This window comes from Myxococcus sp. CA033 (assembly GCF_013336625.1).
GTDB lineage: Bacteria > Myxococcota > Myxococcia > Myxococcales > Myxococcaceae > Myxococcus > Myxococcus llanfairpwllgwyngyllgogerychwyrndrobwllllantysiliogogogochensis.
On the sequence record NZ_JABUMU010000021.1, the window covers coordinates 1 to 57,671 of the forward strand.

General features: G+C 69.1%; 42 protein-coding genes and 1 pseudogene (1 of these 43 running past the window's edge). 18 read left to right on the top strand and 25 right to left on the bottom strand.

Annotated elements, in window-relative coordinates:
- Window positions 1-780 (top strand): annotated as a pseudogene (locus HUA78_RS34025) (DNA polymerase Y family protein); the annotation flags it as partial.
- Between the two features lie 43 nt (window positions 781-823).
- On the opposite strand, the gene HUA78_RS34030 reads toward HUA78_RS34025, so the two are convergent.
- Window positions 824-1,546, bottom strand: coding sequence for a double-CXXCG motif protein (locus HUA78_RS34030; RefSeq protein ID WP_174459318.1), 723 nt, complete (start codon window positions 1,544-1,546; stop codon window positions 824-826).
- Window positions 1,547-1,561: 15 nt separating this feature from the next.
- Window positions 1,562-2,227, bottom strand: coding sequence for a TIGR02269 family lipoprotein (locus HUA78_RS34035; RefSeq protein WP_174463713.1), 666 nt, complete (start codon window positions 2,225-2,227; stop codon window positions 1,562-1,564).
- 99 nt (window positions 2,228-2,326) lie between these two features.
- Between HUA78_RS34035 and HUA78_RS34040 the strand changes: the two genes are divergently transcribed.
- Entirely contained in the window at window positions 2,327-2,851 is a 525-nt protein-coding gene (locus HUA78_RS34040) for a hypothetical protein (protein ID WP_141648776.1), read from the top strand.
- A gap of 12 nt (window positions 2,852-2,863) precedes the next feature.
- Here HUA78_RS34040 and HUA78_RS34045 read toward each other — a convergent pair whose 3' ends face one another.
- On the bottom strand, window positions 2,864-3,397 hold the full coding sequence (locus tag HUA78_RS34045) for an FHA domain-containing protein (protein WP_141648775.1): 534 nt from the start codon (window positions 3,395-3,397) through the stop codon (window positions 2,864-2,866).
- A gap of 130 nt (window positions 3,398-3,527) precedes the next feature.
- Between HUA78_RS34045 and HUA78_RS34050 the strand changes: the two genes are divergently transcribed.
- Window positions 3,528-4,508, top strand: coding sequence for an NAD-dependent epimerase/dehydratase family protein (locus tag HUA78_RS34050; protein ID WP_174463666.1), 981 nt, complete (start codon window positions 3,528-3,530; stop codon window positions 4,506-4,508).
- Window positions 4,509-4,575: 67 nt separating this feature from the next.
- Here HUA78_RS34050 and HUA78_RS34055 read toward each other — a convergent pair whose 3' ends face one another.
- The 4 genes from HUA78_RS34055 to HUA78_RS34070 form a co-directional block, all read right to left on the bottom strand.
- The gene (locus HUA78_RS34055; protein WP_174478066.1) at window positions 4,576-6,078 is read right to left on the bottom strand and encodes an ATP-binding cassette domain-containing protein; all 1,503 of its coding nucleotides are present in this window, start codon (window positions 6,076-6,078) and stop codon (window positions 4,576-4,578) included.
- A gap of 242 nt (window positions 6,079-6,320) precedes the next feature.
- A complete protein-coding gene (locus tag HUA78_RS34060) occupies window positions 6,321-7,445 on the bottom strand; it encodes an SPFH domain-containing protein (RefSeq protein WP_141648772.1) in 1,125 nt (374 codons plus the stop codon).
- On the bottom strand, window positions 7,445-7,933 hold the full coding sequence (locus HUA78_RS34065) for an NfeD family protein (protein WP_141648771.1): 489 nt from the start codon (window positions 7,931-7,933) through the stop codon (window positions 7,445-7,447). Before HUA78_RS34065 ends, HUA78_RS34060 begins: the two co-directional genes overlap by 1 nt.
- Before the next feature lie 104 nt (window positions 7,934-8,037).
- Window positions 8,038-8,703, bottom strand: coding sequence for a hypothetical protein (locus HUA78_RS34070; RefSeq protein ID WP_174463669.1), 666 nt, complete (start codon window positions 8,701-8,703; stop codon window positions 8,038-8,040).
- 412 nt (window positions 8,704-9,115) lie between these two features.
- Between HUA78_RS34070 and HUA78_RS34075 the strand changes: the two genes are divergently transcribed.
- Complete coding sequence (locus tag HUA78_RS34075) at window positions 9,116-12,139, top strand: error-prone DNA polymerase (protein ID WP_174478067.1); 3,024 nt, start codon at window positions 9,116-9,118, stop codon at window positions 12,137-12,139.
- 129 nt (window positions 12,140-12,268) lie between these two features.
- Window positions 12,269-13,414: a right-handed parallel beta-helix repeat-containing protein gene (locus HUA78_RS34080; protein ID WP_174478068.1), complete on the top strand. Its 1,146-nt coding sequence runs from the start codon at window positions 12,269-12,271 to the stop codon at window positions 13,412-13,414.
- A 2-nt stretch (window positions 13,415-13,416) separates the two neighbouring features.
- On the opposite strand, the gene HUA78_RS34085 is transcribed toward HUA78_RS34080, so the two are convergent.
- The gene (locus tag HUA78_RS34085) at window positions 13,417-13,563 is read right to left on the bottom strand and encodes a hypothetical protein (protein ID WP_174478069.1); all 147 of its coding nucleotides are present in this window, start codon (window positions 13,561-13,563) and stop codon (window positions 13,417-13,419) included.
- Between the two features lie 383 nt (window positions 13,564-13,946).
- Here HUA78_RS34085 and HUA78_RS46005 point away from each other — a divergent pair, with 383 nt between their 5' ends.
- Entirely contained in the window at window positions 13,947-14,762 is an 816-nt protein-coding gene (locus HUA78_RS46005) for a hypothetical protein (RefSeq protein WP_371745721.1), read from the top strand.
- A gap of 51 nt (window positions 14,763-14,813) precedes the next feature.
- On the opposite strand, the gene HUA78_RS34095 is transcribed toward HUA78_RS46005, so the two are convergent.
- The gene (locus HUA78_RS34095) at window positions 14,814-15,920 is read right to left on the bottom strand and encodes a class I SAM-dependent methyltransferase (protein ID WP_174459311.1); all 1,107 of its coding nucleotides are present in this window, start codon (window positions 15,918-15,920) and stop codon (window positions 14,814-14,816) included.
- Window positions 15,921-16,165: 245 nt separating this feature from the next.
- Window positions 16,166-16,930 (bottom strand): DUF6209 family protein, encoded by a 765-nt coding sequence (locus HUA78_RS34100; RefSeq protein WP_174478070.1) that lies wholly within the window; start codon window positions 16,928-16,930, stop codon window positions 16,166-16,168.
- A 186-nt stretch (window positions 16,931-17,116) separates the two neighbouring features.
- Between HUA78_RS34100 and HUA78_RS34105 the strand changes: the two genes are divergently transcribed.
- Complete coding sequence (locus HUA78_RS34105) at window positions 17,117-18,901, top strand: ATPase (protein ID WP_174459309.1); 1,785 nt, start codon at window positions 17,117-17,119, stop codon at window positions 18,899-18,901.
- Between the two features lie 4 nt (window positions 18,902-18,905).
- Here HUA78_RS34105 and HUA78_RS34110 read toward each other — a convergent pair whose 3' ends face one another.
- Complete coding sequence (locus tag HUA78_RS34110) at window positions 18,906-19,694, bottom strand: WbqC family protein (protein WP_174478071.1); 789 nt, start codon at window positions 19,692-19,694, stop codon at window positions 18,906-18,908.
- 137 nt (window positions 19,695-19,831) lie between these two features.
- Here HUA78_RS34110 and HUA78_RS34115 point away from each other — a divergent pair, with 137 nt between their 5' ends.
- Window positions 19,832-21,895, top strand: coding sequence for an ATP-binding protein (locus HUA78_RS34115; protein ID WP_174478072.1), 2,064 nt, complete (start codon window positions 19,832-19,834; stop codon window positions 21,893-21,895).
- A 21-nt stretch (window positions 21,896-21,916) separates the two neighbouring features.
- Here the strand turns inward: HUA78_RS34115 and HUA78_RS34120 are convergent, their stop codons facing one another.
- Complete coding sequence (locus HUA78_RS34120; protein ID WP_174466094.1) at window positions 21,917-22,708, bottom strand: phytanoyl-CoA dioxygenase family protein; 792 nt, start codon at window positions 22,706-22,708, stop codon at window positions 21,917-21,919.
- Between the two features lie 118 nt (window positions 22,709-22,826).
- Here HUA78_RS34120 and HUA78_RS34125 point away from each other — a divergent pair, with 118 nt between their 5' ends.
- The 3 genes from HUA78_RS34125 (at window position 22,827) to HUA78_RS34135 (ending at window position 25,969) form a co-directional block, all read left to right on the top strand.
- Window positions 22,827-23,801 carry an alpha/beta fold hydrolase gene (locus tag HUA78_RS34125; protein ID WP_174466095.1) on the top strand — a complete coding sequence of 325 codons (975 nt, stop codon included), beginning with the start codon at window positions 22,827-22,829 and terminating at the stop codon, window positions 23,799-23,801.
- Window positions 23,802-23,885: 84 nt separating this feature from the next.
- A complete protein-coding gene (locus HUA78_RS34130; RefSeq protein ID WP_141645150.1) occupies window positions 23,886-24,575 on the top strand; it encodes a response regulator transcription factor in 690 nt (229 codons plus the stop codon).
- The gene (locus HUA78_RS34135) at window positions 24,572-25,969 is read left to right on the top strand and encodes a HAMP domain-containing sensor histidine kinase (protein ID WP_174478073.1); all 1,398 of its coding nucleotides are present in this window, start codon (window positions 24,572-24,574) and stop codon (window positions 25,967-25,969) included. The genes HUA78_RS34130 and HUA78_RS34135 overlap by 4 nt, the downstream gene beginning before the upstream one ends.
- Before the next feature lie 66 nt (window positions 25,970-26,035).
- Here the strand turns inward: HUA78_RS34135 and HUA78_RS34140 are convergent, their stop codons facing one another.
- The 4 genes from HUA78_RS34140 to HUA78_RS34155 form a co-directional block, all read right to left on the bottom strand.
- Complete coding sequence (locus tag HUA78_RS34140) at window positions 26,036-27,829, bottom strand: ABC transporter substrate-binding protein (RefSeq protein WP_254624049.1); 1,794 nt, start codon at window positions 27,827-27,829, stop codon at window positions 26,036-26,038.
- A gap of 199 nt (window positions 27,830-28,028) precedes the next feature.
- Window positions 28,029-29,162, bottom strand: a complete 1,134-nt coding sequence (locus tag HUA78_RS34145) for an SCO family protein (RefSeq protein ID WP_254624050.1) — start codon at window positions 29,160-29,162, stop codon at window positions 28,029-28,031.
- A complete protein-coding gene (locus HUA78_RS34150) occupies window positions 29,159-31,147 on the bottom strand; it encodes a YncE family protein (protein WP_174478074.1) in 1,989 nt (662 codons plus the stop codon). Before HUA78_RS34150 ends, HUA78_RS34145 begins: the two co-directional genes overlap by 4 nt.
- A 92-nt stretch (window positions 31,148-31,239) precedes the next feature.
- Complete coding sequence (locus HUA78_RS34155) at window positions 31,240-36,408, bottom strand: multicopper oxidase domain-containing protein (RefSeq protein ID WP_174478075.1); 5,169 nt, start codon at window positions 36,406-36,408, stop codon at window positions 31,240-31,242.
- A 576-nt stretch (window positions 36,409-36,984) separates the two neighbouring features.
- On the opposite strand from HUA78_RS34155, the gene HUA78_RS46825 reads away from it, so the two are divergent.
- The 3 genes from HUA78_RS46825 (at window position 36,985) to HUA78_RS34180 (ending at window position 42,959) form a co-directional block, all read left to right on the top strand.
- A complete protein-coding gene (locus HUA78_RS46825; protein WP_254624051.1) occupies window positions 36,985-41,301 on the top strand; it encodes a lamin tail domain-containing protein in 4,317 nt (1,438 codons plus the stop codon).
- Between the two features lie 81 nt (window positions 41,302-41,382).
- Window positions 41,383-42,165, top strand: coding sequence for an exodeoxyribonuclease III (locus tag HUA78_RS34175; protein ID WP_174478076.1), 783 nt, complete (start codon window positions 41,383-41,385; stop codon window positions 42,163-42,165).
- 20 nt (window positions 42,166-42,185) lie between these two features.
- Window positions 42,186-42,959, top strand: a complete 774-nt coding sequence (locus HUA78_RS34180) for a 1-acyl-sn-glycerol-3-phosphate acyltransferase (RefSeq protein ID WP_141645157.1) — start codon at window positions 42,186-42,188, stop codon at window positions 42,957-42,959.
- A 30-nt stretch (window positions 42,960-42,989) separates the two neighbouring features.
- Here HUA78_RS34180 and HUA78_RS34185 read toward each other — a convergent pair whose 3' ends face one another.
- A complete protein-coding gene (locus HUA78_RS34185; protein ID WP_174478077.1) occupies window positions 42,990-43,523 on the bottom strand; it encodes a hypothetical protein in 534 nt (177 codons plus the stop codon).
- A gap of 56 nt (window positions 43,524-43,579) precedes the next feature.
- Here HUA78_RS34185 and HUA78_RS34190 point away from each other — a divergent pair, with 56 nt between their 5' ends.
- Window positions 43,580-44,725 (top strand): hypothetical protein, encoded by a 1,146-nt coding sequence (locus tag HUA78_RS34190; protein WP_174478078.1) that lies wholly within the window; start codon window positions 43,580-43,582, stop codon window positions 44,723-44,725.
- A 12-nt stretch (window positions 44,726-44,737) separates the two neighbouring features.
- Here the strand turns inward: HUA78_RS34190 and HUA78_RS34195 are convergent, their stop codons facing one another.
- Entirely contained in the window at window positions 44,738-45,202 is a 465-nt protein-coding gene (locus HUA78_RS34195; protein WP_174478079.1) for a universal stress protein, read from the bottom strand.
- 191 nt (window positions 45,203-45,393) lie between these two features.
- Between HUA78_RS34195 and HUA78_RS34200 the strand changes: the two genes are divergently transcribed.
- Complete coding sequence (locus tag HUA78_RS34200; RefSeq protein ID WP_174478080.1) at window positions 45,394-46,263, top strand: SDR family oxidoreductase; 870 nt, start codon at window positions 45,394-45,396, stop codon at window positions 46,261-46,263.
- 9 nt (window positions 46,264-46,272) lie between these two features.
- Here the strand turns inward: HUA78_RS34200 and HUA78_RS34205 are convergent, their stop codons facing one another.
- The 7 genes from HUA78_RS34205 to truD form a co-directional block, all read right to left on the bottom strand.
- Window positions 46,273-47,067, bottom strand: coding sequence for a serine protease (locus tag HUA78_RS34205; RefSeq protein WP_141645162.1), 795 nt, complete (start codon window positions 47,065-47,067; stop codon window positions 46,273-46,275).
- A gap of 354 nt (window positions 47,068-47,421) precedes the next feature.
- A complete protein-coding gene (locus HUA78_RS34210) occupies window positions 47,422-48,909 on the bottom strand; it encodes an FAD-dependent oxidoreductase (protein WP_141645163.1) in 1,488 nt (495 codons plus the stop codon).
- Complete coding sequence (locus HUA78_RS34215) at window positions 48,906-50,252, bottom strand: 2Fe-2S iron-sulfur cluster-binding protein (protein ID WP_174478081.1); 1,347 nt, start codon at window positions 50,250-50,252, stop codon at window positions 48,906-48,908. The genes HUA78_RS34210 and HUA78_RS34215 overlap by 4 nt, the downstream gene beginning before the upstream one ends.
- Before the next feature lie 256 nt (window positions 50,253-50,508).
- Window positions 50,509-52,017, bottom strand: a complete 1,509-nt coding sequence (locus HUA78_RS34220) for a polymer-forming cytoskeletal protein (RefSeq protein ID WP_174478082.1) — start codon at window positions 52,015-52,017, stop codon at window positions 50,509-50,511.
- Between the two features lie 7 nt (window positions 52,018-52,024).
- A complete protein-coding gene (locus HUA78_RS34225; protein WP_141646236.1) occupies window positions 52,025-52,528 on the bottom strand; it encodes a hypothetical protein in 504 nt (167 codons plus the stop codon).
- Window positions 52,525-53,094 carry an RNA polymerase sigma factor gene (locus HUA78_RS34230; RefSeq protein WP_174459296.1) on the bottom strand — a complete coding sequence of 190 codons (570 nt, stop codon included), beginning with the start codon at window positions 53,092-53,094 and terminating at the stop codon, window positions 52,525-52,527. Before HUA78_RS34230 ends, HUA78_RS34225 begins: the two co-directional genes overlap by 4 nt.
- A 122-nt stretch (window positions 53,095-53,216) precedes the next feature.
- Window positions 53,217-55,082 (bottom strand): tRNA pseudouridine(13) synthase TruD, encoded by a 1,866-nt coding sequence (gene truD, locus HUA78_RS34235; protein ID WP_174478083.1) that lies wholly within the window; start codon window positions 55,080-55,082, stop codon window positions 53,217-53,219.
- 208 nt (window positions 55,083-55,290) lie between these two features.
- Between truD and HUA78_RS34240 the strand changes: the two genes are divergently transcribed.
- Window positions 55,291-56,952, top strand: a complete 1,662-nt coding sequence (locus HUA78_RS34240; protein ID WP_141646233.1) for an adenylate/guanylate cyclase domain-containing protein — start codon at window positions 55,291-55,293, stop codon at window positions 56,950-56,952.
- Window positions 56,949-57,671: the 5' end (the start) of a serine/threonine-protein kinase gene (locus HUA78_RS34245; protein ID WP_174478084.1), read on the top strand. 1,695 nt of this gene lie beyond the right edge of the window; 723 of the gene's 2,418 nt are visible here — the first part of the coding sequence; the start codon lies at window positions 56,949-56,951; the stop codon falls past the right edge of the window. Before HUA78_RS34240 ends, HUA78_RS34245 begins: the two co-directional genes overlap by 4 nt.

Consider the following 57,671-nt stretch of genomic DNA (forward strand, 5'->3'; position numbering starts at 1 on the left):
TGGCCCGCGGAGTCGTTCGAGCCGCTGCGCTTCGCGCTGAAGACGTTGTTGGACAGGCTGGGGGCGCGGCTGGCGGGGCGGCGGCGGGCGGCGGTGCGCATCACCTTCACGCTGAAGTTGGATCCGTCGGGGCTGCAGCAGGTGACGCTGGCGCTGGCGAGGCCCACGGCGGAGGCGAAGCTGCTGCTGGATCTGGCGCGGCACCGGCTGGAGGAGTTGCGACTGGAGAACCCGGTGGCGGAGGTGTCCGCGCGGGTGGACGAGTGCTCGGAGGACCGGGAGCAGCAGCTCTCGCTGGGGGATGAACCGGAGGGGGATGCGGCGCTGGAGGTGGTGTTGTCGCGACTGGTGACGACGCTGGGGGAGGAGTCGCTCTGCGCGGCGGGACTGGCGGAGGTGCACCGACCGGAGGGAGCGCATGGGGCGAAGGGCTTCCATCCTCCGGAGGCGCGGAAGGGGTGGGCGGGGGAGCTGGGCGGGGCTCGCGTGGAGCGCGCGGAGGGAGGAGGGCTCCGGGAGCGGCCCTCGCGGTTGTTGGTGGAGCCCGCGTGGCTGGACGCGGAGGTGGCGGAGACGGGCAGGTTGCTGGCCGCGAGGGTGGGCGGGCGGCGGCACCGGGTGACGGCGGTGACAGGGCCGGAGCGGCTGGGAGGGGAGTGGTGGTCCGAGTCTCCCTTCCAGCGTGACTACTACCGGGTGCACTTCGAGGGACTGGGCCCGGCGTGGGTGTTCCGGGACATGCGAGATGGCCGCTTCTATCTGCAGGGCTTGTTTGACTGACGTGCCACGCGCGGCGTGTGCTTTCGTGCAATCAATTGCAGAATCAGCGGGTCGGAAGCTCGCGGGAACTGATGCCTGTGAGCCCCAGGCGTCGCACTGCCTCTATGAACCGCTCTGTTCCAATGATCATCGTGGCGAAGTTACCCACCCGAAACAGGTCCAGGTCGACGGGGAGAGAACGCGCGTCGAGGATCGGGTGGTCAGGCCTTTGGAACGCGAGCCGGCCACATGTCTTACAGGCTGGCGCCAGATCTGAAGGGAGGCAGTCTGGATGCAAACGCCCCTTCAGTTCGATTTGAAGCTCCAGCATCTCTGGTGGGCTCTTTTGCCTCCAGCGCAGCTCCGTCTCACAGCCGACGAGACCCTGGACATGCAGTGACCGGAGTTGCTCCAGCGTGTCCCGGCGCAACATCAACAAGTAGTCCCCTTGCCAGGTGAGTGGACCCAAATCGCCACGGGCCGTCCCCACCATGGGGCCGAACGCCGTTCCTGGTGGAAGCTCCGCTCCTGGGGGGGCCAGGGGGCTCGCGAGCGTACGCAGGCGTTGGTACTCGGGCACGGACGTAGGCCATGGCCTCACGAAACGGGCCTGTTCCGGCAGCGATGAGAGGTCCACGCAAGGGTAGTTATGTCCCGAGCCACCCCAGGTCGCGCCACAGTCGGAGCACTCGACTCCAGGCAGCGACCACTTGTGCGCGGCGTTGAAGTCGCCTCGGTATCGAGAGGTCTCTGCACTGTCCTCACCCAGTTCGAAGAATCGAGTCATCTGTCCAGGACGTGGTTATTCCAGATGGGTGTAGTAGGGCTTGACGGGACCGCCCAGGAGTTGGAAGCGGTAGATGAGTTCCCCTGCATGTTTGAAAATTTCTTCCTTGGAGGGGAAGGGATTCTGTCTCTGATACTCACGCCATGCCTTGTTCCAGGCGCCTCCACGGTCTCCGCCTCGGTGAATCCGTTGGTGGACGTCCCGTGGAAGAGGGAGCGTGTAGTCGTGGATGTTGAGTCCTCTGCTGCGGAACCATAACGCCAGGTCTTCGGCCTGCGGGAAGATGTGGTGCTTCTCGAAGCGGCCCGGAGGGAGCTGAAATCTCGGCGGTGTGGGACGAGGACTCCCATGCCAGGGGATGACGAAGACGGGCTCATGGCCTCCAGGTGTTTTCAGCCCGCTTCCCCAGTTTCTGCGAGGACCTCCTCCGGGCGCAGCGGATGCCGCGGGAGGACGCGCGGGTGGAAAGCGCGCCAACGTCAGTTCGTCGAGCATGTGCTCGCAGCGGAAGAAGGCGCACGTGTCCTCTTCGCAGAGGGGAGCGAGGCAGACATCCTCATGCGGCTCGGAGCACTCTCCCTGCGCGTCTTCCCAGAAGGGGACCGCTGACGCAGCCGATGTCGCGCAGCCCTGCCATCCGGTGGCGAGCAGGACGACGCAGAAAACATGCAATGCGCGCATAGTCTGTGGATAGCACGCCGCCGCCCCCAGCTTCACCGGTTTGCCCACCGCCGCCTCGGGTGGTTATGCAGAGCGACCACCTTTTCCCCCAGGGCCCCCATGCGCGTCTCCGCTCTCCTCCTGCTGTCCCTGCTTGTCACCGCATGCGCCGCGCCGCAGGTCCGTCCCGCGGGGGCCATCCGCAAGGTCGTCGTGGTCGTCGGCTCGCGGGTGGACTCACTGCCCTCGGCGTCCTACCGCGAGGACCTGATGGGTGAGGGCAACCCTCGCACCGTCCTCTCCGGTTCGACGGAAGCCGTCCTCCGAGAGCGGGGCTTCGAGGTCGCCGGGACGCGCATCTCCGCGGCGCCTTCGCCCTCCACGGACGAAGTCGTGTCCGTCATCCGTGAGAACGACGCGGAGGCCGCCGTCGTCGTCGTGCTGTCCTGGGTCGACGTCTCCGCCGTCCAGACCATGGGCCGCGCCGACGTGGTGCTGGAGGCCGGCGTCGTCTCTCCCGACGGCCAGTTGATCTGGCGCAAGGAGAGCCGCACCGTCGCGATGATTGGCCTGTACCAGTCGCAGACGGACTACAGCTCCTATCTGCGCAAGGCCGTCATCCAGGCCGTCAAGGAAGTGCCCTGAGCCTCCACGCCCTCAGGGCTTCGGCCGAGGGCTCGCCAGTCGCAGGTGCTCGTGCACCGTCTCCGCGCGCAGGTAGAGGAACTGCGCGTCGCCGAACGCCAGCGTGTCGCCGTCGTTGAGCGTCACCTGCGCCCGAAACCCCAGGGGCGCGCCGTTGATCCACGTGCCATTCATCGACTGCGCATCGCGCACGAGGAAGCCGCCCGTCGCCGCATTCCACCGCAGCGTGGCGTGGTGCTGGGAGACAGACGGGTCCGGCACCACCAGGTCACACTCCGAGCGGCCGACGGTGAGCTCCTCGCCATCCACCTTGGGGTTGAGGAAGTGCACCTCCAGGTTGTCGAAGTCGCGAAGCATGGCGAGCAGCCGCTCCGTCATGCGCGAGCGATGCGCCATGCCCACCGTGCGCGCCCCCGTCAGCTGCTGGGCGACGCTTCGGAACACCGGGTCCACGGGCTGCTGGATGAGCGCCACCGGGCCTGACGCGGCCCGGAAGGCTTCGAGCGAGGCTTCGGCGAAGGGTCGGAGCTGGTTCACGGACACCATGTCGCCCACCCTACGTCCAAGCAGGGGCCACGGGAAGCAGGCTGTCGAGCCCTCCTGGACGCTCGGCGAGGGAGTCCGTCACACCGTGAACGTGGCATCCCCCAAGAGGGCATGGGAGCGTGCGCCCTGCATGCGGGTACTCGTCACGGGAGCGGCGGGCTTCATCGGTCACCACGTCAGCGCGCGACTGCTGGCGCGAGGGGACACCGTCCTCGGCGTGGACAACCTGGACCCCTCCGGAGATGTGCCACTCAAGCAGGCCCGCCTGGCCCGACTTCGCACCACTCCCGGCGCCGAGCACTTCACCTGTCATCCGGTCGACATCACCGATGCCGCCGCGCTCGCGAGAATCTTTCAGCAAGAGCGCCCCGAGCGGGTCGTGCATCTGGCGGCGAGGGTCGGCGTCCGGACGGCGAGCGCCTCCGCGCGGTCCTATCTGGACGCGAACGTGACGGGGTTCCTCCACGTCCTCGAGCAGTCACATGCCGCGCAGGTGGAGCACCTCGTCTACGCCTCCTCCAGCTCCGTGTACGGCGCTGACACGCCGCCCCCTTTCGCGGAGAGCGCCTCGGCCGACCACCCGCTGAATGTCTACTCCGCGACCAAACGCGCCGGAGAGCTGCTGGCCCACACGTACGGCCACCTGCACGCGCTGCCCACCAGCGGGCTGCGCTTCTTCACCGTGTACGGTCCCTGGGGGCGTCCGGACATGGCGCCGTTGCGCTTCCTTCGCGCCCTGCGCGAGGGGCGTCCCATCGACCTCTACGGCGAGGGCCGCATGCGGCGCGACTTCACCCACGTGGACGACGTGGCGGAGGCGGTGCTGCGCGTGCTGGACCGCCCGCCCTCCAGTACACCGCCGTATCGACTGCTCAACGTGGGCCGCGGCGAGCCCGTCTCGCTCCGCGACTTCGTGGCCGTCCTGGAGCGACACGTGGGGACGCGGGCCGTGCTGCGCCCACTGCCAGCCCAGCCAGGGGAGATGGACGGCACGTGGGCGGACCCCTCCGCGCTGGAGCGCGAGACGGGCTTCCGTCCTCGCGTCTCCGTGGAAGAGGGGCTCGCGCAACTGGAGGCGTGGGAGCGGGAGCACCCCCAGTTCAGGACGTGAGCCAGTCCCGCGACAGTCCAGGGGGACGGGTCGCATCATCGCGCTGGAGTCGCGCTCCCGCCCGGCCTCACCCGGCCGTCACCTCCACCCGGCCATGCTCCACGCGCCAGGCCTCGGAGGTGCACGCGCGAGCGAACGCGGTGTCGTGCGTCACCAGCAGCAGCGCGCCGGGATACTCACGCAGGGCCGCCTCCAGTCGCTCGATGGAGGGCAGGTCCAGGTGATTGGTGGGCTCGTCGAGCACCAGCGCCCAGGCGTGCTGTCCCAGTCCCCGGGCGATGAGCAGCTTGCGCACCTCTCCCGGTGAAGGTTGCTCCGAGCCGAGCAGCCGCTCGGGGTCCACGCCGAGCGCGGCCACCAGGGACAGCACGCGTCCCTTCTCCTCGGGAGGCAGGGCGCGCACCTCGTCGAGCGTGGTCCGCGCCTCCTCCGCGCCCACGTCCTGCGGCAGATACAGCACGCGCTCCATGGGCACGCGAGCACGCTCCAGCAGCGCGCGCACCAGGGTGCTCTTGCCCGCGCCGTTGGGACCCTCGATGCGCACGCGCGCTTCGCGGCCGACGGACAGATTCACGGGCCCCAGCAGCGGCACGTCCCCGGCGCGCAGCTCCGGCACGTCGAGGGTGAAGAGCCACGGGTTGGGCGAGCGCACGTAGTCGACGAAGACGGAGCGACCCACGGTCTTGTCCGCAGTGAACTCACCCACGGCCTCGGTGGCGCGCTCCAACTCGCGACGCTGGATGCCCACGCGGCGGCCCGCGTGATTCTCCGCCCAGCCCGCCACGACGGACGCGCCCATGGAGCGCGCGTCGTTGTCGTTCTTGTCCTTCAGCCGCTTGCGCGTGCTCCGGGATGCGTCGGCGGACTGTTGCTCCCGTCGGGCCTGGTCGAGCAGTCGCGCCGCGCGTCGCTGCTCCGCGCGGGCCTGTTGATAGACGCCCACCTCCGCCTCGCGCTCGGCCTCCCAGTGCTGCTTCGCCGCGGAGTAGGCCCCGGGCCACAGCCGCGCATCGCCGCCATGGACGCGCAGCGTGGCGGTGGTGAGCGTCTCCAACAGCGGCCGGTCATGTGACACGACGACGCCCACACCCTTGAAGCGCTTCAGCGCCGAGACGAGCCACGTCCGCGCCTCCGCGTCCAGGTGGTTGGTGGGCTCATCGAGCAGCAGCACGTGCGGCTCGGCGGCCAGCGCCGCGCCCACCTGCCACCGCTTGCGCTCGCCCGGGGACAGCGTGGACCAGCGCTCCAGCGCGGAGACGTCCAGCCCCAGTTGCCCGTGCAGCCTGCGCGCGAGCGAGTCCCATGACTCGGCGAAGGCGGTGATGTCCGGCGTCAGCGCCTCCACTTCCTGGCGGCACAGCCGCAGGGTGGGCGAGGGGGGCTCGGACTGGATGTGCCCCTCGGTGGGCGCAAGCTCCCCCGAGAGGAGCCGGAGCAGGGTGGACTTGCCGGCGCCATTGGCGCCCACGAGCCCCGTCCAGCCGGACGCCAGGTGGAAGTCGACTTCAGAGAGGACGGCGACAGCGTCGGAATAGGCGAACGACACGCGATGCGCGCGAAGGGAAGACATGAAGCGAACTCCTGAATCCAGGCGCGAGCCAGCCCAAGGGGCGGCCCTGCGCGGTGAGGCCAAAAGACCTGGGACTCAGCGGCTCAGCTTCAAGGGTACGTCGACCTCGCGTAGGGAGGGGGTGTCAGGCCCTCCGGTGGATGCGTGCGCCAAAATCTATGACGCGCGCCGGGGCGGAATGCAACCCCGTCTCGCTCGCCGGCCAGCCTGGACGGCGAGCAAGACGGATTCCGGACAGCGGTCTACTCGTCCTGCTCGGAGGGAGGACGGGGACGACGCGCCTGCGGAGCGCTGGCGCCGGTGAGGGTGGCGGGCTCCGCGATGACGTTGCTCCGGGCGATGCTCTGGGCGCTCAGGGAGGCGGCGGTGGGCGCGGGACGCGTCCCCGGGGCCTGGGGCGCGGGGCGTCTGGCCGCGTCCTCCTTGGCGAAGAAGACGTCCTTGATGACGGAGATGGCGCCCAGGGTGGCGGTGGCCTCGTAGGGGATGAACATCTTGTTGTCACCCTTGCCAATCTCCTGGAGGGTCTCCATGTAGCGCAGCGCGAGCACCTCCGGGGTGGCGTGGCCGCTGTGGATGGCCTCGAAGGTGAGGCGCGTGGCCTCGGCCTTGCCTTCGGCCTCCAGCATGGTGGCGCGCTTGTGGCCCTCGGCGCGGGCGACCTCCGCGTCGCGCTCGCCTTCGGCCTGGAGGATGCGGGAGATCTTCTGGCCTTCGGCCTGAAGGATGGCGGCGGCCTTGTCGCCCTCGGCCTTCGTCACTTCGGCGCGGCGCTCACGCTCGGCGGTCATCTGCTTGGCCATGGCGGACTTGATGGCCTGGGGCGGCTCGATTTCGCGCAGCTCCACGCGCGTCACCTTCACGCCCCACTTCTCCGTGGCCTCGTCCAGCACCATGCGCAGCCGGGTGTTCACCGTCTCGCGGCTGGTGAGCGTCTGGTCCAACGTCAGGCTGCCCATGACGTTGCGCAGGTTCGTCATGGTGAGCTGTTCAATCGCCAGCGCCAGGTTCTCCACCTGGTACAGCGCCTTCGCGGCGTCGACGATCTGGTAGTAGATGACCGAGCCGACCTCCATGTTGACGTTGTCGTGGGTGATGACCTGCACCGTCTCGAAGCCCATGACCTGCTCGCGCAGGTCCACCATGGTGCTGCGCATGTAGCGGTTGCCCGTGCGCATCTCGATGGGGCGGGGGCTGTCGAGGAAAGGGATGAGGAGGTTGAGGCCGCTGGTGGCGACGCCATGGAACTTGCCCAGCCGCTCCACCACCATGACCTTGGCCTGGGGAACGATGCGGACGCAGGTGTACAGCACGAAGCCCGCGAGCCCCACGAGAGCGGCAAGGATTACAAAGGTCAGCGCGTCCATCAGACTTTCTCCTGTTTCTGTTCCGCCTCGGGAACCGACAACGTCGCCGAAGGGCGGCGCACCCAAAGCTTGAGTCCCTCGACCTGCTCCACGGTGACGAGTTCCCCCTGGGGGATGGCGCCGGACAGCGAGCGGGCCGTCCACAGCTCGCCGTTGATGCGCACCGTGCCCCCGTGGGGGCCTTCAATGGACTCCATCACCACCGCCTCCTGCCCCACCATGGCCTCGACGCCCGTCTTCAAGTGCGAAGCGTTCCGCATGAAAACGTTTTTGAACAGGGTGCGCGAGGCGGCGAACAGGCCGATGGAGACGGTGGCGAAGAGCGCCAGTTGGAGGAAGAAGGTCAGCCCGAGGCCCGCGGCGAGCGAGGAGACGAGCGCCCCCACCGCGAACCACACGAGCCCGAAGCCGGACAGCTTGATTTCCAGCCCACCGCAGGCGAGGGCGGCGACGATCCAGAGCTGCCAGGCGGCGGGGGTCAGGTCCATGAAGATCTCTTTGTCAGTCGGTTCCCCGTCCTGTCAAACGCGGGCGGGCGGGGACGAAAGGACTGAACGCCTTCATGGGGCCCCGTGAGGGGGCTTGGGCGCGCCTACTTCGTACGGAACAGCTCCCGCGTCTCGACGATGGGCTGCTGGCCGCCGATGGTCCGGGTGAAGAGCAGGCGCTGGGGGACGCCGCCGCTATCGCAGTCCAGGGCGTCCAGGGCGAGGGTCTCCTTGAAGACGAGGGTGTGGCTGGTGGGCTTGGGCCGCGAGGTGGTCTTCTCGATGCCTCCGGTGCGGGGTGGCTCCTGGGGGCGGGTGGCGTAGGTCTTCGCGGGGCGCCGCGTCACGACGAACTCCACCTTGGCGGGCTCCCGGTCCAGGTTGAGCAGGTAGCTGCTGGTGTCCTTGTGGCTGGGGCCGACGGTGTCGGGGGTGAGGCTGTCGAACTGCACCAGCGTCTCCGCCTGGTAGGTGCCCCGCGCGTCGCGCTGGAAGCGGACCGTCAGCGTGTAGTTGTTCTTGAGCAGGGCGTCATTGGCCATGCGGGTCAACGGGTCCTTGAGCTGCTCATCGGTGAGCGGTGTCTGCCATTCCTTGAACACGCGGCCCTTGTAGGTGCCCAGATACAGCTCGCGATTCACCCCACAGGGGGCGCTCTTGCGCGAAGCGGCCTGCGTCTCGCCGACAAGCCCGAGTGCCGGGAAGAGCAGGGCGGACGCGAGGACCAGGGTGAAGGGAAGGGCGAAGCGGTTGAGGCCGTGCAGGGACATGAGTCCTCCTCGTCGAGAGGTGTCGTGGCGACATGGGCCGATGCCGTCCGTGGCAACGGGCGCCTTTCCGGGAGAGGGCGGCGCCGGGCGGACAGCGACGGTAGGCACCGGGGACTCGCGTGACAGTGATTCTCAGGAGTTGAGCGTTGCTGCGCGGACAGGGGGGCGAGGCTCGGAGATGGCATGTCTGGGTTTGGACGAGGGGCTCGGCCCAGGGGCTGTCTGGAAACGTCGTGGCGCGGCGGCGGGTGGCGGACGGGAGGCGCCGGAGTCGCGGAACGCGGCCCTGGAGGCCCGAAGAGGACGTGGTGCGTCGGGGCGCGTGCGGCGTGCCTCAACCCGGCGAGTCCCTCGGCTGCCGAACGAAGATCCGACCTAGCGCCTGAACGGCTGGTCAGTGTCTTGATCGGGTGTGGACTACGCCGAGCTCGTCTGTCGCTCCAACTTCTCGTTTCTGCGCGGTGCCTCGCATCCGGAGGAGCTGGTGCTCACCGCCTCGCGGCTGGGGCTGAGCGCGCTGGCGCTGACGGACGCGGATGGGCTGTACGGGGCGGTGAAGGCCCACCTCGCGGCGAAGGAGCACGGCCTGCGGCTCATCCTCGGGGCCGAGCTGACGCTCGAGGACGGGCCTCCGGTGGTGGTGTACGCGGCGGACTCGGGGGGCTACTCGAACCTGTGCGCGCTGGTGTCGCGCAGTCGGATGACGCACCCCAAGGGGGAGGCGGGGCTGCCGTGGCGGGCGCTGGCGGAGCGCTCCAGCGGGCTGCTCGCGTTGTTGCCGGAGCCGGCGGCGCTGGAGCGGGTGGCGCCGTTGGCGGAGGCGTTCCCGGAGCGCTTCCATGTCGGGCTGTGCCGGACGTTGTCGGCGGGGGACTCGGCCCGGGAGGCGCGCGCGGAGGTGCTGGCGCGGGAGCTGGGGGTGCCGCTGGTGGTGCACAACGACGTGCACACGCACCACCGGAGACGTCAGCCGCTCCAGGACGTGCTGAGCGCGGTGCGGCACGGGACGACGGTGGACCAGGCGGGGACGCGGCTGTGGCCCAACGGGGAGCGGACGCTGAAGGGGCCCGGGGAGATGGCGAGGCTGTTCGCGGACCGGCCGGAGGCGCTGGCGCGGACGGTGGAGCTGGCGTCGCGGTGTCGGGCGTCGCTGGATGACCTGCGCTACCGCTTCCCGGAGGAGGACCTGCCAGGAGGGAGGACGGCGGACGAGCACCTGAGGGTGTTGACGTACGAGGGGCTCGGGGTGCGCTACCCGGCGGGTGTGCCGCCGGAGGTGGTGAAGCAGATAGAGCACGAGCTGCGACTCATCGCCGCGCTGGACTTCGCGGGGTACTTCCTCTCGCTGTGGGACATCGTCGGCTTCGCGCGGCGGCAGGGGATTCTGTGTCAGGGGCGAGGGAGCGCGGCGAACTCGGCGGTCTGCTACGCGCTGCAGATCACCGCCATCGACCCGGTGCGGATGGGCTTGTTGTTCGAGCGTTTCCTGAGCATGGCGCGCAAGGAGCCGCCGGACATCGACGTGGACTTCGAGCACGAGCGGCGCGAGGAGGTGCTCCAGTACGTGTATGAGAAGCACGGGCGCCACCGGGCGGGGATGGTGTGCGAGGTCATCTGCTATCGCGGGCGGCTGGCGCTGCGGGAGGCGGGGAAGGCGATGGGGTTGTCATTGGACCAGGTGGACCGGCTGTCGAAGGTCTCCGCGGCGCACGGGTTCGAGGTGACGCCGGAGGTCCTGCTGGAGGCGGGGCTGTCCGCGTTCGACCGGCGGGTGCAGCGGACGTTGTCCCTGGCGGCGGAGCTGGAGGGCTTTCCCAGACATCTGTCCATCCACGTGGGCGGGTTCGTGATGACGCGAGAGCCGCTGACGGAGCTGGTGCCGGTGGAGAACGCGGCCATGGCGGGGCGGACGGTCATCCAGTGGGAGAAGGATGACATCAACTCGATTGGACTGTTGAAGGTGGACCTGCTGGCGCTGGGGATGTTGACGGCGCTGTCGAAGTGCTTCGCGCTGATTCGAGAGCACCACGGGCGGGAGCTGTCGCTGGCGACGATTCCGGCGGAGGACCCGAAGGTCTACGACATGTTGTGCGAAGCGGACACGGTGGGGGTGTTCCAGATTGAGAGCCGGGCGCAGATGAACATGCTGCCAAGGCTGCGGCCGAGGACGTTCTACGACCTGGTGGTGGAGATTGCCCTCATCCGCCCGGGGCCGATTGTCGGGAAGATGGTGCACCCATTTCTTCGCAGGAGGAACGGCGAGGAGACGGTGGTGTACCCGAGCGAGGCGGTGCGGGAGATATTGGGCAAGACGCTGGGGGTGCCGCTCTTCCAGGAGCAGGCGATGAAGCTGGCGATGGTGGCGGCGGGCTTCTCCGCGGAGGAGGCGGATGGGCTGCGGCGGGTGCTGAGCCACAAACGCGCGGAGTCGATGCTGTTGCAGTACCGGGGACGCTTCGTGGAGGGGTGTCTGTCGCGAGGGTACTCGCGGGTGCAGGCGGAGGAGTGGTTCGACAACTTCCGGGGCTTCGCGCACTACGGCTTTCCGGAGAGTCACTCGGCGAGCTTCGCGTTGATTGCGTATGCGTCCAGTTGGCTGAAGTGTCATTACCCGGCGGCCTTCACGACGGCGTTGCTGAACTCGCAGCCCATGGGCTTCTACGCGCCGCACACGCTGGTGGCGGACGTGCAGCGGCACGGCGTGGAGGTGCGGCCGGTGGACGTGCGGTGCTCGCGGTGGGACTGCACGCTGGAGGACGGGGGGAAGGCGCTGCGGCTGGGGTTGCGGATGGTGAAGGGGCTGGGAGAGTCCGCGGGACGGCGGGTGGAGGCGGGGCGAGGGGAGGGCTACACGGACGTGGGGAGCCTGGCGCGACGGGCGCGGATTCCCCGGCACGAGCTGACGCGATTGGCGTTGGCGGGGGCCCTGGGGGCGCTCTGTGGCTCACGCCGCAAGGCGCTGTGGGACATCCAGGCGCTGGGGCCGCTGGACTCGGATGACCTGTTCTTCGGGATGTCGATGGACGGCACGGAGGTGGAGCTGCCGTCGATGGATGTGTTTGCCCGCGTCTGCGCGGACTACGACACGGTGGGGCTGTCGTTGGAGAAGCACCCGCTGGAGCTGCTGCGGCCCACGCTGAGGAAGCTGGGGGCGGTGACGGCGGAGGGGCTGAAGCAGGTGTCCTCCGGGCGGACGGTGTCCGTGGGCGGGATGATGATCTGCCGACAGCGGCCTCCGACGGCGAGGGGGATGTGCTTCATCTCGCTGGAGGATGAGACAGGGATTGCGAACCTGGTGGTGCCTCCGGATGTGTATGAGCGGTGCCGGAAGGAGATCCACGGTGCCCTGTTCATCGTGGGGCAGGGCGTGTTGGAGCGCTCGGGCAAGGTGACGAACGTGAAGACGAAGTTCGTCCAATCCCTGTCCCGCACCTGAGCGGACCTGTCGGGGAGCCGACTCCGAGCCCAGGGCCTCACTGCACAAAGGTCCCAGGCGACTCCATCCTCCTTCGCGCCATTCAATGGCGCTTGTTGGCCCATGGCGGGAAGTGGGCAGGAGGTTGGCATGTTCAGGCAGATGCTCGGAATGGTCACCGTGGTGGGGACCCTGTGGTTGCCTTCGCCATCCATGGCGGAGCCGACGAGGACGCTCCACGTCGCCAACAACGCGTTGGACAGCGCGACATGTGGCGCGAAGGCGAATCCCTGTCGCTCCATCAGTCGGGCCATCGCCCATGCTCGTGACGGAGATCGCATCCTCGTCCACCCTGGCCGCTACGGGGACTTGAACGCCGACGGAGACTTCAGCGACCCCGGTGATGAAGCGGCTGAAGTGCAGACGGGGTGTCGCTGCATGATCCTGATCAACAAGCGGCTCAAGGTCGAGTCGACGGGGGGCGCGCAAGTCACGGTGATCGACGCCGCCGGGGCCGTGCTGGATGTCGTCAACATCACCGCGAGCAACGTCTCCTTCGGCGACTATGGGAAGGGGTTTACCCTCACGGGGGCTGGAAAGGTCACGGATGATGATGGGATTGGGCTGGATGTCCTGGGTGGGCGCGACGTTCGGGTGATTGGGAACATCGCGCAGGGCAACCGGGACGCGGGATTCGCCATCCGGGGGGACAACCACACGGTCAGGGACAATGTCTCCACGGGCAATGGGATGGGGTTCTCTCTTGGCTCGGACACGGAGGGGCACACCGTGAAGGAGAACCTCGCCACGAACAACGGCAATGACGAGGTGTTCGGCCACGGCTTCGTGGTCGGCGGGCAGAAGGGCACGTACGAGGGGAACAAGGCCATTGGCAACAGGGGTATCGGCTTCTACCTCGTCCTCTTCTCGGGGACCTCGGACTTCGAGTTCGAGGACAACGAGGCCATTGGAAACCGGGGCGCCGGAATGTGGGTGCGGTTTGGCGCGCAGCTCAAGGTGCGTAGCAGCAATTTCTTTGGAAACCTGGGTGAGAGCGTGGGTGGCTCCTTCCCGGCGGCGCCCAATTGCGGCCTCGTGAATGACATGGGCGGCCCTATCGACGCGGCACGCAACTACTGGGGCGCGGCGACCGGGCCCGGTCCGGACCCCGCGGATGATGCGGGCCCCGGGTCCATCTGTGATGTGAATGGCACCACCGTGGTCGTGCCCTTCGACTCCACGCCTAACTCGTTGCTCGAGTCCCTGGAGGAACGGCAGACCCCCGTGGCTGAGTGAAGTCAGGCCTCGCCGCGCACCGTGAGAGCGAGTGGGCATCCCGGACACTGGGGCTCCAGGGCTTCCGCCCGGGGCGCGTAAGCCATGTTGCCGAAGAAAAACAGCCCCGGGATTGCCAGCGACAGCGCACCGAGCAGTAACTTTTTCATGATCCCTCCCAGTCCTTGGGCTTAGGGCAAGCAGGTCATCTGACCGCCCCCGTGAGCCGGAGCATGATCCACCAGCCGAGCACCTCGCGCCCAGCCCTCGCCGGCTCTCACACCCTCACTGGAAGTATGAGACATCGTGGGATTTCTCCTTCCCATCCGCGTGGATCTCTGCGATGGGTCAGAGCTGTTCGGGCTGGGGCCGCTTGAACCCAGCTCACGTGGTATCCGCGAATATTGCAGCCGGGTTGCGATATTTCGGGGGCGCTGGATATAGTTGCCTGGAATTGGATATGAAAATCAGCACACCTGGTGCGTCCCGGACCCACTCCATGGAACGAGCATCCCGAACGGTGACCCAGGTTGTACGCCCCGTCCTTCGCTCCGTGCTTCACGAAGCGTTGGAGAGCGAGACGGGCGGTGAGGTGGTGGTGAAGTCGTCCACCGTCTCCGGCCGCATCTTCATCGTGGAGCAGAAGGTGGCCTGGGCGGTCCTGAACGGGCCCGGGGTCCAGAACTTCTCGTCGGTGCTGATCCAGCGGCAGCTGGTCAGCCGAGACGACGTCGAGCAGGTCATGACGGAGTGCCGCAAGAACGGGGGCAACTTCTGTGAGGTGCTGGTGGCGTGGGGGCTGGTTCCCCGCGACATGCTCCGGGACGTGCTTCGTGGCCACATGGCGAACCACCTGCAGGTCTTGCTGTCACTCCAGGACGCCCAGGCGCTCTTCGTCCCCCAGCCGCGCACCTACTCCAGTCAGCTGACGTTCAGCCTGGAGGAGCTGACCCTTCCCGTCGAACAGCACTCCACCCACCCCCCAGCCGAAAGAGAAGTCATGCCGAACGTGAAGCAGTCCCTGGAAGAGACACTGAAGATCGAAGGGGCCTTCGCGGCCTGTCTGGTGGATGCGAAGAGCGGAATGTGTCTGGGCAGCCAGGGCGGCACCGCGACGTTCAACATCGAGACGGCCGCCGCGGCCAACACCGAGGTCGTCCGCGCCAAGCTCAAGGCGATGTCCGTGCTGGGTATCAAGGACCGCATCGAAGACATCCTCATCACCCTGGGCGAGCAGTACCATGTCATCCGCCCGCTGGCGGCGCGTGAGGGACTGTTCTTCTACGTGGCCCTGAGCCGCGCCACCTCGAACCTGGCCATGGCGCGCTTCCGCCTGGCGGAGATCGAGAAGGGCCTGCAGCTGAGCTGAGCCGTGCGACTCGGCGCCCGCCGCTTCAGGCGGGCGCCGGACTCGACAATCCTAGGCGCGCCGGACCAGCACGACGCCGTCCTGATAGGTGCCGTGGGCGTGCTGGAGGAACTCGCGAACCTCGAAGAACCGCCCCCATTTCTCCCGGATGTACTCGGTCGTATAGAACGTGTGCATGTTGTGGAAGGGCGAGGGCATGTAGCGCAGCACCAGGCGCTCGGCGGGCATCGGCTGATCGAACCACGCGGAGGGCACGGGGTTCGTCTCTGACTCCAAGCACCGGTACGGATGGTTCGTGAGGTGCTTGCGGATGGGATGCTCGGGGTTGCGCATGCCCTCCCAGGTCCGCTCCGTGTGCAGGGAGATGAACGCGATGCCTCCCGGCTTGAGGACGCGGCGGAACTCCAGCAGCCAGGACTCCTCGAACTCATCCATGTGGGTGAAGACCGAGCCACAGAAGACCAGGTCGATGGATGCGTCGGGGATGGGCAGCGTCGGGACGACACTGTTCTGGAAGTAGAAGCCGCGCGGGGGCAGGAACTTGTTCATCCACCGGACGGCGTTGGAATAGATGTCCGTGCCGAAGACCTCCGCCTTGGGCGAGTGGGCGATGAAGTGACGCAGCACCCGGCCCGACGAGCAGGCGAAGTCGAGGAAGCGGAAGTGCGACTCCGGGTCGATGCCCGAGGACTTCAGCAGCCCCTTCAGGAAGAGGTAGTCGCTCAGGCCGTTGAGCCAGTAGCTGACGTGCTGCTCGCCGAAATACTCGGCGCGGTCCTCGGTGCGCGGCACCGGAGCGGTGTCCGACGCGACGTAGGCGCGGAGCTGCTCCTCCGAGAGCGCTTGGAGCAGCCGGGTCTGGAGCGTCCCGTCGTCCGCGCCGAAGAGGCCCCGGATGACGTCATGGAGGGGCTGCCCGGCGTGGTGCGTGCGCAAGAGCTCGGCCACGGGAGGGAGCGCGTTTCGCAAGGGGCGATCCGGCAGGGTCCACACGGCACTGGTGAGGTCCGGCGCGGCCTGGGGCGCGGGAGGAGGAGGGGCGCTGGAGGGCTCCGGGGTCTCCATCCAGGGCGCCAGCCGGTGGACGACCTTGCGTGCCACGGACTTCACCAGCGGCTTGAGATGCTCGGACAGCGCCTTCTCGGTCTGATTGGACATGGGAGTCTGGGTGTTTTTCGCTGATTGAAAGGGCGCGCAGTAAAGGGGGTCTCCCTCTGGAAAGCAACGACTCTCACGGCGGATACCGCCCCCGCGTACGGGCCGAATCCTCGTGACTCACAGTGTTGATACAAGCCAAGACATCCGTGGGACGGTCTGTCTCCACGGATGCCAATGATTGTCATGGGCGGAGGCCCGCCCCGCCGGGGAGGTGGTGCTTGCCGGCGAGGCGGGAGCGCGCCGGATTAGGGCTGCACGACGAAACGGTAGTTCTGGCCGTAGCGCGAGTCCCAGCGGCGGCAGTAGCCCCGGTCCCAGTTCTCGAACCAGAGCGCGACGGAGCGAGCCCCGGCGGGCGCGGTGAGGGTGACGGGGACACCGTAACGCGAGTAGCCCGAGACCTGCGTGACGCTCAGGTCTCCGGTGACGCCGTTGTCGAAGCGGTAGCGGACCCAGACCTCCCAGGTGGGCGCGCCGTTGTAGAGCAGGCGGCACTCGGGCAGCCGGTCGATGTCGTAATCCACCACGAACGTCTGCCCCGCCTTCACGGTTCCCACGGGGTACTCCACCCAGCCCTCCTGGAAGACCAGGGTCGGGACGTGGGCGGTGCCGGCGGGGCGCACGGTGAAGCGGAAGTTCGAGCCGTAATTGGAGTCGTACTGCTCGCAGCCCGCGCTGGAGACGCGGAACCACAGCTCCAGCGTGCCCGCGGCGGGCAGGGAGAGCACCGGCGGCGCGCCCGCGGTGGGCTGGCCCGCGACGTCGAAGCTGCTCTCCGCCCCGCCGTCGAGGCGGTAGTGGCCGGTGAGGCTCCAGCCCGGGCTGCCGTCGGGCAGGGTGGCGCGGCACTGCGGCAGGCGGCTGGCGTCATACGCCACCTGGACCTGTCCACCGGCGAGCAGCGTCTGCGACTGGGCAAGCGACCAGTTGGCGCCGAAGGTGATGACGGGCGGGGTCTGCGCCGCCGCGCCGCCGCCGAGCAGCAGCAGGGGGACCACGAGGAGGGACATGAGTCGGTTCAAGGGTGTGGCTCCAGGGTGAGAGTCAGGCCCGCTGGTGTCGACCGCAAGGGGGTTCGGGCCGCCTCCTGGACGGAGGCGGGCGCATCATGGCCGACGCCACCGACGCCCAGCTGCCTCGTTGATACCGGGTATTTAGAGTAGGCTCCGCGCTGAACACCCTGGAGCGAGCACCGAATGACCCTGTTCAGGAGGCCGTCCCCGGCCGGCGGGCCGAGCGACGATTCGAGCCGCAGCGCTACTCCCACCGAGACGCCTTCCGTCCCAGATACACCCAACCCGGTGCTCAGCTCCCCCCCGCGTCCCCGCCCCGGGATGACGGGCTCCGCCCCCTCGCTCCCCGAGCGCCGGCCCGCGGCCCCCCAACGTCCCTCCGCCCCGCAGTCCGAGGAGCCGGAGTACCCCACCGAACGCCGCCCCGGGCCTCCCGCGGCGCCCCGCTCGCCCCTGCAATCCGGCCCGCTGCCGTCCGTCATCGTCTCCAACCAGGAGCGCCGCCCCCCCGCCGCGCCCGGCGCCGAGCGTCGCCCCCAGGCGGCCGCCCCCGCGGCGCCGCCCCCCAGCGGACAGGAACGGCGGACCATTCCGCCTCCAGCGTCCTATGCGGGCCCCGAGCGGCGCACCCCTGGCACCAGCTCCCGGCGAGCGTTGGACCCGAACGCGGGGTCCCAGGAGCGCTTCTGGCCCAGCCAGCCTCGCACCCTGGAGGAGACCGGCCTCACGGCGACCTTCGTGGAGGAGCTCATCCTCAAGGCGCTCTTCTTCGCCGGTGAGATGCGCGGCATGGACCTGGCCAGCCGTATCCAGCTCCCCTCGTCCGTCATCGACGACATCATCGAGGGCCTGCGCCGCCAGAAGTACGTGGACATCCGAGGCGGCGGTGCGTCCGGTGTCGGCAAGTCCACGATGATCTACCAGCTGACGACCTTCGTGACGGACATGCTGCGGCAGATCACCGACCGCAACCGTTACAACGGCCCCGCGCCCGTCTCCTTCCAGGAGTACGTCGCGGCGGTGAAGAAGCAGACGGTGCGCGGCAATCGCATCACCCGCGCGCGGATGCAGGACAAGTTCGGCGACCTGGTCATCCGCGACTACATCTACGACGGCATCGGCCCGGCGATGAACTCCGGCCGCGCCATCTTCTTCTACGGCCCCCCCGGCAATGGCAAGACAGCCATCTGCCAGGGCATGGTGAACTGCTTCGAGGGGGACATCTTCATCCCCCACGCCATCCTCATCGACGACTTCGTCGTGAAGGTCTTCGACGCCAACATCCACAAGCCCGTGGAGGATGAAGGGGGCGCCTCGTATGACCGGCGCTGGGTGCGCTGCCGTCGGCCGCTCGTCGTCGTGGGCGGTGAGCTGACGCTGGACATGCTCGACCTCGTCTACTCGCCGGAGGTGAAGTACTACGAGGCCCCGTTCCAGATGAAGGCCAGCAACGGGATGCTCCTCATCGACGACTTCGGCCGGCAGAAGGTGTCGCCGAAAGATCTGCTCAACCGGTGGATTGTCCCGCTGGAGAGCGACATCGACATGCTCACCCTGCACACGGGCAAGAAGCTGCAGGTGCCCTTCGACGTGTTCGCCGCCTTCTCCACCAACCTGGACCCCAGCGCCCTCGTGGACGACGCCTTCCTGCGCCGCGTCCGCTACAAGCTGGAGGTGCAACGGCCGGACGAAGAGCAGTTCCACCAGATCTTCGAAATCATGTGTCGCAAGCGGGGCGTGGCCTACAACGCCAACGCCATCGACTACCTCATCGACTCGCACTACCGGCCGACGGACCGCCCCTTCGCGGCCTGCCAGCCTCGAGACCTCCTGGACCAGGTCATCGACATGTCCCACTACCTGGGACAGGAGCCGAAGCTGGACCCCGCCTTGCTGGACGCCGCCGTGCGCAGCTACTTCGTGCGCTTCGACAAGCCCTCGGGGACCACCGCGGCCTCCGCGACCTGAGCCGTCAGCTTCCGGTTGGCGCCGGTGCGAAGGGGCCCCACGGCGAGGGCTCCAACCACCGGCGCACCTCCTCCACCGGGACGTTGGACAGCACGTCGACAATCGACAGGCCCTGCACGAATCTCCCCTCGCGTCCCTGCGCGTAGGGCGGGTGCCGGAAGCGCTGCCACAACACGCGCACGTCCGCGTCCCGGAACAGGCTCACCTGGAGGTACAGCGAGGAGCCCAGCCCGGAGTAGTACGTGTGGGCCTTCAGCTGCCGGCAGTACTCCACCAGTCGCGCGGACTTCTCGTCGCCCTGGCGCTCCAGCGTGGACGCCAGGAGGATGTCTGGCTTCAGCCCCAGCGATTCGTGGAAGAGCGCGGTGCTCCCCAGGAGGACCCGCAGCAGCGAGCCCGGACCGGCTTCACGTGCCACACTGTCGTAGAAGGGCTCCAGCAACGGAAGTACCTGGGTGGCGAAATGGGGCCTTTGCCCATACAGCGTCACCAGCCTGCTCAGGTGCTTGCGTGCCCAGGGCTGTCGGGTGTCCACGGCCAGCTCGCCGATGAGCGTGTCGCGGTGTGGGTCCTCCAGCGGAATGGACAGCCATTGGAAGCCAGGCTCGGTGGGCGGAGGTGTGGGCACATTCGCTGGCAAGGCCACACGCGTCCTGCGTTGCCAACCGCGCCGCAGCCATTGCACATTGTCGAGCACCAACAACGTGCCCGCGCGCGCCACCTGCTCGTAGAAGTCCACCCAGGGCAGGTAGTGGGGTTGCTCGGCGACGACGACTCCTGGACTGCCCGACACTCACGGCCTCTCTTCTGCTGAGACGTCCTGGGTTGGGTCGGCCCCTCACTCTGGACCGGCGCGGTGGATTCAGCCTGCTGCTAGACTGTAACATTCCAAAGACGGCCAGGGACCTTCGCCGCGGCGGGAAGGAACGGATGAAGTACCTGTGCATCAGCGCTGACCCGAGGCACCCCGTGGCGGAGGAGCTTCAGCGCCAGGGGCAGGAGGTGCTCGTTCGCGCGGACGCCTCGGAGGCCGGCGCGGAGCTGGTGCATGGCCGGGTGGACGTGCTCATCGTCGAGGCCGAGTCGCTCGCGGAGGACGCGCGCTGGCTGGACGCGCTGCGAGCGCGGGCGCGGCCCGAGGAGCCCCTGGTACTGGGAGTGTCCCGCTCCGCGACGGAGGAGGTCCTGGCGCCCCTGCTGGCGGCGGGGGTGGACGAGCTGCTCGTCGTGCCCGTCTCTTCGGTGGAGGTGCGCGCGCGCAGGCACCTGCTGGAGCGTCGCGCGGCGAAGCGCCGACACCACCAGAGCACGGAGGCGGCGGCGCGCGGTGAGCTGGAGCGGCTGGCCTCCATCATCCAGACGCAGGCGGACGTGGCGCTGGCGGGGCTGGACCTGTCTGGGGTGATGCGCCTCTTGTGCGAGCGCGCGCGTGAGCTCTGCGGCGCGGACGGCGCGGCGGTGGCCCTGCTGGAGGATGGGTACGCGCAGTACCGCGTGGCCACGGGCAGTCTGTTGGCCCATATGGGCTTCCGCCTCCCGGTGGAGGGGAGCCTCACCGGCACCAGCCTGCTGCGTGGCGAGGTGATGCGCACCGACGACACCGAGGACGACGTGCGCGTCAACGTGCGCGCCACGCGACAGGTGGGCGCTCGCTCCATGGTGTGTGTCCCGCTGTGGCGTGAGGCGCGGCCGGTGGGCGCGTTGAACCTCATCTCCCGTCATCCGAACGCCTTCGATGACCGGGACGTGCGCACGCTGGAGCTGATGGCGGGTCTGTTGGGCGCGGCCATGGGCAACGCGGCCGAGGCCGAGGCGCGTCATGCCTTGATGGAGGAGCGCGCCGCGGCGCTCGCGGCCCTGCAGGAGTCGCAGGCGCTGTTCGCGGCCTTCATGAACCACAGTCCGGCGGTGGCCTACATGAAGGACGAGCAGGGCCGCCGCATCTGGGTGAACGAGCCGTACCGCCGCTTCTTCGGCCTGTCGGAGACCGCGAGCCTGGATCGCCTGGATGACATGAACCTGATGCCGCCCGCGTCGGCGGAGCACGTGCGCCGCGAGGACCAGGCGGTGCTCGAGTCGGGGCAGCCCAGCGCGACGGAAGGCATGGTGCCCTCGCCGGACGGGTCCGAGCGGTTCTGGCTCACGTATCGCTTCATCGTGAAGGAGCACTCGGGGCGCAGGCTCCTGGGCGGGGTGGCGCTGGACGTGACGGACCGCAAGGCGATGCAGGCGCAGCTCGTGGTGTCGGACCGGCTGGCGGCGGTGGGCACGCTGGCGGCGGGGGTGGCGCACGAAATCAACAACCCGCTCGCCTTCGTGCTCTCCAACCTGTCCTTCCTGTCCGTGGAGCTCCAGTCCGTGGCGCGCGAGCTGCCGCTGGGGCGCACGTCCGAGATGGAGGAGGTGCTGCGCGAGGCGGTGGATGGCGCGCACCGGGTGCGGCAGATCGTCCGCGACTTGAGGACCTTCTCGCGCGGGGACGACGAGGTGGCCACCGCCGTCAACCTCCAGGCGGTGCTGGAGTCCGCCATCACCATGGCGCGCGGCGAGCTGAAGATGCGCGCGCAGATCATCCGCGACTACCGCGACGTGCCTTCGGTGGAGGGCAACGAGGGGCGCTTCGGTCAGGTGTTCCTCAACCTGCTCATCAACGCCGCGCAATCCATTCCCGAAGGCAAGCCGGAGCACAACGAGGTGCGCGTCATCCTGCGCCCGTTGGGAGATCGGGTCATCGTCGAGGTGCACGACACCGGCGTGGGCATGACGCCGGAGGTGTGCGCGCGCATCTTCGACCCGTTCTTCACCACCAAGCCCGTGGGCGAGGGCACCGGCCTGGGCCTGTCCATCTGCCACGGCATCGTCACCGGCTTCGGCGGGGACATCTCGGTGGAGAGCGAGGTGGGCCGGGGCAGCATCTTCCGGGTGTCGCTGCCCGTGGGCCAGCGCGCGCGGGAGCTGACGTCGCCGACGCCTCGCCTGCACCTGGTGGGCTGAGCCGTCGCGCGGCCCGCGCCGTCACGGGGCCTGGTGGCGGAACATGGGCGGGAAGACGCGCGGGGCCTTCTTCTTGCGCACACAGCGGGTGTCCGCGCTCATGTAGCAGGCGGAGAAGGCGCGGCGGCGCAGGCCGGGGCGGCCTCTGCCGGAGCGGTGCCACAGGTGGTTGTGGATGAGGATGACCTCGCCCGCGAGCGCGGGGAGGGGCAGGGCGCGGCGCTCCGCGTCCCGGGCGGCCACGGCGTCCGGAGGAATGACTCCGCCGAGCTCCGTCACCAGTCCGGCCTTGTGGCTGCCGGGCACCACTTCCAGACAGCCACCGTCCTCGGGGGCGTCATCCAGGGCCGTCCAGAGCTGGAGCTCCGGCTCTCGGGTGAGGCCCCACAGCCGACCGCCATCCTGGTGCCAGGGCAGGTTGCTGCCGCCAGCCTGACCCTTGTGAAAGAGGATGGCGCGATAGAGGACGATGTCGCCGGGGATGCGCGCGCGGACGACGCGCTCGAACAGCGGGTTCTCCATCCACGCGAGGAAGCGAGGGTCCTTCTCCAGCTTCTCCAGCTTGCGGTAGTCCAGCGAGGGTCCCTGCCAGCCCAGGCCCAGGGGGGCATCCTCGTATCGACCGGTGGACGCATCTGGCTGGAAGAACATGCCGGGGTAGGTCACCCGGCCGAGCATGAGGTCGTCCGCACGCTCGCGCAGGGCCTCCAGTCCCGACTCGTCCAGGACTCGACCCAGCCGGGCATAGCCGTGCTCGGCGTAGTGCGCGAGCGCCCTCTCGATATCGACGTCCTCCGCATCCTCACGAAGCATGGCGCCCTCATACCCCGGACGCTCCATGGGTGGGAGTGTCACGGGACGGTGTTCCGCACCGCGGACGCGGGGACGGACCGCTTGCGCGCCCGCCGTCCCCGCACCATGGTGAAGGGGCATGCCCTATCGTCGCACCACGCGTTACGTCGTCGCTCCGGATGGGACCCGGGTGGCCTGGCACACCCATTTCGGTGACCTGCACGAGCAGGCCTCGGAAGGCGTCCTGAGGTCGCGTGCCACGGTGTTGCTGAGCAACGGCATTGGCACGTCGGAGAACTTCTGGCGGCACATCGTCACCAGCCTGGAGCAGGACCACCGGGTGGTGCACTGGAACTACCGGGGGCACGGTGGCAGCGAGGAGTCGCGCGGTGGCGACTACGACGTCTCCGTGCACGTGGGAGACCTGGAGCGAATCACAGAGGAGGTGATGGCTCGCGGAGACGGCCGCCCTCCTCACCAGGTGGCCTTCTCCATGGGCGTGCGCGTCCTGCTGGAGCTGTATCGGCGACGGCCGGACCTGGTGCCCGCGATGACGCTCATCGCCGGCACACCCGGGGCTCCGGGCTCGGGAGACCCGCGCCTGGCCGCGCGCGCCGCCCTGTCCACCGTCCGCGAGGTCTTCCGGATGGCGACCCCCGCGGTGCCGCTGGCCACCCCGGTGGTGCGCGCGGTGCTGGGCAGCCGCTTCGCCTATCCCCTGGCGCGCGCGGTGGGGGCCTTGCGGCCTCGCGCGCCTCGGGACGACATCAGTGAGTTCCTGCGGGCGCTGCGAACGATGAGTCCGCGGGCCTACTGGTACACGCTGCGCGGGCTGGCGGAAGGCCACGCGTGGGACGTGCTGCCCTCCGTGAAGATACCCACGCTCATCATCGCCGCGCGCGACGATACCCTGGTGCCCCTGCGGGAGATGATCCGCATGCGCGATGCACTGCCGCATGCCCACTGGATGCAGGTGGATGACGCGGGCCACGCGGGGCTGCTGGAAGCGGGGACGGAGATCTCCGACGCCGTGCGCTCCTTCCTCATCGAACATGGGATGCGGCCCGACGCCTCCCCGTCGTCTCGCGAGTCACGGCCCTCCTCTCCGTCGTGAGCCCCAGGGCGCGGCCGTCACCTGGATGGCACTGGCAACGCGCCCACGGGGCGTGAAAAGCTGGGCACGCAGGGGGGCGTGTACTTGAGACTTTTGCTCGTCGAGGACGAAGAGAAGATGGTGGCCCTGCTCCAGCGGGGATTGACGGAGGAGGGCCACACCGTCGAGGTCTGCACCCGAGGACGCGAGGCGTTGGAGCTCGGCACCCGGGATGGATACGAAGTCATCGTCCTGGACTGGGCGCTCCCGGAGGTCGATGGCGTCACCCTGCTCAAGCACTGGCGGAGCGTGGGGGTTCGCACGCCGGTGCTGATGCTCACCGCGCGTGGCACCACGCCGGAGAAGGTGATGGGGCTGCGCTCGGGCGCGGACGATTACCTGGTGAAGCCCTTCGACTTCGAGGAGCTGCTGGCGCGGTTGGAGGCGTTGGCTCGGCGGGGTGAATCAGAAGATGGCCCCGTGCGACTGGGCGGCGTGGTGATGGACCCCCGCCGCCGGGTGCTGTGCCGGGGTGGACGCGAGGAGCCGCTGACGGCCCGGGAGTTCGCGCTCTTCTCCGCGCTGGCGAAACACCCGGGTGAAGCGCAGGTGCGCGCCCGGTTGATGACCCAGGCCTGGGGCCCGGACTTCGAGGGGCATGGCAATGTGCTGGATGTGTACGTGGGCTATCTGCGCGCGAAGCTGGAGCGCTTGCAGGCCTCCGACGTCACCATCCGCTCCGTGCGCGGCGTGGGCTACAAGCTGACGGTGTCCACGACGGATGAAGCCTCGTGACACTCACGCGGCGCCTCTGGTTGCTGGGGGCCCTGGTCCCCGCGCTGGCGATGCTCGTCGCGCTGGGGCTGGCGGGACAGCTCTTCCGCTATGACCTGGAGCGCTCGTTGGACCGTGCGCTGCTGGCGCAGGCGGCGGTGGAGAGCGTCAGCCTCTTCGATGGTCCCGGGCAGAAGGTCCACCTGCACATGGCGGTGTCTCCGTTGCTCGACCAGGTGCGGCCCTTCGCGCCCCATGGCTATCTCTACGGGCCGGATGGAACGCTCGTGGTGAGGTACCCGCAAGGTCCAGCGGGTGTGACGGGCCTGGAGGAGCGACTCGTTCCAGGGGCGCCCGGGGGCGAGCCCCAGCTGGTGACGCAGGTCGCCCCGGATGGAGAGCGGTGGCGTGAGGTGCGCGTGAATGTGCGCTCTCCGCACGGTGAGCGCTATGCGCTGCGGTTGTCGGCGTCGCTGGGGCAGGTGGATGGCTCGGTGGTGACGTACTACCGGATGGCCTTCTCGCTGTCGGCGATGCTGGGGCTGGCCTTGCTGGTGCTGCAGACGACACAGGCGAGGACGTTGGCGCGAAGGCTGGCGGCCATCACCCGGCACCTGGGCCAGTTGCGTGAAGGCGACTTCTCTCGTGCTCCCGTGGAGGACCAGGAGCGGGACGAGATTGGCCAGTTGCGAGCGGTGCTGGCGGAAGCGACGGAGCGGCTGCGCGGCGCGCGAGAGACGCAGGAGCGACTCATCGCGGGCGCGGCGCATGAGCTGCGCACTCCGCTCACGCTGATGCGCACCAGCATGGACCTGGCGTTGCGGAGAGAGAGGACACCGGAGGAGCTGCGCGCCAGCATGCTCGACTCGCGGCGAGAGGTGGACCGGTTGGCGGTGCTCGCGGGCAACCTCCTGGACCTCGCGGTGGCGGGGCGGGGGGCGTGGGACCGGAAGCGGGGAGACCTGTCTCAGCTCGTCATGCAGGCGGTGGAGGGCGCCCGTGCGGAAGCGGAGCGGCGGGGGATGCTGATTCGATTGGATGCGCCCGGTCCCGCCGAAGCGAGCTTCGATGCGGGGGGCTTGCGGCAGGCCGTGGACAACCTGCTCTCCAATGCCCTGAAGTTCTCGCCCGAGGGAGGAGAGATTCACGTGCGGCTGATGCGGGAGGGAGGGCGCTATCAGGTGCGCGTGGCGGACCTGGGACCGGGCATCCCTCGGGCCGAGCGCGAGGCCGTGTTCGAGCCGTTCCATCGCGTGTTGGATGGCGTGCACACGTCAGGCACCGGCCTGGGGCTGGCCATCGTCCGCGAAGTGGCGGAGCAACACGGTGGCCGCGCCTACGTCGCTCCGGAGCCGAGGGACTCCGGGACGGAGATGGTCATCGAGGTGCCGGTGGCGCTGCATGCGGCGGCGTGAGGGGCTGCTGGTGCTCCTTGACGTGCATCAGGCGGGGACATGGGCCGGATGCCCGCACACCCTTCGCTAGGGTGTCAGCGGCATCCAGTCGGACGCGGCGACGAGCTGGTTCGTGGTGGGGTCCAACGCAGCGAGTTGTCCTCCCTGGATGCCCACGTGGCGATTGACGCCGAAGGTGACGGGAGGGGAGACGCCGGTGTCGAAGTCGCGCAGGGCTTCCAACTGTTGCGTCAGGCTGGCGCGAGTGACCTCCGCGCCCGTACGGGTGAGGGCTTCCACCAGTACACGTGCGGCGGCGTAGGCGCCGAATTGAAACGAGGAGTGCCCTGGAGCCAGGCCGTGGCGCTTCATGAACGCGACGAAGTCCTTCAGCTCGGGGGCGCGCTCTCCAAGTCCTGCGGGGTAGAGGAAGTGGATGCGCGCGGTCGATGCGCCCACCACCTCGGGGATGGCGAGACTCGCGGGCGCGAGGACTCGCACCGTGGGGGCACCGGCCTCCAGGGCGCGCAGCAAGGTGGCCAGTCCCTCGGGGGTTCCCGCGTACAACACGGCGGGCGGCGGCGCGGAGGCCCAGCGCTCCATCGGGAGATTCCCATCCGGGAGTGTCAGCTCCACGGGGGAGAGGAACTCCCGACGAGTCGTCTCGGCGCGCACGGCCTGTGCCCAGGCCTGTCCCGCTTCTCCTCCTGTGTGGACGATGACCAGGGGCTTTCGTCGCAGCTCGGACTCGCGTGTGATCGCGAGAGACTGCACCGCCAGTCGCGCGAGTGAGGGCTCATCCGGGTACAGGAAGAACACGGGGCTGTCCTCATCTGAAGTGCCTCCGGTCAAGGCCAGTGGCAGCACGAGGGGCGCACCTTCCTCGGCGAGCCTTGTGTCCGAAGGAAGTGGACCCCGGCGCATGCTGGCCACGAGCGCGAGTACGCCTCGGTCCAGTAGCCGCGTGGTTGCGTCCGGGCGAGGCGGCGTCACGATCGGCGCGGCGGCAGCTTCCACCACCCGCGACGGACTCCCACGCTCCTCGGACGTAGTCGTGGCGTTCAGGGGAGGCGGCGTCGCGCTCGGTGCGGCGATGATCGCGGCGGCGTCTTCCACCATCCTCGACGGATTCCCGCGCCCTTTCGACGCGATGGTGGCGTCCGGGGGAGGAGGCGTCGCGATGCGCTGGGAACTTTCTGTCTCCACCAATGTTGGGTTCGCACGCGCCAGCAACCTCGTGGTTGTGTCCGAGGGGGGCGGTGTAGCGATGCGGTGGGGACCTTCTGTCTCCACCCGGGTCGGGTTCTCACGTGCCAGCAACCCCGTGGTGGTCTCAGCGTTCGAACGAGTCACGTTGCGTGGTTCATGGAGCGCGGCGTCGTCTTCGACAATCAGCTCCAGCTTCCTTCGGAAGATGCCACCACTGGCGTTCACGTCCGCGAACACCGCGCGCACCACGGCTGCCGCCTCCTGTCCCAGCGGCCCCAGCCTTCCCGTGAGGGGCAGCGCCGCGCCCACCGTGAGCGTAGTGGGGGAGACTCCCGGGTCTGGATGCTCGCCAAGCTGCTCCAGGTACGCGAGCAGCTCTTCTCGCTCCGCATCATCCAGCACGTAGCGAGGCATGGTCATCCCCAGCTCGCGTCCACTCGCGGAGCGGCCCTCGGTGATGGCACGCAGCAACGTGGCACGCGAGTACGCGGGGCGGGCACGGTCCTCGACCTCGCCCACCGCCCGCGTGCGCGAATGTCCGAGGGCGCCGGGTGTGATGTCGGGCACCTCCACGCCGCCTTCGCGACTGCCACGACCCGAAGGTCCATGACAACGGGCGCATGCGGCCACCTCACCACTCAGCTCCACGCGCTCGGGCGCGAGGAAGCCCATGAGAGGCGCTCCGCGGACGCTCTGTCCGCGCTGGAAGAGGCTTCGCCCTCGCTTCGCTGCCTGCGGGTCCACGGGAGCCGGGACCGGCTGTTTACATCCCAGCCATACCGATGCCAGGACCGCGAGGACCCACCTCGCGTCACGCGCCCCTCGCGAGACTCCGAGTGCGCGGGCTCCGTCATGCATCGTCGGCATGCCGTTACCTCGGGTCGTTCAAGTGCTCGACGGCGTAGACGATGTTCTCCACGCGGGCCATCGCCGGAGACTTCACCCACATCCCCGTGGCCGAATCGCCGATGAGCAGCGTGGTGTTGTGCGCATCCGGGTCATCGACGTAGCCCCCCAGCTTCTTGAGCACGAGGGTGATGTTCTCCCTCGCGCCCGTGAGGAAGTACCAGCCGGGTTGGACGCCGAGCTTCTTCGTGAAGGTGCCCAGGCTCTTCGGCGTGTCGTTGGCGGGATCCACCGAGAGGGTGATCATCGTGATGTCCTTGCCCACGCGCCCGCCGAGCTTCTCCTGCACCTGCGTCAGGTGCTTCGTGATGGGCGAGCACGCGCCCTTGCACGCGGTGAAGGCGAAGTTGATGAGCACCTTCCGGCCACGCACCAGGTCCTCGTAGAAGCGGTGCGTCTTGCCGTGCTGGTCCACCAGCTCCGTGTTGGTGAAGTACTTCGCGGCGGCGGCGTCCTGGGCTGCGGCGTCACGGGCCTGGGGCCCCAACTCCGTGGGGCCGGCGGAGGCGGCCTGGACTTCACGGATGGCGGAGAGGATGGCGCTCGGGCTGCCGAGCCCGTCCACACGCGTCCACGTGTTCGACACCGCGTTGCCCACCAGGACGGTGGGACGGTGCGCCTCCTTGTCCGGCACATAGCCGCCGAGCGCCACCAGCGCCTCCTTCACCTTCGCCGGTTCGCCCGTGAGGAAGGACCAGCCAGGGCCTGGCTTGAAGGGCTCGGCGAACCTGGCCATGCGCTCGGGTGTGTCGTTGGCCACGTCCAGCGTGATGGAGATGAAGCGCACGTTGCTCCGCGGGCCCAGCTCCTTCTGCACCCGTGCCACCGTCGCCGTCATCGGCGAGCAGATGGTCTTGCAGCGCGTGAAGATGAAGTTGATGGCCACCGTGTGGCCGCGGACCAGGTCCGTCCACAGCTTCACCTCGCGGCCCGTCTGGTCCACCAGCGCCACGTCAGGCACCTCCACGTCCAGCGACGGGGCAGAGGAAGCGGCCCTGTGCGTCGGCACCGCGACCTCCTGCGCGAGCACGAGAGGGGCCCACACCAGGGCCAGCGCGAGGCTGCTGATTTTCAGGGGAGACACCAGGCGCGGCATCATCGGTGGACCTCGGAAGCGGACGCGGTCGTCGCGGCGGGAGCCTCGACAACGCCAAAGGTGAAGTGAGGCAGCCGGCCCAGGTCGATGCTCCGACTCTCGACGCCCACCACGAGCTTGTACTGGCCCGGTGTCGGCGGGGTGAAGTCCACCTCGAAGCCGCCGTCGGCGGTGCGCCGGGGCTCCGTGCGCCACTGCCAGGTGCCGGGCGTCTTGAACAGGAGGACGCGAATCTCCTCGGGCTGCACGGGGGGCATGCCCGTCATGCCCGGGGTGGGCTCCAGCTTGAAGCGCAGCGGCGTGGTGGTGCCGGCGGTGAGCAGCGTCTTCGGGTCGAACGCGGGAGTGAGGGTCAGCGGGAGCTTCTTCGCGAGCGCCGCGTCCTCGGGAATGCCGCCCACCTGCCACTGCATGCAGACGATGGCGCGGGGGTTGTCCAGGAGCAGTTGCACGTCGTAGGTGCCGTTCTCCCGCACCGTGGCCGTGGCGGAGTAGACGCCTGCCTCCACCTCGCGCAGTGAGCGGTCCAGGACTCGCACGGCGCGGGGCTCTCGGCCGTAGTTCAGGTGGGTGCCTCGCGGCGCCATCATTCCCTCCTGGTAGAGGAAGAGGGCCCGGTCCGCGGTGCCGGCGACGATGACGCCGTTGCCTTCGGGCAGCGCGGCGATGGGGTCCGAGCGGCCCAACCCACGAGACTCCTCGGGCGCGCGCTGTCCCATGGTGACGTTCACCACGGAGGGCGTGCCGGTGCCCTCCAACGTGTTCAGGTCCACCAGGGACACGCGCCCGCTGGTGGTGTTGCGCACGTACCCGAAGGACTCGGTGAACACGACGGAGTCCGGCGCGGAGAAGCCGGTGAGCGCGTGGGCCACCTGGCTGCGCGCGGCGTCGAGGACGTCCACCGCGCCCGCTTCCGGGTACAGCAGGAAGGCCCAGCGGGCGGAGCGGTCGAACCGCAGCGCGCCCGGCCCGGCCTTCACGGCGATGCGCCGCGACACCTCGCGCTTCTCGGGGTCCACCACCAGCACCTCGCTGGAGCGGGGTTGGACCACGAAGAGGGCTCGAGCCACGGGGCTCCAGGCCACGTCACCCGCGCCCACGCCCACCTTCACGGTGCCCAGCACCTCGCGAGAGGCCACGTCCACGGCGGTCAGCACGTCCGCCTCGGTGCTGGTGACCCAGGCGATGCGGCCCTCGTCGGAGAAGGCGAACTCGTGGCGGCCCGCGCCCACGCGCAGGGTCTCCACCTCCGCGTGGGCCGCGGTGTCGAGGACGCTCACGGTGCCGTCCCCATCGTTGCTCACCCACGCGGTGCGGCCATCCGGCGCCACCGCGATGCGGCCCGGCTGCTGTCCCACGCGCACCGTCCGCGTCGCGAGGAAGCGCTCCATGTCCACCACGGACACGCTGTTGCCGGAGGCCACCGTCACGTAGAGCGCGGAGCGGTCGTTGAGCATCGCCCAGTCGGCAGCCTCGCCGCCCACGGACACGAGGCTGTGCAGCTTGGTGCGCTCGAAGGCGATCTGCGGGTTGATGACCGACACCGTGTGGTCATGGTTGAGGGTGAGGAACCAGTAGGCGTTCAGGTCCACGTCCGCGCGAGCGGAGAGCAGCCCGCCCAGATAGGTCTTCACGCGCGCCGTGCAGGCCGCGTCGTCCAGGGGCGCGGCGCCCTTCTCCCGCAGCGACATCCAGCCGAGCACACGCCGGCCCTGGAGCGGTGCGTGGGACTTCGCGTCCTGGAGGACGAAGCGCGCGGTGCCCTGGAGCGGCGCGCCGGCCGCGGCCTCCCGGGGACGAGGGGTCAGCGATAAATCGAACCGCACCGAGACACCCTCGCGCTCGGCCAAGACGGGTTCCGGGGCGGGGAGGGGCGGCGCGGCCGCGGGGACGTCCGGCGGTGCTCGAACGCGGAGATTCCATCCGGCGGCGCTGAGTGCGCCCACGGACAGCAGGCCGAGGGTGGTGAAGACAAGGCTCTTGCGCATGGTGCGGGGACTTCCAGGGACACCGAAGAGAGAGAAGGGGGCGACGCGGTCAGCTGTGGACCGCGTCGCCCGGAACCGACAGCGAGCAGCCGCTACTTCACCCGGTACACGCCCCACAGGCCGCCAGCGCTCCACAGGAAGCTGGCGTGGTCCCGGTAGAGGTAGTCGCCCTTGACGCTGGAGGCACCGCCCGCGCCGTACTCGGGGATCATCGTGTACGACTGCATCACCGACGCTCCGCCCTGGGTGGAGATGATGGGTGACGTGGCGTTGGGGCCCATGACGCGCGACTGGCTGCCCGCGAGCCACGGGTTGCGGCGCCACTCCGCGCCATGCATGGAGATGGCGTGCTGACGTGAGTGGCCGGAGGGATGGCCGAAGCGCCAGCGCACCGGGTCGTTCACCTTGACCTCGAACACGGGCGTGGCCGGGTCGCCATGCGCGGTGGAGCTCAAGATGTCGCGCAGGTCGTAATCGTTGAGCGTCTCCATGTCCGTCTGGGGCGGCACGCCCAGGCGGGCCCACAGGGGCTCAGTGCGATAGTTGAAGCCCTTCTGTCCGGTGTCTTGCGAGTCGTCGATTCCCGCCGTGTTGCGCAGCGCCGTGCCGCTCTCCAGGCCATCCGTGTCCCAGAAGGTGGAGTCATCACTGTGCAGGCCCAGGTCGTCCTGGAAGAGGGCGACGAACTCGCGGAACGTCTCCGGCTTGCCGTCGGCCCGGGTGTACGAGACGTAGGCCTGGGCCTCGGTGCCGGGGTCGGCCGTCCATGAGGCGTCAGCGGGCTCGATGACGAGCGCGCCGATGGCGCCGTGCATGCCGTGGTTCACCACGTCCGCCATGTTGCGCAGGTTGACGATGCCGAACTCCATGGGCGTCCTGCGGCCCCAGGGGAACGGGGTGCCAAACGGCGAGCTCTTGAACTCACCGGCGAACCACCGGTACGCGCGCGTGCCGCCGGGCGGAACCGTCTGCACCGCGTTGAGGCCCACGTTGGCGCCGTCGTCCACGTTGACGTCGTAGTTGACGAGCTGCGGATGCAGCGACACGTGGTTCGACATCCGCACCTGGTTGACGTTGAAGCGCGGAGTGATGGCCGAGTGGTGCGCCCAGACGTACGACTTCGGCAGGGTGGTGGATGGCAGCCGGTTGGTCAGGATGACCTGGATGCACTCACCCGCGCGGGCCCTGAGGATGAGCGGCTCCGGCTTGCGCGTGCCGGCCTTCAGCCCGGCCAGGTGCGCGTCCTGCGCGAAGATGATGGCGTCCGGGTCGTAGATCTTGTGCGCGTCGTTGTAGACGAGCCGCTTGCCGGCGATGTGGTTCTTCGCGTCGATGGCGGAGACCCGGTACAGCCGCACCGGCGAGCCCTTCGGACACGAGTCCGTCTTGATGGGCTTGATGCCGAACCACTGGAGCGCCTCGTACTGGAGCACCAGGTCCTTGTCGATTCGCATCATCCCCTCGCGGTCCGCCATGAGGTGCTCGACGGTGCGCTGCTTCACCGGCTTGCCCGTCTCGTCCACCTCGTAGGAGTCCTCCACGGAGTCGCGCTCCTTCTCCGGATCCAACACCTCCAGGCCCGCCTCGTCGGGCAGGTCCAGCAGGGTGAACGGCGGGTAGGGCTGCACCTCTCCGTTCGCCGCGCCCCGGGTGGCGACAGACTGGAGCTTCGGGTTCTCGTCCGCGGCCAGCAGGGCCACGTCCGCCAGGGTGCGGGTGTTGCGCAGCCGGTTCTTCGTCGTGCGGAGGATGCCCCACATGCCGTTCCACAGGTCGCCCGTGGAAGCGCTCATGTACATGTAGTCCGCCGTCTCGTACGGGCCGATGATTTGCGGCAGGCCGCCGGTCAGGTTGAACTCGAACTTCTCCGAGATGCCGATGGGCTGCGCGTTGTAGAAGCCGCTGTCCGGGTCGTACAGCTCCTTGAGCCACTTGTTGCCGTGGAGGGTGAAGGAGTGCTGCTCCTCCTGTGAGCCCTGGATGAGGCGGATGCGGATGTTGTCGCCCGGGTTGCCGTACATCACCGGCGTGTACGGGTCGCCGTGGATGTCCGAGCGGAAGACGTTGGCCATGTCTCCGCGCGTCCCGCTGCGCTGCACCCGATCACTGCAACTGAGGCGAGTGGAGATGCGGTGGGGGATGGGCTCGTTGTGGTAGTTGATGGTCATCCCGCCCGGGTCGGCGGCGCTGATGGCCTCCGGCATGGGTGTGGACTCGAAGCCGACCGCCCACGGCAGCTTCTCCTCCTTGTAGTTGGGCGGGTTCACCGGCTTGCCGCACTCGTCGTAGAGGGGCACGTAGTCCGCGAAGGCGATGGCGAACTCGCGGAAGCTGTTGGCCGGGTTCGCGGTGATGATGTCCGCGCTCCAGCTCGTCGGGCCACCGTCCGCCACGCGCGAGCCGTAGAAGATGCCCGTGCGAGGGTCCCTCCACTTGGAGCCCTTCGGTTCGACGATCAACGCGCCGTAGAAGCCGTGCTGCTGATGGGACGACGGGCCGAAGTGGTCGTGGGTGAACACGGTCTCCAGCGGGTGCTCCTTGCCCGAGTCGCTGAGCAGCGGGTCCGCCCACCAGCGCTGCACGCTGGTCTGCGCGGTGCCCGGCGCGCGGGGGATGCGCGGGTGCGACGCGGGCGCGGTGAGGTACACGCGCGCGCCCGTCTCGCCCACGTTGCCATCCGCCACGAAGGCGCCGCCCGCCGCGTTGGCCAGGTGGATGCGGTGCGCCACCGTGTCCGAGGACAGTGTGCCGTCCTCGTAGTTCCAGCCGTTGCCGGCGCCGTCCGCCGCCGTCACGTCGAACTTCACCAGGTGGATGTGCTGACCGATGATGTCCGTGGGCGTGTAGATCTGGAAGTCATCCGGTGCCAGGTGCGCGGGGATGAGGTTGGTGGCGTAGAAGTTGATGCACTCGCCCGACTCGGCGCGGAAGAAGAAGGGCTCTGGAGGCCGCTTGCCGTCCTGGGTCGCAGGCACGTCCTCGTTGAGCACCATCAGTCGCGCCTGCGGGTCATGCCAGCCGGCCCGGTTCACCCGCTGCATAGCGATTTGGAGATAGGTCGCGCGGTAGTTGCGCTTCGTCGTGCGCGCCGGACACGGGTCCGCGAAGGGTGCACCGGCGACAGGGGGCCGGCCGTTGACGAGGAACTTCCCGGTGCCGCCCAGCGCGGTGTAGCCGGGGTAGTACTTCACCGTCTCCGCGAAGACGGGGTCGTTGTGCAGCGGCACGATGGACGGCGCGGTGGCGCCGACGGAGCTGGGGAAGTCGCCGGAGTGGAAGGCCATGGCGGCCTTCTCCGTCGGGGTGCCGGCCTGGGGCAGCAGCTTGATGTTGAGCGCCGTCGGGTCCACGTCGAAGCGCCCCGAGTTGCCATAGGCCACCGGGCCCACCGCGTTGGTGACGATGTGGCGCGGCAGACCGCCGTCGAACTCCAGGTCCAGGGGCGCCTGGGGCGTCCGGCGGCCGGGCATGCCCGGGATGTAGAAGGGATAGCCGGGGAACGCGGGCCGCGTCATCGGGCCCGAGGGCGTGCTCACCGTGGTGGCGACATACGTGGGCATGGGCGGCATGGCCCGGCTGGGGATGGGGATGACGGCCGGGTTGGGGGTGCCGTTCTTGATCTCCGCGTCGGGCAGCACGCGGTCCTTGGTGCCGGCCTCGAACACGTCATGCACGCGCCACAGCGCCCACATGCCCTGGGCGAAGTGGGGATACAGGTGGCAGTGGTGGATGGAGTCGCCCACGGTGAGGTTGCGGTTGCCGGAGCCTCCGAAGTTGATGTCGTAGGTGAAGGCCGAGCCGGGGCTGACCGTCTGCGAGTCCAGGTAGTTGGAGTCCTGGGCGCCGGGGGAGTACTTCCACTGGTGGGCGTGGAGGTGGAAGACGTGGGTCTCCGCGGGGCCCGCGTGGATGTTGCGGATGCGCACCGGGTCGCCCAGGTAGCTGTGGTGCACGTTGGTCGGGTCGTCCGGATAGAGCGCCGCCACGGCCTTGCCTGAGGCGTCCTTCTCCACGTTCATCGCCGGGTCGCCATTGGCCCAGGACTCGAGGAAGAACTCCTCGTACTCGCAGGTGACGCAGTCCTTGGTGGGGCCAATCTTCGCGCGGTTGGCGATGAGCTCCGCGCCCAGGCCCGCCACGCCGTAGTTCACCCCGAAGCCGTCGCGGACGCTGTGGAACGTCGGGTTCCACTCCAGCTCGTCGAAGGCCTGAACCGCCTTGATTTCATCGTGGTAGATGGCCGTGAGTTCGCGGAAGTGGCCCTGGTCGATGGACGTCCGGGTGCCCACCGACGTGCCCTTGTAGCCGGTGATGATGGCCTCCAGGTCGCCGTGACGGATCTGTCGATTGGCGTCCAGGATGGCCAGGTACGGCCGGTTGGAGTCATCCAGCTTCTCGTACTGGATGAGCGGCGTGCCGTCCGGGTTGGTGCCCGTGGTGACGGACTTGAGCACGGTCGCGCTCACCTTGGAGCGGTACCAGCTGCTGCCCGCGGGCTCCACGTTGACGGCGCCGAAGAGGCCCTGCGCGGTGGAGCCTCCGTCGCCCTCGCCGCCGAACGAGGCTCCCATGCTGTGGAAGAAGAAGACGCCCTCGTGGTCGGCGTACCACTCGTAGTCGAGCGAGCCTCCGGAGGGCACGAGGCTGCTGGGGTTGTAGCCGACGTTGGCGCCGTCGGAGAGGATGTTCCGGTACTGCAGGCCCTGCACGTGGATGGAGGCGTGGCGCGTGGCGGGGGAGTTGTCGCGGTGGTCGCTGTCCGCCTCCTTGTCCTCGCCGAGCCAGAACCACCGGCCGCCCACCGCCTCGCCCTTGATGAGCGAGAGGACGGCGTCATACGAGGGCGTCCACACCCAGAGCGGCAAGAGCTTGCGCAGGAAGCTCTGCGTGGTGGAGCCGCCCGCCTTGCTCGGGCCGGGCTGGGACTCCTCCGCGCTGGGAATCTCCGAGCGGGTGGGGGCCAGCCAGTTGGTGAACTTCACGTGGAGGCAGTCCCCCACGTTGGCGCGCAGCGTGAGCGGGCGGGGGCGCTTGTTCGTCTTCAGCCGCGCGTTGCCGGGCCCCGCGGGCTTGCTCGGGCTGATGGCCTCCACGTCCTCACGGAGGGCGTAGATCATGCCCGTGGGGTTGAAGGAGCCCAGCCGGTTGTAGGTGTAGACCTGGTCCAGCGCCACCACGTCCGCGAAGATCGTCCGCGCGCACGTGGGCTCCGCGACCGCCTGTGGAGAGGACCCCACCAGCTTCTCCTGCGTGGGCGCCATGGGCTGGTGGCCTGGAGCGGCCCGCAGGGACGCGTCGGTTCCGTCCGGTTGGCAGGCGAGGCTGGAGACCAGCGCGGCCGCCAGGAAGGATCGCCCGAGCGTGGGCGCGACCCGGCCTCCGGGTAGGGGTCTCCCCCCTGGGTGTTGTCGATTCTTGGTTGAAGACACACATCCCCCTGAACCGCCCTCGATGAGAGCGATTTCATGATTAAGCCGTGAAACGCGACATTTGTGTTTCTGAGAGACTTCTCAAGAAACACAGACATCCAGTCCGTGTTTCCGATGTCTCACTATGGGCGTCGCCGACGGGAAGTAAACACTCCGCGTAAGCGTCCGGACTCGCGACACTTCGTGCCCGCACTGGGAGGTTGTCTGAGAGGATTCAAAGGAACAGGGATGTGGTGGTTAACCCTTAGAGTCTCTAAAACACGGGAATTGCCCGAGTTTTCCTGGGGTGGAAAGCACCCCCGGAGTTGCATTTTGCTACGGTGTTGTTGAAATTTTGCTGATTGAAAGATGCATGACGGTTGTAGGATTCAGGCCCCCGCAGGTCTGCCACTCCGGAGCGTCCCCTACATGTCCTGGTCTTTCCGCCAACTGCTGGCGCCTCTCACGGCGCTGCTCCTGGTCGTCTCAGCTTGTGATGGTGACGACCCTCCTTCCAACCCTGTCTGTGGAAATGGTGTCGTCGAAAGTGGCGAGCGCTGTGACGACGGCAACACCACCAATGGGGATGGCTGTGAAAGCAGCTGTCAGCCGACGCCTGACGCGGGCACGGATGCCGGTCCCACGGTACCTGACGCGGGTGAGCCGGATGCCGGTGAGCCGGATGCGGGTCCCGTAGAGACGGACGCGGGCACGGATTCGGGCACGGACGCTGGCCCGGTGGAGACGGACGCGGGCACGGATGCGGGCCAGGTGGAGACGGACGCCGGTCCTGTCGAGACGGACGCCGGCATCGACGCAGGCCCCGGGGAGACGGATGCGGGTCCGGTGGAGACGGACGCGGGCACGGACGCCGGTCCTGTCGAGACGGACGCGGGCACGGATGCCGGCCCAGTGGAGACGGACGCGGGCACGGATGCCGGCCCGGTGGAGACGGACGCGGGCACGGATGCCGGCCCGGTGGAGACGGACGCGGGCACGGATGCAGGCCCGGTGGAGACGGACGCGGGCACGGATGCCGGCCCGGTGGAGACGGATGCGGGGACGGACGCCGGTACTGGCGAGCCGGATGCGGGCTCGGGGAGCGATGCCGGCACGGACGCCGGCTCGGGTGAGACCGTCGTGATGTGCCCGGCGGCGAACCTGCCGCCTCCTCCGACGGGGTCCTGCTCGGTGGAGTCGGGCGGCGCCGCGCGACTGTTCACGGGCATCATCCTGGCGCCGGACAAGGTCTACCAGGGTGGGCAGATGCTCGTGGACTCCGCGGGCATCATCCAGTGCGTGAGCTGTGATTGCTCGCAGACGCCAGGCGCGTCCACGGCCACTCGCGTGACGTGCCCGCAGGCGGTGGTGTCGCCGGGTCTCATCAACTCGCATGACCACATCACGTTCCAGGCGGCGCCCTACGTGGCGACCGGCTCGACGGTGGAAGAGCGCTACGAGCACCGCCACGACTGGCGTGAAGGCAACAACGGCCACACGCGCATCTCCGCGGGCGGCACGACGAACGCGGATGGGATTCGCTGGGGTGAGCTGCGCCAGGTCATCGCGGGCACCACGTCCATCGCCGGCTCGGGTGGCGCCAAGGGGTTGCTGCGCAACCTGGACGCGCCGAACCTCTCCGAGACGGGCAGCAACCAGGAAGGCCTGGGGGCGGGCTCGGGCGCGAACTACCAGACGTTCCCGTTGAGCGACAGCGACGGTCGCGAAGTGGCGAGCGGCTGTGGCTACGCGGGCATCGACACGCCGTCGGACATTCCGGCCGCCTCGGCCTATCTGCCGCACATCGCCGAGGGCATCGAGGGCACCGCGCGCAACGAGTTCCTCTGCCTCTCCGGTCAGCAGTCCGGTGGCCAGGACATCCTCAGCCCGCGTACGGCCATCGTCCATGGCATCGGGCTGCGCGCCGCCGACATCTCCATGATTTCGGGCAAGGGCAGCAGCCTCGTCTGGTCGCCGCGATCCAACATCGGCCTGTATGGCGATACCGCCGCCGTCCCGCTCTACAAGTCCCTGGGCGTGAACATCGCGCTGGGCACCGACTGGCTGCGCTCCGGCTCCATGAACGTCCTGCGTGAGCTGCGCTGCGCGGACTCGTTGGACAGCGATTACTTCAACAACTCGCTGACCGACGCGGAGACGTGGGCGATGGTGACTGGCAACGCGGCCCACGCGTTCCAGGCCACGAACACGGGCGCGCTGGCTCCGGGCAAGCTGGCGGACGTTGCCATCTTCCGGCTCAACGGCCATGTGGACTCGCCGTACCGCGCCGTCATCATGGCGGAGCCCGCGGACGTGGTGCTGACGATGCGCGGCGGCACGCCGCTCTACGGTGAGGCGGCGGTGGTCACCGCCCTGGGTGGCGCGAGCTGCGACACGCTGGACGTGTGCGGCGCGATGCGCTCGGTGTGCCTCCAGTCGGAGATCAGCACGTCGCTGGACACGCTGAGATCGCGCAACAACGGCGCCTACCCGCTGTTCTCCTGCACCGTGCCGGCGAGCGAGCCGGTGTGTGAGCCGCGCCGCGCCTCCACGGACTCCCGCTACCCGGCCTCCGTGACGGGCTCCACCGTCTACTCCGGTGACCCCACCGGCACCGACGTGGACGGCGATGGCATCCCCGATGCGCAGGACAACTGCCCGGCGGTCTTCAACCCGGTGCGCCCGATGGACCAGGGCCTCCAGCGGGACGAGGACGGCGACAACGTCGGTGACGCGTGCGACGTGTGCCCGCTGAACGCGAACACCACGCTGTGCGCGCGGCCCAACCCGAACGACTCGGATGCCGACGGCGTCATCAACGCCGTGGACAACTGCCCCGGCGTGCCCAACGCCGACCAGGCCGACGCGGATGGCGACGGACGCGGCGACGTGTGTGACATCTGCGCGTCTCCCAACCCGGGCGACACGGCGTGCCCGCTGTCCATCTACCAGGTGAAGGAGCCGGCTCCGGGTGGAGGCTCGGCGTGGGTGGGCCAGCGCGTGGGCCTGTCCAACGTCACCGTCACCGGCGTGGGTAGCACGGGCTACTTCGTCCAGGTCAACCCGTTGGATCAGGGCTACCAGGGCGCGGACTACTCCGGCGTCTTCGTCTTCACCCGCACCGCGCCCCCGAGCAACGTGGTGGCGGGCGTGCGAGTGAACGTCAACGGCACGGTGGCCAACTACTTCGGCCAGCTGCAGATCGCCACGCCCACGGCGACCATCATCAGCCAGGGCAGCACGCTGCCGGCTCCGCAGGTGGTGACGCCCGCGGAGATCGCCACGGGCGGCCTGCGCGCCGGACCGCTGGAAGGCGTGCTGGTGCGGGTGTCTCAGGTGGACGTGACGAGCATCGCGCCCGCGCCGGCTGGCGGCGAAAGCGCGCCCACCGGTGAGTTCGAGGTGAACAGCTCGCTGCGCATCAACGACTACCTGTACACGTACCCGATGCCGGCACTGGGAGACCGGTTCTTCTCCATCACCGGCGTGCTGGAGCTGCGCAATGACCACTCGAAGATCGAGCCGCGCTCCGCCGCGGACCTGGTGCCCGCGGGGACGGGTGAGGCGACGCTGGCCTCGCTGGCCCCCACGGGCGTGTTCGTGCGCTCGGGCTCCAGCGGCCCGACGTTCCCGGAGCCGCTGACGGTGACGCTCAGCGGCCCGGCGCTCCAGGACACGGTGGTGACGGTGGCGTCGTCCAGCCCCGCTGTCACCGTGGAGGGTGGGCAGGTGATGATCCCCGCGGGCCAGCGTTCCGCGGTCGTCATCCTGAGCGCTGACGCGTCGCAGGATCCGGACGTGCAGAAGGCCACGTTGACGGCCAGCCTGGGCGGCGTGACTCGCGATGCCCTGGTGCAGGTGCTGGCCGCGGATCAGCCGGCGGCGCTGGCGCAGCTCTCGCCCGAGGTCGCCGTGGTGACTGGGGGCTCCTCGTTCGCCTTCACGGTGACGCTGGATGTGCCTCCGGCGGTGGACACGACGGTGTTCCTGGAGGTGCAGCCGGCCAGCCTGGGCGCGGTGCCGGCCCAGGTGGTGGTGCGGGCCGACACGCTGTCCGCCAAGTTCGACCTGGTCGCGGCCAACGCCAGCGGTGAAGGCCTGGTCGTGGCCACGCTGGATGGCCAGACGGTGTCGGCGCAGCTTCGCGTGACGGACGCGCCCACGGGCGCGGACCACATCGTCATCAGCGAGGCGGCTCCGGCGGGCGCGGGCAATGCGAACGACGAGTTCATCGAGCTGTTCAACCCCACCGCCACCGCGGTGGACCTGTCCGGCTGGAAGGTCCAGTACAAGAGAGCGATTGGCGGCACGTACCTGTCCACCACGCTTCCGGCGGGTGCCATCATCCAGCCTCGCGGCTTCTACCTCGTGGTGCACGGGCAGTACGCGGGCGCCGTGAGTGGCGATGCGAGCTGGGGCACGGTCTTCTCCATGCAGGCCAGCGCGTCGGGCGGAGGCAACCTGCGCATCGGCCCGCCGGGGCTGGGCGTGAACGTGAACGACCCGGCCACGGTGGATGCGGTCGCCTACGGCACCGGCGATGCCCCCGAGGGCACGACCTTCTCCTCCATGCCGGCGGCGGCGGGGAGCTTCGAGCGCAAGGCGACCATCTCCTCCACGTCGGCGACCATGGAGAACGGCTCGGATGCGACGGCTGGCAACGGGTATGACTCGCAGGACAACGCGTCCGACTTCATCCTCCGGACGACGCGTCAGCCCCAGAACTCCTCCAGCGCCACGGAGTAGTTGACGGGCATCCCCGGCCCCTACCGGTCTCTGAACCGGTAGGGGCTGGAAAACCCGGCCCGGCCGGGTCATAAGCGTTCCGTGCGAGTCGTCTCATGGAACGTGAATGGACTGCGTTCGGCCCACGGCAAGGGCTTCTTGCCGTGGTTGTCGGGCGCGAGGGCGCAGGTGGTGGCGCTGCAGGAGGTGCGCGCGCGCGCCGACCAGTTGCCCAACGAGGTCCGCACCCCGCCCCGATGGAAGACGCACTTCTCGTCCGCGGAGCGCCCTGGTTACAGCGGCGTGGGCCTGTTCTCCCGAGATGAACCCGACGCGGTGGAGACCCGTCTGGGCATCCCGGAGATGGACGTGGAGGGCCGGCTCCAGCTCGCCCGCTTCGGCAAGCTCACGGTGGCCAACGTGTACTTCCCCAACGGCAACGGGAAGGACCGGGACCTGAGCCGCATCCCCTTCAAGCTGGCCTTCTACCGACGCCTCTTCGCGGAGCTGGAGAAGCCGCTGCGCGATGGTGGGCGGGTGCTGGTGGTGGGCGACTTCAACACGGCGCATCAAGACATCGACCTGGCGCGTCCCCGGGAGAACCGCGAGACGAGCGGCTTCCGTCCGGAGGAGCGCGAGGAGCTGGACCGGTGGCTCCGGGCGGGCTGGGTCGACAGCTTCCGACACTTCCACAAGGGCGGCGGCCACTACTCGTGGTGGAGCCAGCGCTTCGGGGTGCGGGAGAAGAACATCGGCTGGCGTATCGACTACGTCCTGGCGTCTCCCGGAGCCATGGCCTACGTCAAGCGCGCCGCCATCCACCCCGACGTGTCGGGTTCGGACCACTGCCCGGTGAGCGTGGACCTGGACTCCGCTGTCCGCTGACGATTGCTCGAGGCTCTCTCATGAACGCACTGCTCTCCATTTGGACCTGGGTCGAGATTGGAATCGTCGCGCTGGTCGGTTTCTTCGTTCAGCTCGTCATCGCCATCTTCACGTTGCCGTTCGACAAGACGCGCTATGCCACGGGCCGGTGCTTCCGGATGGTGGGCGTCACCGCGGCGAAGCTGACGCCGTACTGGCGCTTCCGGGTGCACGGCGCGGTGCCGGAACGGGTGGCCCCCAACACGGTGGTGGTGAGCAACCACGAGTCCAACGCGGACCCGTTCCTCATCTCCCATCTGCCCTGGGAGATGAAGTGGCTGGGCAAGGCCAACCTCTTCAAGATTCCCGTGGTGGGGTGGATGATGAGCCTCGCTGGCGACATCCCCGTGCACCGGGGAGACCGCGAGTCCGCCACGGGCGCGATGGCGCGCTGCAAGGAGTGGATGGAGAAGGGGATGCCGGTGATGATCTTCCCGGAGGGCACGCGCTCGAAGACGGACGAGCTGTTGCCCTTCAAGGACGGCGCGTTCCGGCTGGCCATCGAGCGTCAGGCGGACGTGCTGCCGCTGGCGGTGAGCGGGACGCGCAAGGCGCTGCCGAAGCACTCGTGGCGCTTCTCCACCTCGCGCGGCATGGTGACGGTGGGCACGCCCATCTCCACCAAGGGCATGACGATGGATGACCTGGAGAAGCTCAAGACGCTGGCGCGCGAGCAGATCCTCTCGCTGCGCGCCTCGCTCCAGCCGTTGACCCGGGACGCGGACTCCGCCCCGGATACCGTCAGCGCCGCGTAGCACTCCACGCGGGCTGGGAGGGGACGTCGTTCAGACGTCCTTGTCTTCGTCGTCCTCGTCGATGATGTGACAGCCCGTCTCTTCCTCGAGCGCTTCCTCAATAAAGCCGCGCAGCAGGTCCTTGCCGCCAATCTCGAAGGACAGGCTGATTCTGTCGCCGCCGATGACGCCGTCCTTGTCCACGGTGAGCTTGCCGCCCAGGGCCACGGCGCTGCCGTCCACGCGCGCGCCGTTCTGGATGCGGACCTCCCCACCCATGGAGACGGCGTCGCCCGTCACGCGGGCGCCGGCCTCGACGATGACGCGGCCCCGGATGGCGACGGCGTCGTCGACCCTGGCGCCCTTGCGGATGATGACGTTGCCGTCCACGGCGACCGCGTCCGTCACCTTGTCCCCGGCCTCGATGACCAGGTCCGTGCCCTGCACCGCGCGGCTGCCATCCTTGGACGTGGTGGCGCAGACGACCTTGATGTCGTTGGGCTTCTTCGCCGCGTCATCCGCCGCGAAGGCCGGGAAGGTGAGGGTGGCGGCGAGGGCCAGGGTCGGCAGCAGCGATGAGCGCATGGGCGGGCTCCTGAGACATCCGAGTTGAGAGGCCTACGGACGAGGGCTCGCACTGATTGCATGGGGCGGTTGTTCCAGCCGGTGCGGGCCAGGGCACGCGCCTTGCTGTACGGTGTCCATCTGGCCCTGTCCCGAGGTCCGCACTGGCCGCTCCTTCGACGCAGCACGACGACTCCACCGACCTCACCATCTGGGTCTATGCCTTCGGGTACTTCGCGGCCTATGCCCCCTACAGCGCGCTGACGAAGGCGTTGTCGAGCGGCTCCCTGCCGGGCATGGAGGAGGGCATCGTCGGCTTCACGCTGCTGCCGGTGAGCGCGACGACGTCGATGGTGGGCATGTTCATCTTCCTCACGCTCAAGCGCTGGTGGCGCTTCGCGGGGCACCGGAAGGTGCTGGGCCTGCGGGTGCCCTCGCCGGGGCCGTGGACCTTCCTGTCCGGGATGTGCTCGGCGGCCATCATCGGCACCACGACGCTGGCGTACACGCTGGAGGGCACCTCCATCGTCTTCATGATGCTGCTGATGCGCGGCGGCGTGCTGGTGCTGGCACCCGTGGTGGACGTCCTGAGCCGCAGGCGTGTGCGCTGGCCCTCGTGGGTGGCGCTGGGCTTGAGCTTTTCGGCGGTGGTCGTCGCGTCGGGAACGGATGCGCGGGCCACGATGACGGTGGTGGCCATGGTGGACGTGGGCGTGTACCTGCTCAGCTACTTCATCCGGCTGCGCGCGATGAGTCGGCTGGCCAAGTCCGAGGACAAGTCGCTGTCCAGGCGCTACTTCGTGGAGGAGCAGATGGTGGCCACGCCCTTCCTCGTGCTCGTGCTCGCCGGGGTGGCGCTCTGGGGGGGCTCCGCCGCGGCGCAGGACATCCGCGAGGGCTTCACCGGCATGTTCGCCCGGGGGCGGCTGCTGGAGGAGGTGCTGGTGGGCCTGCTGTCCCAGGGGACCGGCATCTTCGGCGGGCTCATCCTCCTGGACGCGAGGGAGAATGCCTTCTCCGTGCCGGTGAATCGCGCGTCCAGCGTGCTCTCTGGCGTGGTGGCCACGGTGGGGTTGTCGCTGTTCCTGGGGCTGCCCGGCGTGGGGACGCGCGAATTGCTCGGCGCCGCGCTCGTCATGGTGGCCATGTCGGTGCTCGCGGTGCCCACGGTGCTCGCGGCCCGACGGCGGGAGGCCGCCACGCGGGCGGCGCTCGGACGCTAGGGGCGGTGCTCGCTACTTCTTGTCCGGCGCGACGTGCAGCGTCAGCACCGGGCAGGGCGCGCGGGAGACGATCTTCTGCGCCACGCTGCCCAGCAGGAGTCGGGGGAGTCCCCGGCGGCCGTGGGTGCCCATGATGATGAGGTCGAAGCGCTCCTGCTCCGCGAGTTCGAGGATGGTGGAGGCCGCCTCGCCCACCAGCACCCGGTGCTTCAGTGTCACCTGCGGGGGCTCCATCTGCTGGAGGAGGGTCGCCAGCTCCTTGCGCGCCGTGTCCATGGCGACCTGCTCCAGCGACAGGGCGTTCCAGCCCGGCGCGGCCACCAGCAGGTCCGGCGCGACGTACTGGGGGGGCTCCCAGGCGTGGACCACCTCCACGGAGGCGTTGAAGGGCCGCGCCAGGTGCAGGGCGTAGTCGATGACGGAGCGAGAGCCCTCGCTCAAATCGATGGGAACGAGAATGCGGGACGGTGCGGCCATCGGCGGCTCCTCGGTGGGTGGAAAGGCCCCTGCTAGGGGAATGGGGCCGGAAGACGCTCAGTGGAAGTTCCATGCCAGGGCCTGCCCGCCTGCTCGTACCCGTGCGCGCGCAGAGCTTGCGGGGAGGCGAGCGCGCTCCGCGATTCGTGCGCAGGATGGCCACCTGAACGAAGACGAGGTGCCTCTCTCCCATGCGTCCTCCCATTGACCAGGGCACGGTCCTCATCACCGGAGCGTCCGAGGGCATCGGCCGGGAGCTTGCCCGGCTGCTGTCGCGACGCGTTCGCACGTTGGTCCTCGTGGACCGAGACGTGGAGCGGCTGAAGCCGCTGCGCGAGGAGCTGCTGTCCCTCTATCCCACCCTGGGCGTGCTGCTCGAGCAGTGCGACGTCCGCGAGTCCCGCGACATCGACGCGCTCGTCGCCTCGCTGGAGTCGCACTTCGTCCGGGTGGATGTGCTGGTGAACACCGCCGCCCTGGGGCACCAGGGCCTGTACGCCGAAGCGCGCTGGGGTGGGCTCGAGGAGCTGCTGCGCGCGAATGTCTGGGTGCCCGCGCTGCTGACCCACCGGCTGCTCGCCCCCATGCTGGAGCGGGGGAGGGGCGGGGTGCTGAACATCGGCTCGGGCGCAGCCCAGCTCTTCCTGCCCGGCTCGACGATGTTCGCCGCCACGCAGCGCTTCCTGGACGGCTTCACGGAGTCGCTGCGGTTGGAGGTGGAGGGGCGCGGCGTGGTCATCACCCGCGTGGCGCCGGGGCCGCTGGGAGACGCGGGCGCCCAGGCCGTGGGCGCGGGCGTGGCGCCCTTCTTCCAGATTTCGCTGGAGCACTGCGCGCGTGTCGCCCTGGCGGCCTTCGAGCGGGGTGAGGCCCTGGTGTATCCGGGCTGGGGCCACCGGTGGGTGATGCGGTTGTTGCCCCTGCTGCCGCGCATGGTGAAGCGGGCCCTGGGACGGCTGGCGCTGCGGGGCGTGCGGCGCGAGGCCCTGGCCGCGCCCGAGGCGCTGCCGGTGGGGCTCGCGTCACCGGTGCTGCTGGCGCGCGAGCCCACTCCGGCATGACGTGACGGACTAGAGGCCGATCTCCGTCAGGCGCGCCTTCACGCGGGTGGCCTTCACGCCGGTGTTGGCCGTGCCGCGGCCGGACGAGTTGCCGCCCAGGCCGATGTGGTGCAGGCCGACAACCTGGTGCGTGGAGGACGAGAACACGGGCGAGCCCGAGGAGCCGCCCAGCGTGTCCGCGTCGTAGGACAGGTCCGTGGTGGAGTAGTTCGCGTTCTTCACCACGCCCGGCGAGGACTTCTTCGTCGGGGCGCAGCCGGACGTCGTGTAGTAGTCGCAGTTCTGGTGCACGACGTAGACGCTCGCGTTGGTGGCGGCGTTGGTGGTGGACACCGTCAGCCAGCCGTACACGTTGCCGGGCAGCTGGCCGTTCGTGGCCGAGCAGCGCACCGCCGTCATGTCATCACCGGACCACGTCTTGATGAACGTGGCGCAGTTGTACCAGATGCGATCCGCCGAGGCGACGCCGTCCTCGTAGTTGAAGGACACGCGCGCGCCCACGGCCTGGGACGCGCTGCCGATGCAGTGGTTGTTGGTGATGATGACGTCGGCGGAGACGAGCCACGCCGTGCAGCGGCTGCCCACCGCGGGGATGGACAGGTAGCCCACCGCCTTCGAGCGCGTGCGCTGCGTGCCCGTCAGCGTGGTGGCGCCCACCCAGTTCACCGAGCCGACGATGACCGTGGACTCCTGGGACTGGAGCGGCTCGTTCGCCTCCACATCGGGAACGTCGGGAGCCTGCTCGGTACCGCATGCCGACAGGGCACCCACCAGGAACAACGCACGCATGCTCTTCGCGATCATCGGGGGACTCCTCCACCACGCGCGGGATTGCGCGCCGCGTGGGCCCTGGCACACCCCGTGCCAGCGTCATCCAAGGGACACGCTCACTCGGGAGTCACTCACCCGCGCGCGCCCAGGTGGTGCGCGCGTGCTCCGGTTTGACGAGAGGCCATGTAAAGGCCCTTCGCGCCCCTCGGGACAAACCTCAGTGATTGTCGTGATTTACTTGTTTTTCATGGAGTGTCGCTTTTGTGGGCAGTCAGAGGGCCCGGTGTCCCGTGCCAGGACAGCGACGGAAAAATCCACGGGCCGCGCTCCGCTCCAGGCAGGAGGGGGCGCGGCCCGTCGACGACGCGAGGCGAAGGCCTGGGTGGCTCAGCCGATGATCATGTCCTCTCGCTCCAGGCTGCCTTCGGCGAAGCGGCGCAGGTTGAAGCGGGTGAAGAGTTCGTCGGACTCACCGGTGACCATCCACTTCGCCATCCGCTCGGCGACGGCGGGGGCCATCATGAAGCCGTGGCCGACGAAGCCGGACATCTGGAGGAGGTTGTCCAGGCCGGGGGTGCGGCCGAGGATGGGGTTGTTGTCCGGCGTCACGTCGTAGCAGCCGGCCCACTGGCGCAGCACCTTGACGTGGCCCACGTGGGGCATCTGCTCCATCAGCGCGCGGGCGAAGCGGGACACGAAGCGCAGGGTGCTGCCCATGTTGAGCCCCGCGGGCTCCTTCGGGTCTCCCATGCCGCCCACGATTTCGCCGCGCATGGACTGGCTGAAGTACAGGCCCGAATCGAGCACGGACACCAGCGGCCCCAGGAAGGGCTTGAGGGGCTCGGTGCTGAGGATTTCGTGACGGTGCGGCTCGTTGGGGAGCTGCACGTCGACGAGCTTCGCGACCTCGGGGCTCCACGCACCCGACGCGAGGACGACGGTGTCACAGGCGATGTCGCCCCGGTCCGTCTTCACCTTGCGCACCTGGCCGCCGCTGACCTCGAAGCCGGTGACGTCCGTGTACGTCTCCACGCGGACGCCCTTCTTCTTGCAGCCCTGCGCGTAGCCCCACAGGAAGGGCCAGGGGAAGATGACGCCGTCCTCGGGATTGAAGGAGGCCGCCACGCAGCCCTTCATCGTCAGGCCGGGGACGATGTCGCGCGCCGCGTCCGGGGTGACCAGCCGCGTGGGCACGCCGTAGCGGTTGTGCAGCGTGACGTTGCGCTCCAGTCGCTTGGCCACCGCGTCCGTCCGGGCCAGGAACAGGTAGCCGCCCTGGCGCAGCCAGACGTTGATGCCCAAATCCCGCGCGAAGCCCTTCATCAGGTCGATGGAGCGCTTGGCCAGCTCCACCAGCGCCGGAGTGCCCCACTGCATGCGCACGCCGCCGCCGTTGCGGCCGGACGCGCCCGCGCACAGGTAGCCGCGCTCCAGCACGACGACGTCCGTCTCACCTTCGCGCGCCAGGTTGTACGCGAGCGCGAGCCCCATGATGCCGCCGCCGATGATGACCACCTTGGCCTTGGCGGGCAGGGGCCCCTCGGGCCGCAGCGCGCTGGCGAAGGCGTCCACGTCCTGGGGCAGGCCGCCCACGGGAGGTTGGGACTCGTCCACCGGAGCGGAAGCCAAGAGGCGCAGCTCGGTGGGGAACAGGGGAGGGCGCGGCGTGAAGGGCACCACCGCGTCGGGCTTGAGGGCCTTCTCCTTCTCCAGCAGCGCGGCCACCGCCGACAGGCAGCTCTTGCCCTGGCAGATGCCGGTGCCAAAGCCGGTGTAGCGCTTCACCGACTCCACATCGCAATAGCCGCGCGAGACAGCGTGCCGCACGTCATCCGCGGTGACGTCCTCGCACGAGCAGATCATCGACTTGCTCATGACAGTCCTCCCACCAGCGTCTGTGCCGCGCGGCGTCCCGCGGCAGCGGCGTCCTTCGCGCTGCCTCCACCGGTGAGGTCGCCCGCCGCGAAGATGTCCGGGGCCTCGGTGCGTCCATCCGCGTCCGCCTCCACCCGGAACAGCCCGCGTCCGGCGTCGAACGACACCTTCGCGCCGCCCTGTCGCGCCAGCTCGAAGCTGGGGCTCACCGGCACGGACACCAGCACCGCGTCACAGTGCACCTTGCGCCTGCGGCCATCGCGAGGCGTGAAGCTGAACGCGCTCACGGAGCGCATGCCGTGGGCCTTGGGCTCGGCGCCTTCCACCGCCAGCGCGTGGGCCCCCGAGGGCGGAGGGCCCTTCAGGTCCACCACCGCGGAGAGCTTCACGCCGCGCTCCTCCAGGAGCCTGGCCAGGCCGTACAGCTCGTCGCCCCAGCCAACCAGCGCGGCGACCTTGGGCGCCACGTCGTGTCGGCGCAGCAACAGACTGGCCGCGCGCCCCGCGTAGACGCCGGGCAGGTCGTTGTTCTCGAAAGGCACCATGGGCGGGTGGCCGCCGGGCGTCAGCAGGAAGCGCTCCGCGTAGACCTTCAGGAGCCGCGTGCCCGTGGGCTCCCAGACGCCCACCGCGAGGAAGCGCCCCGCCTCGTCGTCATACAGGCCCAGCACGGTGGCGCGCGTGGTGAGGCTTGCCGGCGCGAGCGTGGCCACGTCCGTGATTTCGGGCGCGTCCCGCTCGGGCGCGCCGTGCGCGAGCCGTCCACCCACGTGGTCTTCGCGCTCGAAGAGGAGGAAGGGGATGCCACGCTCGGTCAGCTCCCGAGCGGCGGCGAGGCCCGCGGCGCCAGCGCCCACTATGGCCACGCGGGTGCGCACCGTGCGCGACTCGGGCGGCGTGGGGGCGGCCTCCTTGGGCAACAGGCCCAGGCCGGCGAGCTGGCGGGCGACCTTGGCCATCACCTGCTCGGCGACGGGCACGCCGGCGAACATCTCGTGGTGGTCCAGGCCCTTGGGAAAGAACCAGTCGATGGTCTCGAACACGTCCACCTTCGCGGAGGGGTACGCGTTCTGCCGCTCCAGCTTCATGCCCTCCCTGGCGGGCGTGCGGCACGTGTAGACGTTGGGCAGGCCATCCACGCGCATCAGGCAGTGCGAGCACGCGGCGGCGAAGCAGTAGGGCCCGCGAGGGCGGTGGTACTTCACGGAGCGGGCAAGCATGGGCTCGCCGGCGGCGACCAGGGAGCACGCCACCGGCTCGCCTTCGATGGCGGGGATGCTCTCGCCCTCGAGGTCCACGGTGATGGCCCTGCCGCGCAACGAGGCGTCTGGGAGGCGTCGCATGGGTGCCGCGCAAAATGGCGTACCCGGACCGGGTGGTCAAAGCCTGTCGAGGCATGACGCACCCCGGTCATGGGGGCCATCCGACAGTCGCGGTGATGGCGCGATGGAACTTCTCTAAGACTGCCGCTGAAACGACACCGGGGACCGTCACGGGCCGTCTGGGCTCGTGGCGATCCCCGGTGGGTGCCTCTCGGGAGAGCGGACGGTGCGCTGTCCGCCTCCTTTGACGCGCCGGGCAATCCCCGGCGGCGGTGCGTTAGACCGGCTGCTCGGTGTGCGGGTGGATGGGCTCCGGCATCCCACTGCCACGCGGCCGGTAGCCGAAGCGGGTGCGGATGACCGCGCCCAGGGCGACCAGGACGACCAGGGTGGAGACGATGGCCCCGAGCACGGGGATGGCGCCCACCACCATCAACACCAACAAGCCCAGCGCCAGCACCACCGCCTGCGTCTTGCGACCGCGCATCACCGGCAGCCGTGTGCCCAACTCGCTCGCCACCGCCGCGAAGCCGAGCGCCGCGGCCAGCGGGGCCGCCATCCAGAGCACCAGCGCGGCGGGGATTCCGATGATGGTGATGGCCAGCACCACCGTGAGGGGAATCATCGCCACGACTCCGAAGAGGCCGGTGAGTCCGCTCTGCACCGGACGGGCGCGAATCTCGTCACCCACCTGCTTCATCCGCGCCGGGAAGAACATCTGTCCCAGGAAGCCCAGTCCGAAGAGCACCGCGAAGGTCAGGATGAAGGTGGCCAGCCCGCCCTCGTTGTTGTTGTCGTCGTCCGAGTCTCGCTCCTCGTGCTCGTGGCGCGGGTTGCGCGACTCCTTGAGGCCTTCCTTGAGCTCGCCGGCGACGATGCGGCCGATGTTCGCGCCGCCGAAGGTGTTGATGCTTCCCTCCACGTCCGCGCCGTCCTCGCGCTCCACGTTGCCGCCGAAGGAGGACACGTCGCCTTCCACCTTGGCGCCGGGCTTGAGGACGACGTTGCCGCCGAAGGCGTGCGCGTCTCCCTCCACGTGGCCGTGGATGACCAGGTTGCCGCCGAAGGCGACCGCGTCGTTCTCCACGTGGCCCTTCACGACGAGGTTGCCGCCGTACACCACCGCGCTCTGGACGTTCTGGGCTTCCTTCACCTCGAGCGACTGTCCGCGCGCCACGACATTGCGGCCCCCGGAGCGGCGCGAGCGCTTCAGCTCGTCCCGCGTGCGGTGGATCTGCTCGCGGATCTGATCCCGCACCTCTTCCATCCCCTCCGCGTCGGAGCCGATGCCCTCCTCGGAGTGTCCCGACTCCGTGTCCGTCTCCTGAGCCAGGGGCGCCGGGGGCGCTGGAGGAGCCGCGGGCGTCGCCGCCACGGCGGGCGCGGGAGGAGCGGCGGGGGCGGGAGGAGCGGCGGGGGCAGGCAGCGCGTGGCCCTGCGCGCTGGCTTCCTTCTCATGCGGCGTCATGGGCCGCAGGGTGATGATGGAGCCGTCCTGCTCCATGCGCAGTGAGTAGGCGCGAGAGACGGTGCGCAGCGCCTGGTCGGCGGTGACGTGGCGCAGGTGCACCTCGGCGGGGACATCCAGGTCGCCGGTGACGACCAGGTTGAGGCCGCCCTTGTCGGCGATGGTCTTCAGCGCGTCGCGCAGGCTGCCACGGAAGCTGACGTCGATGCTCCTGGCGGCCGGCGCGGACGCCGCGCTGGGGGCCGGGGCGGACTCGGCGAGCGCGAGGGGGGCGCCCATGAGCAACGCGGGGAGAAGGAATCGAGGGGAGATCTTCATGGGTCGCTCAGGCTTCCGAGGGGGTGGGGGCGCTGCCTGCGAGCCGCTTGAGGCCTGCCAGGGACGTGAGGAGGAGGAAGGCGAGGATGGCCGCCACGGCCAGACCCTCGGTGGACCACAGCGCGCGGGCGCCACTCAGCACGCCCTCGGCGAACAGCCGTCCCTCCACGAGGAAGGACGCGACGCCCGTTCCCAGCCGACCGAGCGCCTGGTCGCTCATCACCAGGTAACCCAGCCCACCGAGCAGCGAGGTCATGAGGATGGCGAGCCCGGACCACACCTCGCGACGCTGCGGCACGGGCTCGGCCGCGACCCTCGCCATGACGCTGGCGACCAGGGTGGGTGGCGGAAGGGGGTCCGCCAGTCGGTACAGGTCCTGCTCCATCAGCCGGTGTTCTTCGAGGACGGCGGAGCACGCTTCACAGTCAGCGGCGTGGTCCAGCGCGGGGCCTTCTCCTTCTTCCAGCTCCGCGAAGAGGACCTCGAGGTCGGGACAAAGATGCGCGCTCATCGGGTGGCCTCCTCGGTGGTCATCTTCTTGCGCAGCTTCTCTCGGGCCCTGAAGAGGCGGGCCATGATGGTGCCAGGGGCGCACCCGAGGATCTGCGCGATCTCCTTCGTCGTGCGCTTCTGGACGTAGTAGAGCGCGAGGACTTCACGGTCGTCGACGGAGAGGGTGGCCATGGCGTCCTCGAGCGACTGACGCTCCTCGCGGGCGATGGCGCCTTCCTCCTGCGACGCCTCGCCGCTGGGGAGGACCTCCTTCATGGGCTCCAGCTCCTCGGTGCGCACCTTGGTGCGGCGCCGGAGCAGGTCCAGGCAGAGGTTGCGGGTGATGGCCAGCACCCACAAGTCGAAGGGGCGCGCGTCGTCGTACCGGTGAAGGTTCTGGTACGCGCGCAGCAAGGCCTCCTGGGACACCTCGGCGGCCTCCGCCTCGCTCTGCAGGAGCCGGAGGGCCAGGCCGTACACCTGGCGCTGGACGCTGCGCACCAGGGACTCGAAGGCGGACGGATCTCCCCGGCGGGCCGCCTGCACGTCGGCCTTCCAGGGGAGCGGGACGGCGTCGTCAGCCATCAGCATCCCGATGGCGTGGGCGAGCGTCCCGGGGGCGTCGTCGAGGGCAAGAGCGTTCACGTCCTGGTCTACGACGTGCGCGCTCCCCCATTGCGTTCAAACGGTTCATCCCCGTTGAAGTCTTATTTCTTTCGTGATTTCGGGCGCTTGGCCGCCGTCTCGGCGCGCGCGATTTCCTTGTTCGCCTTGCGCTGGCGCGCCTTCTCGCGGAATCCGAGCGGGGCAGGGGGCGCTTCCTTGGGGGCCTTCGGGGCGTTTGCCTGGTCGGCGAGCGACCGGCCCCTGGAGGGAGACGCCGAGACGTCATCCTCGCTCGAAGCGGACCGGCTCCGGGCGGGTGCCGCCGCCCATTCAGACGGGGAGCGACGGGTCGAGGGCCCTTCATCGCGGGATGACCCACGGTGGGCGGGAGCCTCGCTCCGGGGAGTGGAGGCGCGGCGGGTCGACGAAGGCTCGTCCTCGCGAGCGGCCCCGGCTCCACGGCGGGCGGGAGCCTCGCTCCGGGGAGTGGAGGCTCGGCGGGTGGACGAAGGCTCGTCCTCGCGAGCGGCCCCGGCTCCACGGCGGGCGGGAGCCTCGCTCCGGGAGGAGGACGCACGGCGGCTGGAGGGGAACTCCGTCCGCGGGGAGCGGGCTCGCTCCTCGTCACGGGTCTGCGGGCGGCGTGAAGACGTGGCGCCAGGACGCTCCGAGCCTCGCTCACCGTCGCGGACGGGAGGACCGCGGCGGCTGGACGGCGCGCCCTCGGCTTGACTCTCCTCGATGATGCGCGCGGTGCGCTCGCGCTGGGCGCGAATGTCGTCGGCGGTCTCTTCAGTGTACGCGAAGTGGAACAGGCGCTTGACGACGAGGGTGGCGTACGCGCCCGGCGGCAGGGTGAAGGCGACGTTGACCTTGATGTCCCCGCGGTTGATCTCATCCGGCTGGGTGCGGCCGACGACGAGCTTGTGCGGGAAGGAGAGCAGGGGCCGCTCCTCGTGCTTGAAGTAGAGCAGGCGCTCGGCGTCGGGGATGCGCAGGTCCGCCAGCGTCAGCTTCTCCCGGCTCAGCACCCAGTGGACGGCCTCTTCCACCTTGGGGTCCTTGAAGGTGGTGTCGGGGGCGAGCAGGGGGAAGGTGGCCTCGCGCAGCACGCGCAGCGTGTTCGCGTCCGCGTCGCGGTGGAACAGCAGCGTGCCGGCCTGGTAGCGCATGGGGAACAGCGACTCGCGCGGCAGCATCAACTGGAGGTAGCGCCGCACGCCCTCGTTCCAGAGGAAGCTCTGGAAGGTGAAGAGCTGCATCGCCCGGTAGTCCGAGTCGATCTGCAGGAAGGCCTTCATGAAGTCCTTGGGGTGGTCCCTCAAGGAGCGCAGCACGCGGTGGTACTTCCGGGTGCCCTCGAAGGGGACGCGCGCGTCCCACTGGCCCCAATTGTCGCGCCAGAAGGCCTTCACCTTGGCGTCCTCGGTGAAATCCAGCTCCGAGGGCTTGGCCAGGAAGTTGTGCAGCGCGGCCTCGAAGTCGCCCCGGATGAGGTCCTTGGCGATGAAGCCCTGGCCGTGCTTGAGCGAGCCGAAGCGCTGGCTGTCGAAGTAGTTGACCACGCCCAGGCGGTTGACCTCGGCGGCGGCCGAGTTGAGGGGGCCCACGGACTCCGGGCCCAGCGCTCGCACCGTCACGGAGAAGCGGTTGGAGGTGATGTTGGCCGAGGACAGGGCCTTGTTCGTGCGGCCCAGGAACTTCAGGCGCAGGTCGGGCTCCTGCATGTCCACGTCGGCGCCGTCCACCGCGATGATCTGCTCGGTGCGCCCCTGCTTGTCCTTCAGACCGCAATAGCTGATGGCGCCCGGCTTCAGGCCGAACGCGTCCCGCAGGCGGGTGACGGCGTCGAACGTGGACAGCTTCTGCTTGTCCATCAGGTAGACGCGGAAACGCCCTCCATCGACTTCATCGAAGCGGTATGATTCCTTGACGCTGAAGTCTTCGGGCTTCTGTTTGATTCTCACGGGCCCCCCTTACCAGTGTGGGACCCAGGAGAGAAGCGGGGCGGAGGGGCGGCTGGGGGGTGGACTCCCCCGGGTGACGCGCCGTCCCAGGAACTGGACGCTGACCAGCCGTGCAGCCCTTCGGAGGCCCTTCGGGTCGGACAGCCGCACCAGACGTTCCCTGTGAGGGAGAGGCTCTGGTAGTGTCCGCGCCGGTGAGGATTCGCGCGTGAGCCAGGTTCCCGCCCCATTCGCTCCGAAATCCGGGCAGCTTCGCGGCCCCCGGCTGACCGGGCGCTTCGCGGACGGCACTCTGGGGGAATTTCCCCTGGGGCCGCTGACGTCGCTCGGCCGCCATCCGTCCAACACGTTGCGCCTGGTCGACCGGGAGGTCTCCAAGGAGCACGCGACGATTGAGCGGCAGGGCAAGGACTTCGTCCTGAAGGACCTGGGGTCCTCGAACGGGACGTTCGTCAACGGCAAGCGGGTGAAGGAGCTGCGGCTGAAGGACGGGGACGAGATAGCCCTGGGCTCCTCGCGCCTCATCTTCCACAGCGGCGAGCCGGCGGTGAACCACACCGCGCCCACCGCGCCGGGCGTGACGGTGGTGGCCCAGTCGGTGTCCATGCCCGCCTTCCTGGCGCAGATGGACCAGGTGCCGCAGAACTTCCGCCCGGTGGAGCTGATGACGGACGTGGAGGCGCTGCGCCGCGACTACGAGAAGCTGCGCATCGCCCACGAGTTCCACCGGCAGGTGGGTCTGCAGGGCAGCCAGACGGCCCTGTTCGAGCAGATCCTCAAGGTCGCCTTCCAGCTCCTCGCGGCGGACCACGGCGTCATCCTGAAGGTCGCCGGGGACGGGGAGTTCATCCCGGCGGCGGTGCATCACCGCACGGGCAAGCCCGTCAACGTGATGCTCTCCGACACCGTGCTGAAGCGGGTGGTGGAGACGGGCAAGGCGGTGCTGACGGCGGACGCCATCATCGACGAGCGCTTCTCCGCGGCGGAGAGCATTGTCGCGCAGGGCATCCGTTCAGCCATGGCGGTGCCGCTGATGGTGAACACGAAGATCCAGGCGGTGCTCTTCCTGGACAGCCGGCAGCAGATCAACGCCTTCTCGGAGAAGGACCTGAACATCCTCTCCGGCATCGCCTCGCAGGCGAGCATCGCGCTGGAGAACTCGGCGCTGGGCGAGCAGATCCGCGCGGAGGCGGTGACACGCGCGGAGCTCAGTCGCTTCCTGTCCAAGGCGGTGGCGGACGCGGTGATCTCCGGCGAGACGGAGGACTTGAGGCAGAGCCGGCTGGCGGAAGTCAGCTGCCTGTTCGCGGACATCCGGGGCTTCACCACCATCTCCGAGAACGAGTCGCCCCAGGAAGTGGTGTCGATGCTGAACAGTTTCTTCTCGGCGATGGCGGACGTGGTGTTCCGCTACGAGGGGAACCTGGACAAGTTCATTGGCGACTGCGTCATGGCGGTGTGGGGTCCGCCGCTCTCGCATCCGGACGATGCGGCGCGTGCGCTGCGGGCGGCGCTGGAGATGCAGGACGCGGTGGAGGAGATCAACCGTCAGCGCGTCGCGATGGGGAAGGCGCCCATCGAGGTGGGCATCGGCATCAACACCGGTCAGGCCGTCGTGGGCTACATGGGCAGCGCGGAGCGGCATGAGTTCACTGCCATCGGGGACACGGTGAACACGGCTTCTCGACTGTGCGGCATGGCGAAGAGTGGCGAGGTGCTCGCGTCGGAGTCGACGGTCCGCAAGTCCGGGCCTGGCTTCGACGTGGAGGAGCTGAAGGCGCTGCAGGTGAAGGGCAAGGAGAAGGCCGTTCCCACGTATCGTGTCCACGGCGTGGAACACACGACCGCTGCTTCCCCGCGCCGCGCATGACGACGACCCAGGAGTGTCCCAACTGCGGGATCCAGCACGATACCCGGGTCTATGTCAGTGGGCAGAAGGTGGCGTGCCGCTGCGGCATCCGCTTCGAGGTGCGGCGTCAGGACGCGAGCGGCGCTCGCGCGACGTCCCACATCACCGTTGCCCCGCACCGCGCGCAGGGGGCTCCGGAAAACACCCGCGACACCGTGGTGCCGGGGCTTGGCCCCGACGAGCGCGCCCCTCGAAGCACGACGAGCTACGCGAACGGCGGGGCCCTCCGGGACGCCTCGCTGCTGGAGGAGCGCGAGCCCCCGCGTGACGAGCCCGGCTCGGTCCATGGGCGCGTGACGCTGGTGGGCGGAACGGCGGCGAGCAGGGGCCCGCTGGCGAGTGGCATCGAGGTGCTGGGCGTGAATTCCGGCGCGGCGCCCTCGTCGAGCACGGGTGCTTCTCCGAGCGACATGGCGCTTCCCGGGGTCCCACTTCCGGGCGCGGACGTGGTCCCTCCCCTCAATGCCAGCATCGGGCCGAGCGGTGTGGCCATGCCGTCCGCCACACCCGGCCTGGAGGTTCCCGTGGGCGCGACGGTGGTTCGCTCGTCGACGCCGACGGGCCGTGGCAACGCGGACTCCGACTTGAACGTCCACGAGGTGGACACTTTCGTGGCGGCGTCGCGGGTGTCGCTGCCGGGGTTCGAGCTGCTGGAGTTGCTCGGCCGCGGCGGCATGGGC

Coding starts and splice junctions, on each gene's coding strand:
- HUA78_RS34210 (WP_141645163.1), bottom strand. CDS start 48,909: ATGAGCAAGTCGATGATCTGCTCGTGCGAGGACGTCACCGCGGATGAC.
- HUA78_RS34225 (WP_141646236.1), bottom strand. CDS start 52,528: ATGAGCGCGCATCTTTGTCCCGACCTCGAGGTCCTCTTCGCGGAGCTG.
- HUA78_RS34030 (WP_174459318.1), bottom strand. CDS start 1,546: ATGACTCGATTCTTCGAACTGGGTGAGGACAGTGCAGAGACCTCTCGA.
- HUA78_RS46825 (WP_254624051.1), top strand. CDS start 36,985: ATGTCCTGGTCTTTCCGCCAACTGCTGGCGCCTCTCACGGCGCTGCTC.
- HUA78_RS34195 (WP_174478079.1), bottom strand. CDS start 45,202: ATGGCCGCACCGTCCCGCATTCTCGTTCCCATCGATTTGAGCGAGGGC.
- HUA78_RS34100 (WP_174478070.1), bottom strand. CDS start 16,930: ATGTCCCTCCTCGTGGTCCCCCTGCTGCTGCTCGGCGGCGGCGCGGCG.
- HUA78_RS34125 (WP_174466095.1), top strand. CDS start 22,827: ATGCCCTATCGTCGCACCACGCGTTACGTCGTCGCTCCGGATGGGACC.
- HUA78_RS34095 (WP_174459311.1), bottom strand. CDS start 15,920: ATGTCCAATCAGACCGAGAAGGCGCTGTCCGAGCATCTCAAGCCGCTG.
- HUA78_RS34065 (WP_141648771.1), bottom strand. CDS start 7,933: ATGGACCTGACCCCCGCCGCCTGGCAGCTCTGGATCGTCGCCGCCCTC.
- HUA78_RS34150 (WP_174478074.1), bottom strand. CDS start 31,147: ATGCGCAAGAGCCTTGTCTTCACCACCCTCGGCCTGCTGTCCGTGGGC.
- HUA78_RS34205 (WP_141645162.1), bottom strand. CDS start 47,067: ATGATCGCGAAGAGCATGCGTGCGTTGTTCCTGGTGGGTGCCCTGTCG.
- HUA78_RS34050 (WP_174463666.1), top strand. CDS start 3,528: ATGCGGGTACTCGTCACGGGAGCGGCGGGCTTCATCGGTCACCACGTC.
- HUA78_RS34145 (WP_254624050.1), bottom strand. CDS start 29,162: ATGATGCCGCGCCTGGTGTCTCCCCTGAAAATCAGCAGCCTCGCGCTG.
- HUA78_RS34040 (WP_141648776.1), top strand. CDS start 2,327: ATGCGCGTCTCCGCTCTCCTCCTGCTGTCCCTGCTTGTCACCGCATGC.
- HUA78_RS34215 (WP_174478081.1), bottom strand. CDS start 50,252: ATGCGACGCCTCCCAGACGCCTCGTTGCGCGGCAGGGCCATCACCGTG.
- HUA78_RS34055 (WP_174478066.1), bottom strand. CDS start 6,078: ATGTCTTCCCTTCGCGCGCATCGCGTGTCGTTCGCCTATTCCGACGCT.
- HUA78_RS34045 (WP_141648775.1), bottom strand. CDS start 3,397: ATGGTGTCCGTGAACCAGCTCCGACCCTTCGCCGAAGCCTCGCTCGAA.
- HUA78_RS34155 (WP_174478075.1), bottom strand. CDS start 36,408: ATGGCGCCCACGCAGGAGAAGCTGGTGGGGTCCTCTCCACAGGCGGTC.
- HUA78_RS34140 (WP_254624049.1), bottom strand. CDS start 27,829: ATGGGCTTCCTCGCGCCCGAGCGCGTGGAGCTGAGTGGTGAGGTGGCC.
- HUA78_RS34180 (WP_141645157.1), top strand. CDS start 42,186: ATGAACGCACTGCTCTCCATTTGGACCTGGGTCGAGATTGGAATCGTC.
- HUA78_RS34060 (WP_141648772.1), bottom strand. CDS start 7,445: ATGGACGCGCTGACCTTTGTAATCCTTGCCGCTCTCGTGGGGCTCGCG.
- HUA78_RS34230 (WP_174459296.1), bottom strand. CDS start 53,094: ATGGCTGACGACGCCGTCCCGCTCCCCTGGAAGGCCGACGTGCAGGCG.
- HUA78_RS34115 (WP_174478072.1), top strand. CDS start 19,832: ATGAAGTACCTGTGCATCAGCGCTGACCCGAGGCACCCCGTGGCGGAG.
- HUA78_RS34200 (WP_174478080.1), top strand. CDS start 45,394: ATGCGTCCTCCCATTGACCAGGGCACGGTCCTCATCACCGGAGCGTCC.
- HUA78_RS34035 (WP_174463713.1), bottom strand. CDS start 2,227: ATGCGCGCATTGCATGTTTTCTGCGTCGTCCTGCTCGCCACCGGATGG.
- HUA78_RS34220 (WP_174478082.1), bottom strand. CDS start 52,017: ATGAAGATCTCCCCTCGATTCCTTCTCCCCGCGTTGCTCATGGGCGCC.
- HUA78_RS34085 (WP_174478069.1), bottom strand. CDS start 13,563: ATGAAAAAGTTACTGCTCGGTGCGCTGTCGCTGGCAATCCCGGGGCTG.
- HUA78_RS34070 (WP_174463669.1), bottom strand. CDS start 8,703: ATGTCCCTGCACGGCCTCAACCGCTTCGCCCTTCCCTTCACCCTGGTC.
- HUA78_RS34185 (WP_174478077.1), bottom strand. CDS start 43,523: ATGCGCTCATCGCTGCTGCCGACCCTGGCCCTCGCCGCCACCCTCACC.
- HUA78_RS34080 (WP_174478068.1), top strand. CDS start 12,269: ATGTTCAGGCAGATGCTCGGAATGGTCACCGTGGTGGGGACCCTGTGG.
- HUA78_RS34105 (WP_174459309.1), top strand. CDS start 17,117: ATGACCCTGTTCAGGAGGCCGTCCCCGGCCGGCGGGCCGAGCGACGAT.
- HUA78_RS34120 (WP_174466094.1), bottom strand. CDS start 22,708: ATGCTTCGTGAGGATGCGGAGGACGTCGATATCGAGAGGGCGCTCGCG.